Genomic DNA, 57,671 nt, shown 5'->3' with positions numbered 1-57,671 from the left:
TCGCCCTGTGTCATCAGGCGAAAACGCCAGTGGGCAACACTGCCGCTGTCTGCATCTATCCGCGCTTTATTCCGATTGCCCGCAAAACGCTGAAAGAGCAGGGTACCCCGGACGTGCGCATTGCAACCGTAACTAACTTCCCGCAAGGCAACGACGATATCGAGATCGCGCTGGCGGAAACCCGCGCGGCGATTGCCTACGGCGCAGACGAAGTTGACGTGGTATTCCCGTACCGTGCGCTCATTGCGGGCAACGAGCAGGTGGGCTTTGACCTGGTGAAAGCCTGTAAAGACGCCTGCGCGGCGGCAAACGTGCTGCTGAAAGTGATCATCGAAACTGGCGAACTGAAAGAAGAAGCGCTGATTCGTAAAGCGTCCGAAATCTCCATCAAAGCCGGTGCGGATTTCATTAAAACCTCTACCGGTAAAGTGCCGGTGAATGCGACCCCGGAAAGCGCGCGCATCATGATGGAAGTGATCCGCGATATGGGCGTGTCCAAAACCGTGGGCTTTAAACCGGCGGGCGGCGTGCGTACTGCGGAAGACGCGCAGCAGTTCCTGGCGATTGCCGACGAGCTGTTCGGCGAAGAGTGGGCGGACTCACGTCACTACCGCTTCGGCGCGTCCAGCCTGCTGGCAAGCCTGCTGAAAGCGCTGGGTCATGGCGACGGCAAGAGCGCCAGCAGCTACTAAGTTTGAATTGCCGGGTGGCGCTACGCTTACCCGGCCTACAGGATCGTGGTCGGGTATATCGTACCCGCCATCATTCACCCGATTCCTCATGGGGGTTACCGTGTTTCTCGCACAAGAAATTATTCGTAAAAAACGTGATGGTCATGCATTAAGCGACGAAGAGATCCGCTTCTTTATCAACGGCATTCGAGATAACACCATCTCAGAAGGGCAGATTGCAGCCCTGGCGATGACCATCTTCTTCCACGATATGTCGATGCCTGAGCGTGTCTCGTTGACCATGGCGATGCGAGATTCAGGAACCGTACTGGACTGGAAGAGCCTCAACCTCAACGGCCCGATTGTCGACAAACACTCCACCGGCGGCGTAGGCGATGTAACGTCTCTGATGCTCGGCCCCATGGTGGCGGCCTGCGGCGGTTATATCCCGATGATCTCCGGGCGCGGCCTGGGACACACCGGCGGTACGCTCGACAAACTGGAAGCCATTCCGGGCTTCGATATCTTCCCGGATGACAACCGCTTCCGCGAAATTATTAAAGACGTTGGCGTGGCGATCATCGGCCAGACCAGCTCGCTTGCCCCGGCAGACAAGCGCTTCTACGCAACCCGCGATATCACCGCAACCGTTGACTCCATCCCGCTGATCACCGCCTCTATTCTGGCGAAGAAACTGGCAGAAGGGCTGGACGCGCTGGTAATGGACGTAAAAGTGGGTAGCGGCGCGTTTATGCCAACCTATGAACTCTCTGCTCAGCTTGCTGAAGCGATCGTTGGCGTCGCCAACGGCGCAGGCGTGCGCACCACCGCACTGCTGACGGACATGAATCAGGTGCTGGCCTCCAGCGCCGGTAACGCCGTCGAAGTGCGCGAAGCCGTTCAGTTCCTGACAGGCGAATACCGCAACCCACGACTGTTCGACGTGACCATGGCGCTGTGCGTCGAGATGCTGATTTCAGGCAAACTGGCGAAAGACGACGCTGAAGCGCGCGCGAAACTGCAGGCGGTGCTGGATAACGGCAAAGCGGCAGAGATCTTTGGCCGCATGGTGGCGGCGCAAAAAGGCCCGACCGACTTCGTGGAAAACTACGCGAAATACCTGCCGACTGCGACGCTCAGCAAAGCCGTTTATGCCGATGGCGAAGGTTTCGTCTCTGCTATGGACACCCGTGCACTGGGTATGGCGGTGGTCTCGATGGGCGGCGGCCGTCGTCAGGCATCGGACACCATTGATTACAGCGTTGGCTTTACCGATATGGCCCGTCTGGGCGACAGCGTTGACGGAGAACGTCCGCTGGCGGTGATCCACGCCAAAGACGAAGCCAGCTGGCAGGAGGCGGCGAAGGCAGTGAAAGCGGCTATTACGCTTGCGGATAAAGCACCAGAAAGCTCGCCTTCGGTCTATCGTCGTATCACCGAATAGCGGTATACTGATCTGATCAATCATTTTTAGCACTACGTACGGAGAACAATTATGAAACGTGCATTTATTATGGTGCTGGACTCATTCGGCATCGGCGCAACCGAAGATGCAGAACGTTTTGGTGACGTGGGTTCCGATACCATGGGTCACATCGCGGAAGCCTGTGCGAAAGGCGAAGCGGACAACGGTCGTAAAGGCCCTCTGACTCTGCCCAATCTGACCCGCCTCGGTCTGGTGAAAGCGCATGAAGGTTCTACCGGTAAAATCGCTGCCGGTATGGACGGCAACGCGGAAGTGGTGGGCGCTTACGCCTGGGCGCATGAGCTCTCTTCCGGTAAAGACACCCCGTCTGGACACTGGGAAATCGCCGGTGTGCCGGTTCTGTTTGACTGGGGCTATTTCTCCGATCACGAGCACAGCTTCCCGCAGGAACTGCTTGATAAGCTGGTGAAACGCGCCAACCTGCCGGGCTACCTCGGTAACTGCCACTCTTCCGGTACCGTGATTCTGGATCAGCTCGGCGAAGAGCACATGAAAACCGGTAAGCCGATTTTCTACACCTCTGCTGACTCCGTATTCCAGATTGCCTGCCACGAAGAGACGTTTGGCCTGGATAAACTGTACGAGCTGTGCGAAATCGCCCGTGAAGAGCTGACCGAAGGCGGCTACAACATTGGTCGTGTTATCGCGCGTCCGTTTATCGGCGACAAAGCGGGTAACTTCCAGCGTACCGGTAACCGTCACGACCTGGCCGTTGAGCCACCGGCACCTACCGTGCTGCAGAAACTGGTTGATGAGAAAGGCGGTCACGTGGTTTCCGTGGGTAAAATCTCCGATATCTACGCCAACTGCGGTATCACCAAAAAGGTGAAAGCCACTGGCCTGGATGCGCTGTTTGACGCGACCGTCAAAGAGATGAAAGAAGCAGGTGATAACACCATCGTCTTCACCAACTTCGTCGACTTCGACTCCTCCTGGGGCCACCGTCGCGACGTGGCGGGTTATGCGGCCGGCCTGGAGCTGTTCGACCGTCGTCTGCCAGAGCTGATGGAGCTGGTGGGTGAAGATGACATTCTGATCCTGACCGCTGACCACGGCTGTGACCCAACCTGGACCGGTACTGACCACACTCGTGAGCACATTCCGGTGCTGGTGTATGGCCCGAAAGTGAAACCGGGCTCGCTGGGGCACCGTGAAACCTTCGCGGACATCGGCCAGACGATTGCGAAATATTTTGGCACGTCTGACATGGAATATGGCAAGGCGATGTTCTGAGTTATGTTGGGTGCGGCCTGATGCCCTCACCCCAACCCTCTCCCACGGGGAGAGGGCGAATTTACAATGAAAAGGAACTGAAGATGGCAACTCCTCACATTAACGCAGAAATGGGTGATTTCGCTGACGTCGTATTGATGCCGGGCGACCCGCTGCGCGCGAAACACATTGCAGAAACTTTCCTGGAAGACGTGCGTGAAGTGAACAACGTTCGCGGCATGCTGGGCTTCACCGGAACGTACAAAGGCCGCAAAATCTCCGTGATGGGCCACGGTATGGGTATTCCATCCTGCTCCATCTACACCAAAGAGCTGATCACCGACTTCGGCGTGAAGAAAATCATCCGTGTTGGCTCCTGCGGCGCGGTGCGCATGGACGTTAAACTGCGTGACGTGGTGATTGGTATGGGTGCCTGCACCGATTCCAAAGTCAACCGTATGCGTTTCAAAGATCACGACTTCGCGGCGATTGCTGATTTCGGCATGGTGCGTAACGCGGTTGACGCGGCTAAAGCGCTGGGCGTTGATGCTCGCGTGGGTAACCTGTTCTCTGCGGATCTGTTCTATGCGCCGGACGGCGGCGAGATGTTCGACGTGATGGAAAAATACGGCATCCTGGGCGTGGAAATGGAAGCGGCGGGCATCTACGGCGTCGCGGCTGAGTTCGGTGCGAAAGCACTGACCATCTGCACCGTCTCTGACCACATCCGTACCCACGAGCAGACCACGGCTGCTGAGCGTCAGACCACCTTCAACGACATGATCAAAATCGCGCTGGAATCCGTTCTGCTGGGCGATAAAGAGTAATTCTGTCTCTTCCGGCCCTCTCCCTGTGGGAGAGGGTTGGAGTGAGAGCACCAGGCCGCACCTAGCGCACGGCCCGTGCAATCCACGTTGACAACTCCCTCAGCTCATTTTCCTGCCCCGCGAAATCCCCGATCAACGCATCGCATTCCTGCTGCAGCATATCCGCCCGATACAAACAGCCCTGCAAACGAGCCGCCAGCGCCTCTAACGGCGCCGGGTTAAGGCTGTCCGTAAATACCTGCGTGCGGGTGATATGACCTTTCTCTACGTCAAAGTGCAGCTCCACGCCGCCCCAGGTAAAGCGTTCGTCCAGCAGATGCGAAAAGGCAGGCGCCTGGCCAAAGTTCCACTCCCAGCTGCTCTGACGGGCAAAGGTTTCGGCGAAATTGGGCAGATCCGGGGTTTTATCCGGGGAGATCACCTCTGCCTCTACGCGCTCACCGTAATGGGCAAAGAAGGCTTCCTGGATCGCCTCGCAGATTTGCGCGTGAGTGATGTCCGGCAGAAGCTCAACCAGGTTGGCCACGCGCCCCCGCACGGAAGTGATCCCTTTGGCCTGCAGTTTTTTCTTGTCGGGATTCAGGTAGTTCGCCAGACGGCTGAGATCGGCGTTAAGAAGAAGGGTGCCGTGGTGGAAGCCGCGATCCAGTGTTTCGCGATAGGCTGAGCCTGACACTTTGCGATCTCCATCGGGCGTTTTGACCACCAGATCGTTACGCCCGGAGGCTTCTGCCGTCACGCCGAGCGAATTGAGCGCGTTGAGGACAATGGACGTTGAGATGGTCTTGTCGTATTCCGGTTTACCCGCCATAAAGGTAAAGCAGGTATTGCCCAGATCGTGGAATACCGCACCACCGCCGCTGCTGCGGCGCGCCAGACGGACGTTGTCCTCTTCCATACGCCGGGTGTTACACTCTTTCCACGGATTCTGCGCGCGGCCAATGACCACCGTGTCGGCATTGCGCCAGAGAAACAGCACGCGTTGGGTGGCGGGCATCTGGCGGAAGATGCACTCTTCCACCGCAAGATTAAACCACGGATCGTAAGAGTCAGAGAGCAGCAGGCGTAACGTCGTCATGGCAGAGTTCCTTTTCCGAATCATCAGCCTACTTTATCACTAATCTTTCTTTTCGCTCTCTTCGTCTTCAGGAACAGATTTGCTGGCGGTCAGCAGGAAGGGCGACTGCTGCCAGCGGGTGCGCTTGCCCTGCAGCAAGGTGCGGGCCAGTACCACGCCAATGGCGAGGGAGAGCAGGAGCATCAGACGGAGTATATTGGTGGTGTTATCCACCTGTTTGGCTTCCGTGGGCAGGGTATGGGTGTCGAGCGTCAGGCGCAGATACCCCAGCGGACCATTTTTGCCCTGAATAGGTTCGACGATCTGCTGGTTAAAGTAGCCCCCGGCTTTTTTACCGTCCAGCGCCAGCCTGTCGCGTACGTCGACATGCTCGCCCGCGCGGGCAATCAGATCGCCTTTTTCATCGTAGACACCGGCATCCAGGATACGGCTGTTCTCGGTTAACTGACGCAAAACCTGGCTGATGCGTTTGTCATCCGGCGTTTCGGTACGCATAGCGGGCGCGACGTTAAGCGTAACCTGACGCGCCAGCGTGCGGGCCAGCTCCTCAAACTGCGGATTCCGTTGCCGTTGATGATTCTGGCTAAACCACGACGCCCCTTGCATCAGCACCACTAACAGGGCGAGACAGAAAAGGACGAGCACGGCGCGATGAAGCCGGAATTTCAGTTTTGCGCGAGCCATATTCCACCTGCTGAAAATTTACGGCTTAATGTTGCCAGAAGTGATGGTTACAGGGTAGCCTCATGCGTTATTTTCCCTCTGGAACCTTCCGGCGCGAACGAAATTACAGGAGCTTCAATGCCGAACATTACCTGGTGCGACCTGCCAACGGATGTCTCTTTATGGCCAGGATTGCCGCTCTCTTTAAGTGGCGATGAGGTGATGCCTCTGGATTACCACGCTGGCCGTAGCGGCTGGCTGCTGTACGGACGCGGCCTGGATAAGCAACGCCTTACCCAATATCAAACTAAACTGGGTGCGGCGATGGTGATTGTCGCCGCCTGGTGTGTGGAAGATTATCAGGTCATTCGCCTGGCCGGTTCCCTGACGCAGCGCGCGACGCGTCTGGCGCACGATGCCGGGCTGGACGTTGCCCCGCTGGGTAAAATCCCGCATCTGAAAACGCCGGGTCTGCTGGTGATGGATATGGACTCTACCGCCATCCAGATTGAGTGTATCGATGAGATTGCCAAACTGGCGGGCAGCGGCGAGCTGGTGGCGGAAGTGACCGAGCGCGCGATGCGCGGCGAGCTGGATTTTACTGCCAGCCTGAGACAGCGCGTGGCGACCCTCAAAGGGGCCGATGCCAATATCCTGCGTCAGGTGCGCGATGAACTGCCGCTGATGCCCGGGCTGACGCAACTGGTGCTGAAGCTCCAGTCGCTGGGCTGGAAAGTGGCGATCGCTTCCGGTGGCTTTACCTTCTTCGCGGATTACCTGCGGGACAAACTGCATCTGACCACCGTGGTCGCCAACGAGCTGGAGATCATGGACGGTAAGCTGACCGGGCAGGTGCTCGGCGATATCGTGGATGCGCAGTATAAAGCCAATACGCTGAGCCGACTGGCCGAGAAATATGAAATTCCGGTTGCCCAGACCGTTGCCATTGGCGATGGCGCAAACGATCTGCCGATGATCAAAGTTGCCGGTCTTGGCATTGCCTACCATGCCAAGCCAAAAGTGAATGAAAAGACGGAAGTGACTATCCGTCACGCTGACCTGATGGGGGTGTTCTGCATCCTCTCCGGCAGCCTGAATCAGAAATAACGGTATGCGATTGTAGGCCGGGTAAGCGTTAGCGTCACCCGGCGTGCAGGCCGCACTGAAATAACGAGGTAAACCGTGGCTAAAGCCCCAAAACGCGCATTTGTCTGTAATGAATGTGGTGCGGATTATCCGCGCTGGCAGGGGCAATGCAGCGCCTGTCATGCCTGGAACACCATCACCGAAGTGCGTGGTGTGGCGGCTTCGCCGAGCGTGGCCCGCAATGAACGCCTGAGCGGCTATGCGGGTAATGCCGGTGTGGCAAAAGTCCAAAAACTGTCAGAAATCAGTCTGGAAGCGTTGCCGCGCTTCTCCACCGGCTTCAAAGAATTTGACCGCGTGCTTGGCGGCGGCGTGGTGCCGGGCAGTGCGATCCTGATCGGCGGTAATCCGGGAGCGGGTAAATCGACCCTGCTGCTGCAAACGCTCTGCAAGCTCGCCGAGCAGATGAAAACCCTGTACGTCACTGGCGAAGAGTCCCTGCAGCAGGTGGCGATGCGAGCACACCGTCTGGGTCTGCCTACCGGCAATCTGAATATGCTGTCGGAAACCAGCATTGAGCAGATCTGCATGATTGCCGAAGAAGAGCAGCCGAAGCTGATGGTGATTGACTCCATCCAGGTGATGCACATGGCGGATATTCAGTCCTCGCCGGGCAGCGTGGCGCAGGTGCGTGAGACCGCCGCGTATCTGACGCGTTTTGCCAAAACCCGCGGCGTGGCGATCGTCATGGTCGGCCACGTTACAAAAGATGGTTCCCTGGCGGGGCCAAAAGTGCTTGAGCACTGTATCGACTGCTCCGTGATGCTCGACGGCGACGCGGACTCCCGCTTCCGTACCCTGCGCAGCCATAAAAACCGCTTTGGTGCGGTGAATGAACTGGGCGTATTTGCCATGACCGAGCAGGGGCTGCGCGAAGTCAGCAACCCGTCGGCCATCTTCCTGAGCCGGGGAGATGAAATCACCTCCGGCAGTTCGGTGATGGTGCTGTGGGAGGGGACGCGCCCGCTGCTCGTTGAAATTCAGGCGCTGGTGGATCACTCGATGATGGGTAATCCGCGGCGCGTGGCGGTCGGTCTGGAACAGAACCGTCTGGCGATCCTGCTGGCGGTGCTACACCGTCATGGTGGCCTGCAAATGGCCGATCAGGATGTCTTCGTCAACGTGGTCGGGGGCGTGAAAGTTTCAGAGACCAGTGCCGATCTGGCGCTGCTGCTGGCGATGGTCTCCAGTCTGCGCGACAGACCGCTGCCGCAGGATTTGGTGGTCTTCGGCGAAGTGGGGCTGGCCGGGGAGATCCGCCCGGTGCCCAGCGGCCAGGAGCGCATCTCCGAGGCGGCGAAACATGGCTTCCGCCGGGCGATTGTGCCGGCGGCCAACGTGCCGAAGAAGATCCCCGAAGGGATGCAGGTCTTTGGCGTTAAAAAACTCGCAGATGCGTTAAATGTCTTTGACGACTTATAATTACGTATTCGATTTTGCAGGAGGCACCGTAATTTATGTCATCATTTGACTACATCAAGACCGCAATCCGTCAGAAAGGCTGCACGCTACAGCAGGTGGCTGACGCCAGCGGCATGACGAAAGGCTATCTTAGCCAGTTGCTGAACGCCAAAATCAAAAGCCCCAGCGCGCAAAAGCTGGAAGCGTTACATCGCTTTCTGGGGCTTGAATTCCCGCGTATGCAAAAGAACATCGGCGTGGTGTTTGGTAAGTTTTACCCGCTGCATACCGGCCATATCTACCTGATCCAGCGCGCCTGTAGCCAGGTCGACGAGCTGCACATCATCATGGGTTACGATGAAACCCGTGACCGTCAGCTGTTTGAAGACAGCGCCATGTCGCAGCAGCCGACGGTGCCGGATCGCCTGCGCTGGCTGCTTCAGACCTTCAAATATCAGAAAAACATTCGCATTCATGCCTTTAACGAAGAGGGCATGGAGCCGTATCCACACGGCTGGGACGTGTGGAGCAATGGCATTAAAGCGTTTATGGAAGAGAAAGGGATTGCGCCCAACTGGATCTACACCTCTGAAGAGTCCGACGCACCGCAGTTCCGCGAGCATCTGGGCATTGAAACGGTGCTGATCGATCCTAAGCGTACATTCATGAACATCAGCGGGGCGCAGATCCGCGAAAACCCGTTCCGCTACTGGGATTACATCCCGACCGAAGTGAAGCCGTTCTTTGTGCGCACAGTTGCGATTCTGGGCGGTGAATCCAGCGGGAAATCGACGCTGGTTAACAAGCTGGCAAATATCTTCAATACCACCAGCGCGTGGGAATACGGACGTGATTATGTCTTTTCCCATCTGGGGGGAGACGAGATGGCGCTGCAGTATTCTGATTACGACAAAATCGCGCTAGGCCATGCTCAGTACATTGATTTCGCGGTGAAATACGCCAACAAAGTGGCCTTCATCGACACCGATTTTGTCACTACACAAGCCTTCTGTAAGAAGTATGAAGGACGCGAGCACCCGTTCGTACAGGCGCTGATCGATGAATATCGCTTCGACCTGGTGATCCTGCTGGAAAACAACACGCCGTGGGTCGCCGACGGGATGCGCAGCCTCGGTAGCTCAGTGGACAGAAAAGAGTTCCAGACGATGCTGGTGGAGATGCTTCACGAGAACAACGTGGAGTTTGTCCACGTTGAAGCGTCGGATTACGACACCCGTTTCCTGCGCTGCGTCGAGCTGGTGAAGGAGATGATGGGGGAGCAGGGGTAAATTCACAGGTTTGCCCCTCACCCTAACCCTCTCCCCCGTGGGGAGAGGGCAGGGTGAGGGGGAATTATCCACTCAGAACGCAACCACCACCTTCCCGCGCATATGCCCGTCCAGCACTTTGCGGTGGGCCTCGGTAATGCTTTCCACGCTCAGCCCGTGCAGCGTTTCGCTGAGCGAGCTCTCCACTACCCCATTATCCACCAGCTTTGCCACCTCGTTTAAGATCTCACCCTGACGCGCCATATCGGCAGTCTGGTACATGCTGCGGGTGTACATGAATTCCCAGTGCAGGGCGGCGGATTTGGATTTCAGCTTGTCCTGGTTCAGCGGGTGCGCATTTTCGACGATGGAGCAGATGTGTCCCTGCGGCGCAATCAGTTCGCTGACCGCGTCCCAGTGGCCATCGGTATCATTGAGGATGAAAATATAATCCACAAAGGTGATGCCCTGTTTGGCCAGTTCACCTTTCAGATCGCGATAATTCACCACCAGATCCGCGCCGCGCTCGCGACACCATTGGGCTGAGTCTTCCCGCGACGCGGTGGCGATGACCCTGACCTTGCTGTTGTGCTTCGCAAACGGGATCGCAAGGGAGCCTACGCCGCCGGCACCGCCGATGATCAGCAGCGTTTTGTCCGACCCGGCATCCTGAATGTTCAGGCGCTCAAACAGCCCTTCCCAGGCGGTGAGCGCGGTCAGCGGCAATGCGGCAGCGGCATCCCAGCCAAGGCTTGTCGGTTTGTGTCCGACAATACGCGCATCAATCAGCTGGTGCGTGGCATTACTGCCCGGACGGGTAATGTCGCCCGCGTACCATACTTCGTCGCCCGGTTTGAAGCCGGTGACGCTTGTCCCCACCGCTTTGACGACACCGCTGGCATCCCAGCCGAGAATGCGTGGCGCCTGCAGGCCGTTTTTAACAAGACTCGCATGCACTTTGGTATCGACCGGGTTTATGGAAACGGCTTTTACTTCCACCAGCAGATCGTGTTCACCGGGCTGTGGCATCGGTTGGGTGATCTCAATAAAAGCTGCGGGATTTTCAGGATTAACGGCAATGGCTTTAACAGACATGATCAACTCCTCAATGGAATGCGTTTTGTTGAGGCTAGTCTATTAAGTGGTCATGCGCATGATAAGATGGACAATCAAGAACGGAGTGTTCGTATAGGGTGAACAATCATGTTTAAACAGCTTCAGGATATGGCGCTGTTTGCGCTGGTGGCGGAGATGGGCAGTTTTACCGCCGCAGCGCAGAAAGCAGACCTGCCGAAATCCAGCGTTAGCCAGCGGATTAGCCAGCTTGAGCAGCAGGTGGGGATCCGCCTGCTAAACCGCACCACGCGCAGGCTGAATCTGACCTTTGCGGGGGAGCACTATCTGGTGCATTGTCGCGAGATGCTGGCGGCCAGTGAAAGGGCGGAGTATGCCATTCAGCGTCTGCGTGAAAACCCCAGCGGGCGGCTTCGTATCACCTGCCCGGCGGGCATTGGCGCGACGTTACTGGCACACCTGAATGCCGAGTTTCAGCTCCGCTATCCTGACGTTTCGCTGGATGTCTCTATTTCTGACGATGTGCTCGATCTGGTGGAGTCTGGCTTTGACGTGGCGCTGCGTACCGGTAAACCGCAGGACTCCTCGCTGATTGGCCGCATGATTGGCCACTGTCCGCGCTATATGCTGGCCTCACCGGAATATCTGGCACGCCGGGAGCCGCTGCACCATCCCCGCCAGCTGGTGGATCACCGCTGTATTACCCACAAGGCCTGGTCTGAATGGCTCCTGCAAAGCGAGAGTGAGGATTACCGCTATCTGCCGGACAATGCGCATATGACGGATAATCTTGTTTATGCTCGTGAGTGCGCGGTAGCTGGTGCGGGGATCACACTCTTACCCGCTTTTTTGCTGGAAGATAAAATTGAAAAAGGGGCGCTTGTGCAGGTGCTACCGGAATGGAACGTTGAAGGAAACGATCTCTGGCTCGCCTATCCGAGCCGTAAGCTCAATTCGCCTGCGCTGATGAGCTATATCGAGTTTGCGATGCAGTTTGATGAGGTGAGGCGGTACTACGTGGGAAGGTAATTATGTGCGGCCTGATGCCCTCACCCTGACCCTCTCCCATGGGAGAGGGAACAAACATAAAAAACGGCAACCGAAGTTGCCGTTGTGCTTTTATTTCGCGATACGCTTGTACTTAATACGCTTCGGCTCCAGCGCGTCTGCGCCCAGCGTGCGTTTCTTGTACTCTTCGTATTCGGTGAAGTTACCTTCGAAGAACTCCACTTTCCCTTCATCCTGGTAGTCCAGAATGTGGGTGGCGATACGGTCAAGGAACCAACGGTCGTGCGAGATAACCATGGCACAGCCCGGGAACTCCAGCAGGGCGTTTTCCAGCGCGCGCAGGGTTTCGATGTCGAGGTCGTTGGTTGGTTCATCGAGCAGCAGTACGTTACCGCCAACCTGCAGCAGCTTCGCCAGATGCAGACGACCACGCTCACCACCGGACAACTCGCCGACGCGTTTACCCTGATCGGTACCTTTGAAGTTAAAGCGGCCAACGTAGGCACGGCTTGGCATCTCGGTGTTGCCGATGCGCATGATATCCAGACCGCCGGACACTTCTTCCCACACGGTTTTGCTGTTATCCATTGCGTCACGGAACTGGTCAACGGACGCCAGTTTCACCGTTTCACCGAGGGTGATAGAGCCGCTGTCTGGCTGCTCCTGACCGGACATCATACGGAACAGGGTGGATTTACCCGCGCCGTTCGGACCGATGATGCCGACGATGGCACCCTTCGGTACGGAGAAGGAGAGATCGTCGATCAGCACGCGGTCACCGTAAGATTTACGCAGGTTGCTGACTTCGACCACTTTATCCCCCAGACGCGCGCCAGGTGGAATAAACAGTTCGTTGGTTTCGTTACGTTTCTGGTATTCGGTGTTGTTCAGCTCTTCGAAGCGTGCCAGACGGGCTTTGCCCTTAGACTGACGGCCCTTCGTGCCCTGACGTACCCATTCCAGCTCTTTCTCAATAGACTTACGGCGTGCTGCTTCAGCAGACGCTTCCTGCGCCAGACGCTGATCTTTCTGCTCCAGCCAGGAAGAGTAGTTGCCTTCCCATGGGATACCCTCGCCGCGGTCCAGCTCCAGGATCCAGCCCGCCACGTTGTCGAGGAAGTAACGGTCGTGGGTGATCGCCACCACGGTGCCTTCGAAGTCGTGCAGGAAGCGTTCCAGCCACGCCACGGATTCCGCATCCAGGTGGTTAGTGGGTTCGTCGAGCAGCAGCATGTCTGGTTTTTCCAGCAGCAGACGGCACAGCGCCACGCGGCGACGCTCACCACCGGAGAGGTTGGCGATTTTCGCATCCCAGTCCGGCAGACGCAGGGCGTCAGCGGCGCGCTCCAGCTGCACGTTCAGGTTGTGACCGTCGTGCGCCTGGATAATCTCTTCAAATTTGCCTTGCTGAGCGGCCAGTTTATCGAAGTCCGCATCTGGCTCGGCGTATTTGGCATACACTTCATCCAGACCTTTCAGCGCGTTAACCACTTCGGATACCGCTTCTTCAACCGATTCACGAACGGTGTGTTCAGGGTTCAGCTGAGGTTCCTGCGGCAGGTAGCCAATTTTGATGCCAGGCTGCGGACGGGCTTCACCTTCGATGTCTGTATCGATGCCGGCCATGATGCGCAGCAGGGTGGACTTACCGGCACCGTTGAGGCCCAGAACACCGATTTTTGCGCCCGGGAAGAAGCTCAGCGAGATATTTTTAAGAATATGACGTTTCGGCGGTACCACTTTGCCGACACGATGCATGGTATAAACGAATTGAGCCACGTTGGACTTCGCCTCTTTTATCGTGATGAAAAGGAATTTCAGCCTCGAAGTGTAGCCTTTTTCCCGCCCTAATCCCAGCCAGGAACGTCGGGAGTGTTAAAACGCGCAGGAAAGGTAAAAAAGTGTCCGTAACGTGGCGCGTTCCGGGATGCCTGGTTAGCATAAGTTAATTAGACTTTGACGTGGCAAGACGCTGCAATTGACGAAAAAACAATGAGGAAGAGCTTGTGGAAAAAGCCAAACGGGTGGTCTGGCGTCTGCTGGCGGCCAGCGTATGCGTAATGGCGGTAAGCCAGGCGGTGCATGCCGATTCACTGGATGAACAACGTAACCGCTACGCCCAGATTAAACAGGCGTGGGACAACAAACAGATGGATACTGTGCAGGCATTGATGCCGACGCTGAAAGACTATCCTCTCTATCCCTATCTGGAGTATCGCCAGATTACTGACGATCTCATGAATCAACCCACGGTCACCGTGAATAACTTCATTCAGGCGAACCCGACCCTGCCGCCCGCCCGGAACCTGCAGTCTCGTTTTGTCAACGAGCTGGCGCGTCGTGAAGACTGGCGCGGACTGCTGGCGTTCAGCCCGGAAAAACCGAACACCACGGAAGCCCAGTGTAACTATTACTATGCAAAATGGGCCACCGGTCAGCAGGAGGAAGCCTGGGCCGGGGCAAAAGAGCTGTGGCTGACCGGGAAAAGCCAGCCTAACGCCTGTGATTCGCTCTTTGGTGCCTGGCGTGCTTCCGGTAAACAGGATCCGCTGGCTTACCTTGAACGTATCCGTCTGGCGATGAAATCCGGAAACACGCGTCTGGTGATGGCTCTGGCGGGTCAAATGCCGTCGGATTACCAGACCATTTCCACGGCCGTGATGTCGCTGGCAAATGACCCCAACAGCGTTCTGACCTTTGCCCGCAGCACGGGAGCGACCGATTTTACCCGACAGATGGCGGCGGTGGCCTTTGCCAGCGTGGCGCGTGACGATGTCGAAAACGCGCGGCTGATGATCCCGCAGCTGGTGCAGGCACAGCAGCTCAATGAAGAGCAAACCCAGGAACTGCGCGACATCGTGGCGTGGAGACTGATGGGCTCGGACGTAACCGACGAACAGGCCCGCTGGCGGGACGATGCCATTATGCGCTCCAACTCCACGTCGCTGGTGGAACGTCGCGTGCGCATGGCGCTGGGGACGGGCGATCGTAAAGGCCTTAATACCTGGCTTGCGCGTCTGCCGATGGAAGCCAAAGAGAAAGACGAATGGCGCTACTGGCAGGCGGATCTGCTGATGGAGCGGGGACGCGATGACGAAGCCAAAGAGATCCTCCACGCGCTGATGCAGCAGCGAGGCTTCTACCCGATGGTGGCCGCGCAGCGTCTGGGTGAGGAGTACACCTTCCGCATTGATAAAGCGCCGGGTAACGCCAGCCCGGCGTTGACCCAGGGGCCGGAAATGGCGCGCGTGCGCGAGCTGATGTACTGGAATATGGACAACACCGCCCGTAGCGAGTGGGCGAATCTGGTCACCAGCCGCACTACGGATGAGAAAGCCCAGCTTGCCCGTTACGCCTTTGATAACCACTGGTGGGATCTGAGCGTTCAGGCGACGATCGCTGGCAAGCTGTGGGATCATCTCGAAGAACGTTTCCCGCTGGCCTACAAAGATCTGTTCGATCGCTACACCAGCGGTAAAGATATTCCGCAAAGCTACGCCATGGCGATTGCCCGTCAGGAGAGCGCCTGGAACCCGAAAGTCCGTTCCCCGGTAGGGGCCAGCGGCCTGATGCAGATTATGCCGGGCACGGCGACGCATACGGTGAAGATGTTTAATATCCCGGGATACAGCAGTCCATCACAGCTGCTGGATCCGGATACCAACATCAACATTGGTACCAGTTATCTGCAGTACGTCTATCAGCAGTTTGGTAACAACCGCATTTTCGCCTCTGCGGCGTATAACGCGGGCCCAGGGCGCGTGCGTACCTGGCTGGGTAACAGCGCCGGACGCATCGACGCCGTGGCGTTTGTCGAGAGCATTCCGTTCTCAGAAACGCGCGGCTACGTGAAGAACGTGCTGGCGTATGATGCCTACTACCGTTACTTCATGGGGCAAAAAGATACCCTGATGAGCGATGCGGAGTGGCAGAGACGTTACTGATTGGGATGGGTTGTGTTATGCTGTACTCGTTAATGAGTACAACAGGCGGCATAACATGACCCAGCATTCCCCGTATTCCTCGGCACTGGCCGAACAACGTCATCAGGAGTGGCTTCGTTTTGTGGAGTTGCTCCGCCAGTCTTACGACCAGGATCTGCATCTACCCCTGCTGCAACTGATGCTGACGCCTGACGAGCGTGAGGCGTTGGGCACGCGCGTGCGGATCATCGAAGAGTTACTGCGCGGTGAGATGAGCCAGCGTGAGCTCAAAAACGAGCTGGGCGCGGGGATCGCGACGATCACCCGCGGTTCAAACAGCCTGAAGTCTGCGCCGGTTGAGCTGCGTCAGTGGCTGGAAGCGGTATTGCTGAAAAACGCCGGATGACGGCTGCGCCTTATCCGGCCTACACGTTCAACGATAAATGGCGTTATGGAACGGGCTTAACGCCAGGATCACTGCCTGATGGTAAACGCTTGAGCGCGTAAGCGCGCCAGCAGTAAAGACGCCAATCGCTCCTTCTTTACGGCCTATTTCATCAATGCCGGTGTATTGCGACATCACTGGCCCGAGCGCTTCGCCTGCGCGCACTTTTTCCAGAATGATGTCCGGCAGCGGCAGGGTGGCCGAGCGTGCTTCACCGCGCTGTTCACGACTTTCGATAACCACCCAGCTAAACGTCGCGCCTTCGTCAATTCCCGCTTCAATGGCGACCCAGAAGTCGGCATCGGGTGCGGCCGCTTTCGCATTTAACACGCGATTTCGTGCGCCAGCGCGCGTTTCTTCGCTGCCAAACGGCTGTTCAGGAACGCCACTCTCGACGCCGACGGCATCAATATGGCAGGATCCTTCGCCGAAAATCTCTTCAAATGCCCTTAGAATTGCCTGAATTTTGGCAGGATTGGTGGTAGCAGAGACAACATGGTGCATAATTAAGCTCGATTCAAAAAAACTCATCGCAGTATAACGGAAAAAAAGCATGTTACAGGTATACCTTGTTCGCCACGGTGAAACGCAGTGGAACGCCGAGCGACGTATTCAAGGCCAGTCCGACAGTCCTCTCACTGAAAAGGGTGTGCAGCAAGCGTGGCAGGTGGCAGAACGTGCCAGAACGCTGGGCATTACCCATGTCATCACCAGCGATTTAGGTCGCACGCAGCAGACGGCGCGCATTATTGCTGATGCCTGTGGTTGTGATGTGCTGCTTGAACCGCGCCTGCGCGAGCTGGATATGGGGGTGCTCGAAAAACGCCATATCGATACGCTGACGGAAACGGAAGAGGGCTGGCGCCGCACGCTGGTTAACGGTACCGAAGATGGCCGTATCCCTGAGGGCGAATCCATGCAGGAGCTGAGCGTGCGTATGCATGCTGCGCTGGCGGAATGCCTGAAGCTGCCCGCCGGAAGCCGTCCACTGCTGGTGAGTCACGGGATTGCGCTGGGATGTCTGGTCAGCACCATTCTGGGGTTACCGGCCTATGCGGAGCGCCGTTTGCGTCTGCGCAACTGCTCTATTTCCCGTATTGATTATCAGGAAAGCGCGTGGCTGGCGTCGGGATGGGTCGTTGAGATGGCAGGGGACATTTCGCATCTTGATGCCCCTGCACTGGATGAACTGCAGCGCTAACGACGGATCGGGATTAAGAATTCCATCCGCAGATTAATGGGGCCTTCTTCCGGTTTCGCATCGCTTGCCGGGTAGTAGCGCTCAATATCCTGACCTTTACGGCGATTCAGGTTCAGCATAGGCATGCATGTTCCGTAAACGGTCAGGATGAATTCCTGTACGCCCGTTCCCAGCCCTTCGTAGGAGAACATCACGTACTCTCCGCCTTCCAGCACGACCGGTTTAGAGCCCTGAATATAGCCATTGGCCATCTCCGGCGTTAACGCGGTGGTGTAGAACACCTCCTGCTCGTCGTCTTTTTCCTGGCTTGGATGCGTTTCGTTGAGACCATACAGGATAGGCGGGATCGCCGGGGCATGGCTCAGGAAGTCGCGCCAGAACTGAACGCGCATTTGATGGCGGAACTCGGAAATCTGCTCCAGAGAACAGGTGTAGCTCTGTGTCGTACCGATCAAATGGGTTTCCGGCAGGGTAATGATTTCGTACTTCGGCATGGCGAACTCGCCCAGACGCAGCGGCGGGCGCATACCGTATGAGCTCCAGTCAGGTGAACGGCGATAGAGTGCTGGCGTCAACGAGAACTGTTTTTTAAAGGCTCGGGTGAACGTTTGTTGCGAGTCGAAACGATACTGCAGGGCAATATCAAGAATGGGCCGCGCGGTCAGGCGTAAGGCCACCGCAGATTTAGATAAACGACGTGCGCGAATATAGGCACCGATAGCATGACCGGTGACATCCTTGAACATCCTTTGCAGATGCCACTTGGAATAGCCTGCTTTAGCCGCCACATTATCCAGTGACAAAGGCTGGTCAAGATGACCTTCCAGCCAGGTTAGCAGGTCGCGAATAATTCCAGCCTGATCCATATACTATCCTCATCCTTAAAACAGCAGGTGCCTGATAACAGGTTAGCGGATAATAGCATTTTTTGATGTTTTAGCATTCAGTGTTTTTTTTGCTCATTAATGCTTTTTGTCCTGCGTTTTGGGTGAATATATTCTAATCCTGTGATCTTGCTACATTTTTGTCTAACGTGTTGAATAATCGCTCAACGTAATATTAAGAAATGGTAACAATATGAAATATAAGACATTGCTCTTAACAGCCTTACTGCTGATAGCGGGCCGCGCGGCGCAGGCGGAACAGATTGGTTCTGTCGATACCGTGTTTAAAATGTTTGGGCCGGACCACAAAATTGTGGTGGAGGCGTTTGACGATCCGGATGTGAAAAACGTCACCTGCTACGTTAGCCGGGCAAAAACCGGGGGGATAAAAGGCGGTCTGGGGCTGGCCGAGGATACATCCGATGCGGCCATCTCCTGCCAGCAGGTCGGGCCGGTTGAACTGAGCGAGAAAATCAAAAACGGCAAAGCGCAGGGGGATGTGGTGTTCCAGAAACGGACGTCGCTGGTCTTCAAAAAGCTGCAGGTGGTGCGTTTTTACGATGCTAAACGTAACACCCTGGCCTACCTTGCCTACTCCGACAAAGTAGTAGAAGGCTCACCGAAAAACGCGATTAGCGCGGTGCCGATTATGCCGTGGCGGGAATAAAAAAAAACGGCGCTTTCGCGCCGTTTTTTATGGTGCTGACTGCGGGATCACTCCTGCAGGTCACCGCAGAAACGATAGCCTTCGCCGTGGATCGTGGCGATGATTTCCGGCGTATCTGGCGTAGATTCGAAATGTTTACGAATACGACGGATGGTCACGTCTACAGTACGGTCGTGTGGCTTCAGTTCACGGCCGGTCATTTTCTTCAGCAGTTCTGCACGGGACTGAATTTTGCCCGGGTTTTCACAGAAGTGCAGCATCGCGCGGAATTCACTGCGCGGCAGTTTATACTGCTCACCGTTCGGGCTGATCAGTGAACGGCTATTGATATCGAGTTCCCAGCCGTTGAATTTGTAGCTGTCTACGCTACGACGCTCTTCGCTGACGGTGCCCAGGTTCATGGTGCGGGACAGCAGGTTGCGTGCACGAATAGTTAACTCGCGTGGGTTAAACGGTTTGGTGATGTAGTCATCCGCACCGATTTCCAGGCCAAGGATCTTATCAACTTCGTTATCACGGCCTGTCAGGAACATTAATGCGACGTTCGCCTGTTCACGCAGTTCGCGCGCCAGCAGAAGGCCGTTTTTACCTGGCAGATTGATATCCATAATGACCAGGTTGATATCATTTTCAGAAAGGATCTGATGCATCTCTGCGCCATCGGTCGCTTCAAAGACATCGTAGCCTTCTGCTTCGAAAATGCTCTTCAACGTGTTGCGTGTTACCAACTCGTCTTCAACGATAAGAATGTGCGGGGTCTGCATGTTTGCTACCTAAATTGCCAACTAAATCGAAACAGGAAGTACAAAAGTCCCTGACCTGCCTGATGCATGTCGCAAATTAACATGACCGGGCTAACGTGACTAAAGTACGTAATTGCGTTCTTGATGCACTTTCCATCAACGTCAACAACATCATTAGCTTGGTCGTGGGTACTTTCCCTTTGGACCCGACAGTGTCAAAAACGGCTGTCATCCTAACCATTTTAACAGCAACATAACAGGCTAAGTGACACCTGACACCCAATAAAACTACGCTTCGTTGACATATATCAAGTTCAATTGTAGCACGTTAACAGTTTGATGAAATCATCATAGCTAAATGCTAGCCTTTGTCACAATTTTTCAATAAACCAACTAGTTGCGGATCTTGATTGATAAACGTTACGAATCCAACTTAAATCGCGTATTCACCCTGTCATTATCATTATAAAACATAAGGATAATCAGGTTCTGTTAACATTCTAAATGATTGTTCAGCTACAAAATAGTTTAGCGCTTTTAATTTGTTATGAAACGCTATTTCGGTGATTTGTGTTGCAAAATTGTAAATTCGCGCCGCGTAATATGTTGACGCGCATCACATTAATCCCCGCTAACTGATTAAAAAGAGAGCATAAATGCATCTGTCGATTGTACTGGTCGCGCCAGCCAGAGCTGAAAATATAGGCGCTGCGGCGCGTGCCATGAAGACCATGGGGTTCACCGATTTGCGTATTGTGGACAGCGCTGCTCACCTGGAGCCCGCGGCGCGTTGGGTGGCGCACGGGTCGGGCGATATTCTTGATAATATAACCACTTACGACACGCTCGCCGACGCGCTGCACGATATTTCGTTTACCGTTGCGACCACGGCGCGCAGTCGGGCGAAGTTCCACTATTACGCCACGCCAGCGGAACTGGTACCGATGCTGAGCGAGAAAAGCCAGTGGCTGGAAAAAGCGGCGCTGGTGTTTGGGCGGGAAGATTCAGGATTAACAAACGACGAACTGGCGCTCGCGGATGTGCTGACGGGGGCTCCGATGGTCGCGGATTACCCGTCCCTGAATTTAGGCCAGGCGGTGATGGTCTATTGCTATCAATTAGCGTCCTTAATACAAATTCCTCAACCGCAAGCGGTGGGTACCGACGAAAACCAGCTGGCCGCGCTGCGTACGCGCGTTGACAACCTGCTGATGCAACTTGGCGTGGCGGATGACCAAAAAATGGCTGACTGGCTGCAGCAGCGTCTTGGGCGTCTGGAGCAGCGCGATACGGCAATGCTGCACCGTTTGCTGCACGATATCGAAAAAAAATTAGCCGAGTAAAATGCTGCCATAAGTTTTTACTATGGCGTAAGCGTCTGACGTTAAGGGTTGCCTCTGGCGGAATCGGATGAAAATAAATCTGCACGCAGCGGGACGTAAGAATGCGCTGAATTGTGATCAAATTAAAAATTCATTGACTTAAGGTGCCCGATCCTTTAACCCTAAAAGAATACAGCACAGACAGATAATAATGACAGAGTACACAACATCCATGAAACGCATCAGCATCACCACCATTACCACAACCATCATCATTACCACAGGTAACGATGCGGGCTGACGCGTACAGGAAAAACAGAAAAAAGCCCGCACCTGAACAGTGCGGGCTTTTTTTTCGGCTAAAGGAAACGAGGTAGAACCATGCGAGTGTTGAAGTTCGGCGGTACATCAGTGGCAAATGCAGAACGCTTTCTGCGCGTTGCCGATATCCTGGAGAGCAACGCCAGGCAGGGACAGGTCGCGACCGTTCTCTCTGCGCCGGCAAAAATCACTAACCACCTGGTGGCGATGATTGAAAAGACCATTGGCGGTCAGGATGCACTTCCGAACATTAGCGATGCCGAGCGTATCTTCGCCGAGCTGCTGCAGGGGCTGGCGGAGGCACAGCCAGGTTTCCCGCTCGTACAGCTGAAAGCCTTCGTAGAACAAGAATTTGCCCAGATTAAACATGTGCTGCACGGTATCAGCCTGCTGGGTCAGTGCCCGGACAGCATCAACGCAGCGTTAATTTGCCGCGGTGAGAAACTCTCTATCGCCATCATGGCGGGCCTGCTGGAAGCGCGCGGCCATCACGTCACGGTGATTGATCCGGTTGAAAAACTGCTGGCGGTGGGCCACTACCTCGAATCCACCGTTGATATTGCTGAATCAACCCGCCGCATCGCTGCGAGCAAAATTCCTTCTGACCATATGATCCTGATGGCGGGCTTCACCGCCGGCAATGAAAAGGGTGAACTGGTGGTGCTGGGCCGTAACGGCTCTGATTACTCTGCTGCTGTGCTGGCCGCCTGTTTACGCGCGGACTGTTGCGAGATCTGGACTGACGTTGACGGCGTATACACCTGCGACCCGCGCCAGGTACCGGACGCCAGGCTGCTGAAGTCGATGTCTTACCAGGAGGCGATGGAGCTTTCCTACTTCGGCGCTAAAGTGCTTCACCCTCGTACCATCTCCCCCATTGCCCAGTTCCAGATCCCTTGCCTGATTAAAAATACCGGTAACCCGCAAGCGCCTGGCACGCTGATTGGCGCCAGCACCGACGAAGATGGCCTGCCGGTGAAAGGCATCTCTAACCTCAACAACATGGCAATGTTCAGCGTCTCCGGGCCTGGTATGAAAGGGATGGTTGGCATGGCGGCGCGCGTGTTTGCCGCAATGTCACGCAACGGGATCTCTGTTGTGCTGATCACCCAGTCCTCATCGGAATACAGCATCAGCTTCTGCGTGCCGCAGGGTGACTGCCTGCGCGCCCGTCGTGCGCTGGAAGAAGAGTTCTATCTGGAGCTGAAAGAAGAGCTGCTGGAGCCGTTATCCATTCAGGAACGTCTTGCGGTTATCTCCGTGGTTGGCGACGGTATGCGCACGCTGCGCGGTATCTCCGCCAAGTTCTTTGCCGCGCTGGCGCGTGCCAATATTAATATCGTGGCGATTGCCCAGGGCTCATCCGAACGTTCTATTTCGGTGGCGGTGGATAACGATGATGCGACTACCGGCGTACGCGTGGTTCATCAGATGCTGTTCAACACCGATCAGGTGATTGAGCTGTTCCTGATTGGCGTGGGCGGCGTTGGCGGTGCGCTGCTGGAGCAGGTGAAGCGTCAGCAGGAGTGGCTGAAGAAGAAGCATATCGATCTGCGCGTCTGCGGGATCGCCAACTCAAAAGCGCTGTTGACCAACGTTCACGGGCTGAACCTGGAAAACTGGCAGGCCGAGTTGAACGAGGCAAAAGAGCCGTTCAACCTGGGGCGTCTGATCCGTCTGGTGAAAGAGTATCACCTGCTGAACCCGGTGATTGTCGATTGTACGTCGAACCAGGCGGTTGCCGATCAGTACGCGGACTTCCTGCGCGAAGGCTTCCATGTGGTCACGCCGAACAAAAAGGCCAACACCTCGTCGATGGATTACTATCACCAGCTGCGTCTGGCGGCGAGCAAATCGCGCCGCAAGTTCCTATACGACACTAACGTGGGGGCGGGGCTGCCGGTTATCGAAAACCTGCAGAACCTGCTGAACGCGGGCGACGAACTGCAACGTTTCTCCGGCATTCTCTCCGGTTCGCTGTCCTTTATTTTCGGTAAGCTGGATGAAGGGATGAGCCTCTCAGAAGCAACCCGCGCCGCGCGTGAACTGGGCTACACCGAGCCGGATCCGCGTGACGATCTCTCCGGTATGGACGTGGCGCGCAAACTGCTTATTCTGGCGCGCGAAACGGGCCGTGAACTGGAGCTTTCCGATATCGTGATAGAACCCGTGCTGCCGGCTGAATTTGACAGCAGCGGTGACGTCAGCGCCTTTATGGATAATTTACCGCAGCTGGATGACGCTTTTGCCGCACGCGTGGCGAAAGCCCGTGATGAAGGTAAGGTATTGCGCTATGTTGGCAACATTGAAGAAGATGGCGTGTGCCGGGTGAAGATTGCCGAAGTCGATGGCAACGATCCGCTGTACAAAGTCAAAAACGGCGAAAACGCCCTGGCGTTTTACAGCCACTATTATCAGCCATTGCCGCTGGTGCTTCGCGGCTATGGCGCAGGGAACGATGTTACGGCGGCGGGTGTGTTTGCCGATCTGCTGCGTACCCTGTCATGGAAGTTAGGAGTTTAACATGGTCAAAGTTTATGCCCCGGCTTCCAGCGCCAATATGAGCGTCGGGTTTGATGTGCTGGGTGCGGCGGTGACGCCGGTGGACGGTTCACTATTGGGCGATACGGTCACGGTGGAAGCAGCAGAAAGCTTCAGCCTGAATAACGTGGGACGTTTTGCCAGCAAGCTGCCGTCCGAACCGCGCGAGAATATTGTCTATCAGTGCTGGGAGCGTTTCTGTCAGGAGATCGGGAAAAACGTGCCGGTCGCCATGACACTGGAAAAAAGTATGCCGATTGGCTCTGGCCTGGGATCAAGTGCCTGCTCTGTTGTGGCCGCGCTGGTGGCGATGAATGAGCACTGCGGCAAACCCCTGAACAATAGCCGTCTGCTGGGGTTAATGGGTGAGCTGGAAGGCCGCATCTCTGGCAGTATCCACTACGATAACGTCGCGCCGTGTTTCCTCGGCGGTATGCAATTGATGATCGAAGAAAATGGCATCATCAGCCAGCAGGTGCCAGGGTTTGATGAGTGGCTGTGGGTGCTGGCCTACCCGGGTATCAAAGTGTCTACCGCGGAAGCGCGGGCGATCCTGCCTGCGCAGTATCGCCGTCAGGACTGCATCGCCCACGGGCGTCATCTGGCAGGCTTTATTCACGCCTGTTATACCCGTCAGCCACAGCTGGCGGCGAAATTGATGAAAGATGTGATTGCCGAACCGTATCGTACGAAGTTGCTGCCTGGCTTTAATGAGGCGCGACAGGCATCGCTTGATATTGGCGCGCAGGCGTGCGGCATCTCCGGCTCCGGCCCGACGCTGTTCGCCCTGTGCGATAAGCCAGACACCGCGCAGCGCGTGGCGGACTGGCTCTCTAAACACTACCTGCAAAATCAGGAAGGCTTTGTTCATATTTGCCGTCTGGACACGGCTGGCGCACGAGTACTGGGATAACGAATGAAACTCTACAATCTGAAAGATCATAACGAGCAGGTCAGCTTCGCGCAGGCGGTGACTCAGGGACTGGGCAAAAATCAGGGGCTGTTCTTCCCTCACGATCTCCCTGAATTCCAGCTGACCGACATTGATGAGCTGTTGAAGCAGGACTTTGTCACGCGCAGCACAAAAATTTTGTCTGCGTTTATCGGCGACGAAATCCCGCAGGAGTTGCTGGAAGAGCGCGTACGTGCGGCGTTCGCCTTCCCGGCACCGGTTCAGCAGGTTGAGCCGGATGTGGGCTGTCTGGAGCTGTTCCACGGCCCAACGCTGGCGTTTAAAGACTTCGGCGGCCGCTTTATGGCGCAGATGCTTACCCACATCAGCGGCGACAAGCCGGTCACCATTTTGACCGCCACCTCCGGGGATACCGGTGCCGCCGTGGCGCATGCTTTTTACGGTCTGAAGAACGTCCGCGTGGTGATCCTCTATCCGAAAGGCAAGATCAGCCCGCTCCAGGAAAAACTGTTCTGCACCCTCGGCGGCAACATTGAAACCGTGGCGGTAGATGGCGACTTCGATGCCTGTCAGGCGCTGGTGAAACAGGCCTTCGACGATGAAGAGCTGAAAGCCGCGCTGGGGCTCAACTCTGCTAACTCCATTAACATCAGCCGTCTGCTGGCGCAGATTTGCTACTACTTCGAAGCTGTTGCCCAACTGCCGCAAGAGGCGCGTAATCAGCTGGTGGTTTCGGTACCGAGCGGAAACTTTGGCGACCTGACCGCGGGCCTGCTGGCGAAATCCCTCGGGCTGCCGGTGAAACGCTTTATTGCGGCGACCAACGCCAACGACACCGTGCCACGCTTCCTGAAAGACGGTAAATGGGCGCCGAACGCGACCCAGGCGACGCTCTCTAACGCGATGGACGTGTCACAGCCAAACAACTGGCCGCGCGTGGAAGAGCTGTTCCGCCGTAAAGTGTGGCGTCTGGGCGATCTGGGCTATGCGGCGGTCACCGATGAAACCACCAAAAGCACCATGCGTGAGCTGAAAGCGGTGGGGTATACCTCTGAACCGCATGCGGCGATTGCTTACCGTGCGCTGCGCGACCAGCTTAATCCTGGCGAGTATGGCCTGTTCCTGGGGACGGCGCATCCGGCAAAATTCAAAGAGAGCGTGGAAGAGATTCTGGGTGAAACGCTGCCGCTGCCGAAAGAGCTGGCGGATCGCGCTGACCTGCCGCTGCTCTCTCATGAGTTGCCGGCGGATTTTGCCGCGCTGCGTAAGCTGATGATGACTCGAGCGTGATTTTTTGCCCGGTGGCGCTGCGCTTACCGGGCCTGCAACAATCTCAATCGTAGGCCGGGTAAGCGAAGCATCACCCGGCTTTTTTGTGAAGAAAATAAGGAGAAAAATAGCAGGGAAAAAGCAGAAATTCCCAATAAATGCGGTCACTTAGCGTTTAGGATTGCAGAGAATAACATCTCCGGTTCCCCTCACGTAATCTCCTTACATCGGCCCACGTTGGGCAAGAATCATAAGGAGTCACCGATGTCTAAACTGAAACCTGCGCTGATTGCGCTTTCACTGATGCTGGTCGCTCCCATGGCGGTACAGGCATCCGAAATCACCCTGGATCCGGCGGTTAAACTGCAGATTGGCGATCGGGATAATAACGGCCATTACTGGGACGGCGGCCGCTGGCGCGACCATGACTGGTGGAAGGCGCACTATGAGTGGCGCGATAACCACTGGCGTCCACATGATGAGCATCGCGATCGTGACGATCGTCATGACCACCGCCACGACGATCACCGACCAGGCCCGGACTGGAAGCATCACTAATACAAACCCCGCCAGCAGGCGGGGTTGTTTTTTTACTGTTCGTGACGCTTAAACACCAGTTCCCCTTTCCCTGACGATTCCTCGTCAAAGAAATAGCCCTCGCTGTTGAATCCGGTGAGCTGCTCTGGCTTCGTCAGGCGGTTTTGAATGATGTAGCGGCTCATCAGGCCACGCGCTTTTTTGGCATAGAAGCTGATGACTTTAAACTTGCCGTTTTTCTCATCAAGGAAGACCGGTTTAATAATTTCCGCATTGAGCTTCTTCGGCTTCACCGATTTGAAGTATTCATCGGAGGCGAGGTTAATCACCACGTTATCCCCCTGCGCGTGCAGGGCTGCGTTCAGCTTATCGGTGATAATGTCGCCCCAGAAATGGTACAGATCTTTGCCTTTGGCGTTTTCCAGGCGGATGCCCATCTCCAGACGATAGGGCTGCATCAGATCCAGCGGGCGCAGCACGCCGTACAGGCCTGAAAGCATACGCAGATGCTGCTGGGCAAAATCGAAATCGGCTTCGCTGAACTCTTCTGCCTGCAGGCCGGTATAGACATCGCCCTTGAAGGCCAGAAGCGCCTGGCGCGCATTCGCAGGAGTAAAGTCAGGATGCCACTCATGGAAGCGGGTCGCGTTGAGATCGGCGAGCTTATCACTGATGCTCATCAGCGAGGCGATTTGCGGCGCGGAGAGCTTACGCGCCTCGTGAATCAACTGTTGCGAGTAGTCCAGCAGTTCAGGCTGGGTATAACGCTCGGTCGCGAGCGGGCTCTGGTAGTCGAGCGTTTTTGCAGGTGAAATCAGAATCAGCATATCCAGTCCTTGCAGGAAATTTAAGGCGACTTTAGCAAAAAATCGCCCTGAATTGATCGATAGCTGTTATTGCCGCGGCAAATCATCCCACGTGCCGGGCGCAATCTGCGACTTGATTTCGGGATAGCGCGAGGCGTCAAACACCGGCGGAACCCCCAGCTTGCGCTGGCGAAGGTAGTCCCGGGCGATGAGGGTGACTACGGGCGAGAGCAGCAAAATCGCCGTCAGGTTGGTGATCGCCATCAGCGCCATAATCACGTCAGCCAGTTGCCAGACCACCGGCATGCTAAGCAGAGAGCCCACGATGACCATCAGCAACATGCCCAGGCGCAACAGGTTGAGCATGGGGCGAGAGTTGAGCTTCAGGAAAATGAGGTTGTTCTCGGCGTAAAGGTAATTGACGACCATCGAGCTGAAGGCGAACAACAGCAGAATGAGCGAAACAAATCCCGCTCCCCAGCCACCGGTAAGGTTCACCAGCGCCTGCTGAAGAAGCTGTATCCCGCCGGCTTCCGATGAGTGAGAGATTGGGCCTGCCAGCAGCAAGATCATGGCGCTGGAGGAGCAGATAATAATCGTGTCCGTGAAGACCCCAATCATTTGCACAATGCCTTGCGCGGCCGGGTGAGGGGGCCAGGAAGCCGCCGCCGCCGCGGCATTGGGGATAGACCCCATTCCGGCTTCGTTAGAGAACATACCGCGCTGAAAACCCGCCATCAGCGCCTGGCTAAAGGTATAGCCCAGCGCACCCGAAGCCGCTTCACGCCAGCCAAAGGCGCTGCTGAAAATGGTCGCAATCACATCCGGCACCTGGTCGATATGCAACGCAGCGACCAGCAGGCTGGCCGCAACCCAGAGCAAGGCCATAATGGGAACCAGCCACTGCATCAGGCGGGCTGTACCCTTAAGACCGGTAGAGATGGTCAGCAGTATGCAGAGGGCTAACCCCGCGCCGGTGAGCCATTCCGGACAGGCGAAGGCATAGCGCAGGGCATGGGCGACAGAATTTGCCTGGACGGTGTTGAAAATCAGGCCATAGGCGACGAGTAAGAAAAGCGAGAACAGCACGCCCATCCAGCGCATCCCTAAGCCGCGCGCCATGTACCAGGCAGGGCCACCGCGAAACTGGCCATGATGATCTTTTTCTTTATAGAGCTGGGCGAGAGAGCATTCGGCAAAGGACGTTGCCATGCCGATAATTGCCGTCACCCACATCCAGAAAACCGCCCCCGGCCCACCGGCGCTGATAGCCAGCGCGACCCCCGCCAGGTTACCGCTGCCAAGCCGTGCCGCAAGGCTGGTGCACAGCGCCTGGAACGAGGTTAATCCACCGGGTTGTGGCGTGACGCTGTTTTTCAGACTTCTGCCAAATTTGCGGATATAACGAAACTGGATAAAACCGCTGCGTAACGTAAACCATATACCTGCTGCCAGAAGCAGGTATATCATTATCGAACCCCAGAGCACTTCGTTAATAAAGAAAAAGAAATCAGGCATTAACGTCCCTCATGTTGATGCCAGGATAAGGATGTAAGCGCTACCACATATTGGGCGTACTGTTACGTAGCTACCTCTTAATATTCCGAGTTTATCATACATTGGCTAAGCGCACTGTCTGCGGTTGCGCTACCCCTCTGTCGTGTTATCATCAGGGCAGACCGGTTACATCCCCCTAACAAGTAAACCTGTCATTTTTCCGCTGCAGGCATGCTGTCGGTAGCGTGAATTATCCAGGGCACGTTAAAAGAGAAACACTATCATGACGGATAAATTGACCTCCCTTCGTCAGTTCACCACTGTCGTAGCTGACACCGGAGATATCGCGGCAATGAAGCTGTACCAGCCGCAGGATGCCACAACTAACCCTTCTCTGATCCTTAACGCCGCGCAGATCCCTGAGTATCGCAAACTGATTGACGACGCTGTAACCTGGGCGAAAGCACAGAGCAACGACCGCGCGCAGCAGGTTGTGGATGCCACTGATAAACTGGCAGTGAACATCGGTCTGGAGATCCTTAAACTGGTTCCTGGCCGCATCTCTACCGAAGTGGATGCGCGTCTCTCCTACGACACCGAAGCGTCTATCGCGAAAGCCAAACGTCTGATCAAAATGTATAACGATGCGGGTATCAGCAATGACCGTATCCTGATCAAACTGGCTTCTACCTGGCAGGGTATCCGCGCTGCTGAACAGCTGGAAAAAGACGGTATCAACTGTAACCTGACGTTGCTGTTCTCCTTCGCGCAGGCGCGTGCATGTGCGGAAGCGGGCGTATACCTGATTTCTCCGTTCGTGGGTCGTATTCTGGACTGGTACAAAGCCAATACCGACAAAAAAGAGTACGCCGCGTCTGAAGACCCAGGCGTGATTTCCGTGACTGAAATCTACGAATACTACAAACAGCACGGTTATGAGACCGTTGTTATGGGCGCAAGCTTCCGTAACGTCGGCGAAATCATCGAACTGGCTGGCTGTGACCGCCTGACCATCGCACCAGCGCTGCTGAAAGAGCTGGCTGAAAGCGAAGGCACCATCGAGCGTAAACTGTCTTACACCGGTGAAGTGAAAGCGCGTCCAGAGCGTATCACTGAATCCGAGTTCCTGTGGCAGCACAACCAGGATCCAATGGCGGTAGACAAACTGGCTGACGGTATCCGTAAGTTTGCTATTGACCAGGAAAAACTGGAAAAAATGATCGGCGATCTGCTGTAATCATTCTGCGTGACCGGGCTCCCGGTCACGCGACTTCTTTCGTACTCTGTCTGAAATTCCCCTCTGCGTGTATCATTCCCTTTAATCAGTACTTTTTGAATGGAATGGATATGAATACCTTACGCATCGGCTTAGTGTCGATTTCTGACCGCGCCTCAAGCGGTGTTTATCAGGATAAAGGCATCCCTGCTCTTGAAGAGTGGCTGGGTAGCGCGCTGACCACCCCGTTTGAAATCCAGACCCGCCTGATCCCGGACGAACAGCCGATCATCGAGCAGACGTTGTGTGAGCTGGTGGATGAGATGAGCTGCCACCTGGTGCTGACCACCGGCGGAACCGGTCCTGCACGTCGTGATGTGACACCAGATGCTACGCTTGCTATAGCTGACCGTGAAATGCCGGGCTTCGGTGAACAGATGCGCCAGATTAGCCTGCACTTTGTTCCAACGGCGATCCTCTCCCGTCAGGTGGGGGTGATTCGCAAGCAGGCGCTGATCCTGAATCTGCCGGGCCAGCCTAAGTCGATCAAAGAGACGCTGGAAGGGTTAAAAGCGGATGATGGCAGCGTGATCGTCCATGGGATCTTTGCAAGTGTACCGTATTGTATACAGCTGCTGGACGGGCCGTATGTCGAAACCGACGACAAAGTAGTAGCAGCATTTCGTCCTAAAAGCGCACGCCGCGAAACAATCTCCTGAAAATAATCATTATGTGACATTAGCTGAAGCTGCTGTGGTGTGCTAAAAGTTTTACGGTATAGTAATTTTTTCTTTACGATAGCTGTAATAATAATTCCACAACACACGCTAAATGGTTCGCTATGTCACATAACACCCGACCTCTGAATCGACAGGACTACAAAACTCTTACGCTCGCGGCCCTGGGCGGCGCGCTGGAGTTTTACGATTTCATCATCTTTGTTTTCTTTGCCGCTGTGGTGGGGGAGTTGTTCTTCCCGGCGGATATCCCGGAATGGCTGCGTCAGGTGCAAACCTTCGGTATTTTTGCTGCTGGGTATCTGGCGCGTCCTCTTGGGGGGATTGTGATGGCGCACTTTGGCGATCTTGTCGGGCGCAAAAAGATGTTTACCCTCAGTATCCTGCTGATGGCCGTGCCGACGTTGGCCATTGGTCTGCTGCCAACCTACGCCTCGATGGGCATTCTCGCCCCGTTATTGTTGCTGCTGATGCGTATTCTTCAGGGGGCGGCCATCGGCGGTGAAGTGCCGGGGGCGTGGGTGTTTGTCGCGGAGCATGTTCCGGCGCGCCGCATTGGTATCGCCTGCGGAACCTTAACCGCAGGGTTAACGGTGGGGATTTTGCTCGGTTCCGTCGTCGCGACAATTGTGAATACCAGCATGACGCAACAGGCCGTACACGACTGGGGCTGGCGTCTGCCGTTCCTGCTGGGCGGGGCGTTTGGCCTGGTGGCGATGTACCTGCGCCGTTGGCTCCAGGAGACACCGATTATCCTCGAAATGCAGCAGCGCAAAGCGCTGGCACAGGAGTTGCCCGTCAAAGCCGTCGTGGTGCGTCATAAAAAAGCGGTGGTTGTGTCTATGCTGCTTACCTGGTTGCTCTCGGCAGGCATTGTGGTGGTGATTTTGATGTCGCCGGTCTGGCTGCAAAAGCAGTACGGCTTTGCCCCGGCGGTGACCTTACAGGCGAACAGTATTGCCACGGTTATGCTCTGCTTCGGCTGCCTGGCCGCCGGGCTGGCTGCGGATCGTTTCGGTGCCAGCGTAACCTTTATCGTCGGCAGCCTGTTACTGGCGGGCTCAAGCTGGGCGTTTTACCATCTGGCCGGGAGTCATCCTGAACAGCTGTTCCTTTTATACGGCGTGGTAGGGCTGTGTGTTGGCGTGGTGGGGGCGGTGCCTTATGTGATGGTTCGGGCCTTCCCGCCAGAAGTCCGCTTCACCGGGATCTCATTCTCATACAATGTTTCATATGCCATCTTCGGTGGACTGACGCCGATTGCGGTTACGGTATTGATGGGCGTGTCACCGCTGGCACCTGCCTGGTATGTGCTGGCGTTGTCGCTGATGGGGCTGGTGTTGGGGATTTGGCTTCGCCAGATGGGAGAATGTCGTGCCCGCGAGGCGGACACGACAGAGGGATCAGTGTTTTTCACCAATCGGTAAAATGGTGCGGTCAAACTGCTCGTTCAGCACTTCACCCATTGCCAGGTAGATAGCGCTTGCGCCGCAAACCAGACCAATCCAGCCTGCAACGTGAACGATGCCTTCGTTGTCCACCAGATGACCAATCGCCAGCAGGGCGAACAGCACGGTCAGGCTCAGGAAGACAAACTGCAGTGCGCGGTTACCCTTGAGGGTGCCGAAGAACATGAACAGGGTGAAGACACCCCACAGGCCCAGGTAAACGCCCAGGAAATGGGCGTTTGCCGCCTCTGCCAGGCCCATTTTAGGCATCAGCAGAATGGCGACCAGGGTCAGCCAGAAGGAACCGTAAGAGGTAAAGGCGGTTAAGCCGAAGGTATTGCCTTTCTTATATTCCAGCAGGCCCGCGAAGATTTGCGCGATACCGCCGTAAAAAATGCCCATCGCCAGGATAATGCCGTCCATCGGGAACATCCCGATGTTGTGCAGGTTCAGCAGAATGGTGGTCATGCCAAAACCCATCAGGCCCAGCGGAGCCGGATTAGCCAACTTAGTGTTGCCCATAAGTCCTCAAAAAAATCATCATTAATATGGTGAAATGGTTAAACCCGCGACAGTACTCCCTGAAGGGGCGCGGCATCATAATGGGCGCAAACGATGCCGTCTATGATCTCGTCAGGGTGAAATTAAAATTTTTTTTATCCTTCCCCCCTTGATGGATGACGTTGCGACCCCATCTTGTAAGCAACCGCAGTGTGTGGACCTGAAAAAAATCAAATCTGGGCAGTTGAAAAAGCACGTTCTGCCCTTATTACAGGTACACAACCACATGTTGACTGAATTTTTAGTGGAGACGTTTAGATGGGTAAAATTATTGGTATCGACCTGGGTACTACCAACTCTTGTGTAGCGATTATGGATGGCACTACTGCACGTGTGCTGGAGAACGCCGAGGGCGATCGCACCACGCCTTCTATCATTGCCTATACCCAGGATGGTGAAACTCTGGTTGGTCAGCCGGCTAAACGTCAGGCAGTGACGAACCCGCAAAACACCCTGTTTGCGATTAAACGCCTGATTGGCCGCCGCTTCCAGGACGAAGAAGTTCAGCGTGACGTTTCTATCATGCCTTACAAAATCATCGCAGCAGATAACGGCGATGCATGGCTTGATGTGAAAGGCACCAAAACAGCACCACCTCAGATCTCTGCAGAAGTGCTGAAAAAAATGAAGAAAACCGCAGAAGATTACTTGGGTGAGCCGGTAACTGAAGCTGTTATCACCGTTCCTGCGTACTTCAACGATGCTCAGCGTCAGGCAACCAAAGATGCTGGCCGTATCGCAGGTCTGGAAGTAAAACGTATCATCAACGAACCAACCGCTGCTGCTCTGGCTTACGGTCTGGATAAAGAAGTTGGCAACCGTACTATCGCGGTTTACGACCTGGGTGGTGGTACCTTCGATATCTCTATTATCGAAATCGACGAAGTAGACGGCGAAAAAACCTTCGAAGTTCTGGCAACCAACGGTGATACGCACCTGGGTGGTGAAGACTTCGATACCCGTCTGATCAACTATCTCGTTGACGAATTTAAGAAAGATCAGGGCATTGACCTGCGTAACGACCCGCTGGCTATGCAGCGCCTGAAAGAAGCCGCTGAGAAAGCGAAGATCGAACTCTCTTCCGCTCAGCAGACCGACGTGAACCTGCCGTACATTACAGCAGACGCGACCGGTCCTAAACACATGAACATCAAAGTGACCCGTGCGAAACTGGAAAGCCTGGTAGAAGACCTGGTGAACCGTTCTATCGAGCCACTGAAAGTTGCACTGCAGGATGCTGGCCTGTCCGTGTCTGATATCAACGACGTTATCCTCGTTGGTGGCCAGACCCGTATGCCAATGGTTCAGAAGAAAGTGGCTGAATTCTTTGGTAAAGAACCACGTAAAGACGTTAACCCGGATGAAGCAGTGGCAATTGGTGCTGCGGTTCAGGGCGGCGTGTTGACCGGTGATGTTAAAGACGTTCTGCTGCTGGACGTTACCCCACTGTCTCTGGGTATCGAGACCATGGGTGGCGTAATGACGGCGCTGATCAGCAAAAACACCACCATCCCAACCAAGCACAGCCAGGTGTTCTCTACCGCTGAAGATAACCAGTCTGCGGTAACCATCCATGTGCTGCAGGGTGAGCGTAAGCGTGCGTCTGATAACAAATCTCTGGGTCAGTTCAACCTGGATGGTATTAACCCGGCACCACGCGGCATGCCGCAGATCGAAGTGACCTTCGATATCGATGCTGACGGTATTCTGCACGTTTCCGCGAAAGACAAAAACAGCGGTAAAGAGCAGAAGATCACCATTAAGGCCTCTTCCGGTCTGAACGAGGAAGAGATCCAGAAAATGGTTCGTGAAGCGGAAGCCAACGCGGAATCTGACCGTAAGTTCGAAGAACTGGTTCAGACCCGTAACCAGGGTGACCATCTGCTGCACAGCACCCGTAAGCAGGTTGAAGAAGCAGGCGATAAACTGCCAGCGGAAGACAAAACTGCTATCGAAGCTGCACTGAGCGCGCTGGAAACGTCTCTGAAAGGCGAAGACAAAGCGGATATCGAAGCGAAGATGCAGGAGCTGGCACAGGCTTCTCAGAAGCTGATGGAAATCGCTCAGCAGCAGCATGCCCAGCAGCAGGCAGGCGCTGACGCTTCAGCGAACAACGCGAAAGACGACGACGTTGTCGACGCTGAGTTCGAAGAAGTTAAAGACAAAAAATAATCGCCCTGATGCAGGGTAATTAATCGGCACGGGCGTAGGAGAACTCTCCACGCCCGTGCTCGCATGTTAAGGGGCTTAAAAAAACCAATGGCAAAGCAAGACTATTACGAGATTTTAGGCGTTCCGAAAACTGCGGAAGAGCGTGAAATCAAAAAGGCGTATAAGCGCCTGGCCATGAAATTCCACCCGGATCGCAATCAGGGTGACAAAGAGGCTGAAGCTAAATTTAAAGAGATCAAAGAAGCCTACGAAGTCCTGACCGATGCACAAAAACGTGCGGCCTATGACCAGTACGGTCACGCAGCCTTTGAACAGGGCGGCATGGGTGGCGGTGGATTCGGTGGCGGCGGCTTTGGCGGCGGCGCTGATTTCAGCGATATCTTTGGCGATGTTTTCGGCGATATCTTCGGTGGTGGCCGCGGTCGTCAACGCGCAGCGCGTGGTGCGGATCTGCGCTACAACATGGAGCTGACGCTGGAAGAGGCCGTTCGCGGTGTCACCAAAGAGATCCGTATCCCGACGCTGGAAGAGTGTGACGTTTGCCATGGCAGCGGTGCGAAAGCGGGTACGCAGCCACAAACCTGTCCAACCTGTCACGGTTCCGGTCAGGTGCAGATGCGTCAGGGCTTTTTCGCAGTTCAGCAGGCATGTCCGCACTGTCATGGTCGTGGGACGCTGATTAAAGATCCATGCACCAAATGCCACGGCCACGGTCGCGTTGAGAAAACCAAAACCCTGTCCGTTAAAATCCCGGCTGGCGTAGATACGGGCGACCGCATCCGTCTGGCAGGTGAAGGCGAAGCAGGCGAGCACGGTGCACCAGCAGGCGATCTGTACGTTCAGGTTCAGGTGAAACAGCACGCTATCTTTGAGCGTGAAGGCAACAACCTCTACTGTGAAGTCCCGATCAACTTTGCTATGGCAGCGCTTGGTGGCGAAATTGAAGTGCCTACGCTGGATGGGCGCGTGAACCTGAAAATCCCAGGCGAAACGCAGACCGGTAAGCTGTTCCGCATGCGCGGTAAAGGCGTGAAATCCGTTCGCGGTGGTGCGCAGGGCGACCTGTTGTGCCGCGTGGTGGTTGAAACCCCGGTTGGCCTGAACGACAAGCAGAAACAGCTGTTAAAAGAGCTGCAGGAAAGCTTTGGCGGCCCGACGGGTGAGAAAAACAGCCCACGCTCCAAAAGCTTCTTCGATGGCGTCAAAAAATTCTTCGATGATTTGACCCGCTAAATCGTTAGCTGGTTACTATCCTTTAAAAACCCGGAAGCGATTCCGGGTTTTTTATTTCTTGTTCGAAAGCTCGGTTAAACTGAGTATATATTCAATATTAATCTGTTTTTACCGATTTGTTTGCGCTGATATTATGGTTTTATCGAGGTATTGTTGTAAAAGAGAGAATTAACGTGAAATTACTACACCGTTTCTTTAGCAGTGAAGCATCCGGCGGCGTGATCCTGATTATTGCTGCTGCGGCCGCGATGCTGCTCGCCAACATGGGCATGACGCGCGATCTCTATCACGCATTTCTGGAAACGCCCGTCGAGCTTAAGGTCGGCGCGCTGGAAATTAACAAGAACATGCTGCTGTTGATCAACGATGCGCTGATGGCGGTGTTCTTCCTGCTGGTGGGGCTTGAGGTGAAACGTGAACTGGTGATGGGCTCGTTGGCCAGCCGCCAGCGCGCAGCGTTTCCGGTGATCGCCGCCATTGGCGGGATGGTTGTTCCGGCGCTGCTCTTCCTCGCGTTTGCCTGGCAGGATCCTGTCGCGCGTGACGGGTGGGCGATCCCGGCGGCAACGGATATCGCGTTTGCGCTTGGCGTTTTAGCGTTGCTCGGGAGCCGGGTTCCGGTTGCACTGAAAATCTTCCTGATGGCGCTGGCGATCATTGATGACCTGGGGGCTATCGTCATTATCGCGCTGTTCTACACCAGCGATCTGTCGATTCTGTCGCTGAGCGTGGCAGCAGGGGCGATTGCCGTTCTGGCGCTGTTGAACATTTTCAATGTCCGTCGCATTGGAATTTACATCCTTGTGGGGATGGTGTTGTGGACGGCGGTGCTGAAATCGGGTGTCCATGCCACGCTGGCCGGGGTGATCGTCGGCTTCTTTGTGCCGCTTAAGCCGCAGGAGGGTAAATCACCGGCCAAACAACTGGAGCATGTGCTGCACCCGTGGGTCGCCTTTATGATCCTGCCGCTGTTTGCGTTTGCCAACGCGGGTGTTTCCCTGGGAGGGGTTACGCTGGAGGGGCTCACTTCCGTGCTGCCGCTGGGTATTATTGCCGGGCTGTTTATTGGTAAACCGCTGGGGATCAGCCTGTTCTGCTGGCTGGCGCTGAAGTTTAAGCTGGCATCGTTGCCGAACGGCACAACATTTGGTCAGATTATGGCGGTCGGCGTGCTGTGCGGTATCGGATTTACCATGTCGATCTTTATCTCGACGCTGGCATTTGGTGCAAACGCGCCTGAGCTGATTATCTGGGCAAAACTCGCCATTCTTATCGGTTCATTACTGGCCGCAGTTATTGGTTATACCTTATTGAAGGTGAAGTTGTCCGGGCAGGCCGTCCAGGCATAACGGAAAACCGGGAGGAGGTCATTCTTCTCCCGATACACTCAGGGAGAGAAGACGCGATGTCTCATTTGAATTACAACCATCTTTATTATTTCTGGCATGTTTACAAACAAGGCTCGGTGGTAGGGGCGGCAGAAGCTCTTTTTCTGACGCCACAAACTATCACCGGGCAAATCAAAGCTCTGGAAGAACGCCTGCAAGGCAAGCTGTTCAAGCGTAAAGGACGTGGGATAGAGCCAAGCGAGTTGGGTGAACTGGTTTTTCGCTATGCGGACAAGATGTTTACCCTGAGCCAGGAGATGCTGGATATCGTCAACTACCGCAAAGAGTCTAATTTGCTGTTTGACGTGGGCGTGGCGGATGCCCTCTCGAAACGGCTGGTGAGCGGCGTGCTGGATGCGGCGGTGGTTGAAGACGAGCAGATCCATTTGCGCTGTTTTGAATCCACACACGAAATGCTGCTGGAGCAGTTGAGCCAGCATAAGCTGGATATGATTATCTCGGATTGCCCCATCGACTCCACGCAGCAGGAGGGGCTGTTTTCGGTCAAGATTGGTGAATGCGGGGTAAGCTTCTGGTGCATCAACCCGCCTCCGGAAAAACCGTTCCCTGCCTGTCTGGAAGAACGCCGCTTGCTGGTGCCGGGAAGGCGCTCCATGCTGGGGCGTAAGCTGCAGAACTGGTTTAACTCTCAGGGGCTGAACGTGGAGATCCTGGGTGAGTTCGATGATGCAGCACTGATGAAAGCGTTTGGTGAGGCGCACAACGCAATCTTTGTTGCGCCGACGCTGTACATGCACGATCTCTATTCGGATAACAAGATTACCGAGATTGGCAGAGTCGATAACGTCATGGAGGAGTACCACGCCATCTTCGCCGAAAGGATGATTCAACACCCGGCGGTGCAGCGTATCTGTAACCGCGACTACTCGGCGCTGTTTACCCCGCCAGCAAACTGAAGGTATAAAAAAACCCGCGTTAAGCGGGTTCTTTAAACAAGCAACAACAAGCGGCGATTAAGCCAGTTTGTTGATCTGCGCGGTCAGGTTTGCTTTATGACGCGCTGCTTTGTTTTTGTGGATCAGACCTTTAGCAGCCTGACGATCCACGATTGGTTGCATTTCGTTAAATGCGTTCTGCGCTGCAGCTTTGTCGCCAGCTTCGATTGCTGCGTATACTTTCTTGATGAAAGTACGCATCATAGAGCGACGGCTTGCGTTGTGCTTACGAGCCTTTTCAGACTGAACGGCACGTTTCTTAGCTGATTTGATATTAGCCAAGTCCAACTCCCAAATATGATCTATGTGGACAATTCAAAGGCCGAGGAATATGCCCTCTTTGCCTTCTTTTGTCAATGGATTTGTGCAAATAAGCGCCGTTAATTAGCGACGCTACGTTACGTAGTGATGGCGCAGGATTCTACCAGCTTGTCTTTCGTGAATACAGCTTTTCGGCATAAAAATCGCAGTTCCCGGACAGATTTTTTTGCTGTGAAAGGTCAGCATGATGAAATCATTACGGCTTTCTGTTTTGTGCAGACAATCGTCAGTTAACCTTAATCGCTGTACAAGGTATACTTTGGCGATTTTCACTGTTTTGAGCCAGACATGAAGCTGATACGCGGCATACATAATCTCAGCAAAGCCCCCCACGGGTGCGTGCTGACCATTGGTAATTTCGACGGCGTGCATCGTGGGCATCAGGCGCTGTTGCAGGGATTGCGTAAAGAAGGGGAGGCACGTGGCCTGCCCGTGGTAGTGATGATTTTCGAGCCGCAGCCGCTGGAACTGTTCGCGGGCGATAAATCGCCTGCCCGACTTACTCGCCTGCGCGAGAAGTTGCGCTATTTGGCACAGTCCGGTGTGGACTTCGTATTGTGTGTCCGTTTTGATCGTCGTTTTGCCGCGCTGACAGCACAAAATTTCGTCAGCGACCTGTTGGTCAAGCGCCTTGGCGTGCAGTTTCTCGCCGTGGGTGATGATTTCCGCTTTGGCGCTGGTCGTCAGGGCGATTTCTTGCTATTACAGAAGGCTGGCCTGGAATATGGTTTTGACGTCACCAGCGCGATGACCTTTTGCGAAGGTGGCGTGCGCGTCAGCAGTACGGCGGTTCGTCAGGCGCTGGCCAATGATGAACTGGAGACCGCAGAGAATTTGCTGGGGCATCCGTTTACCATTTCTGGTCGTGTGGTTCATGGCGATGCGCTGGGCCGTACGATAGGTTTCCCGACGGCGAATATACCGCTGCGTCGTCAGGTCTCCCCGGTTAAAGGGGTATATGCGGTGGAAGTGGCTGGACTGGGCGAGAAACCTTTTTACGGTGTCGCCAATATTGGCACACGTCCTACGGTCGCCGGTGTGCGACAGCAGCTGGAAGTGCATCTGCTGGACGTTGTAATGGACCTCTACGGTCGCCATATAGATGTCATACTGCGTAAAAAAATACGCAATGAGCAGCGATTTGCCTCGCTGGATGAACTAAAAGCGCAAATCGCGCGAGATGAATTAACGGCCCGCGAGTTTTTTGGGCTTTGAACCCGGCTTAAATGCCTACGTGATAAATACGGAACCGAGAATCTGATGAGTGACTATAAATCAACCCTGAATTTGCCGGAAACAGGGTTCCCGATGCGCGGCGATCTCGCCAAGCGCGAACCGGGAATGCTGGCGCGTTGGACCGATGATGACCTGTACGGCATCATTCGTGCAGCCAAGAAAGGCAAAAAAACCTTCATTCTGCATGATGGCCCTCCATATGCGAATGGCAGCATTCATATTGGTCACTCTGTAAACAAGATTCTGAAAGACATTATCGTGAAGTCCAAAGGACTCGCGGGATATGACTCGCCTTACGTTCCGGGTTGGGATTGCCACGGTCTGCCGATTGAACTGAAAGTTGAGCAGGAGTTTGGTAAGCCGGGTGAGAAATTCACTGCGGCGGAATTCCGTGCGAAATGCCGTGAATACGCGGCCACTCAGGTTGACGGCCAGCGTGCAGACTTTATTCGTCTGGGCGTGCTGGGCGACTGGTCGCATCCGTACCTGACCATGGACTTCAAAACCGAAGCCAACATCATCCGTGCGCTGGGTAAAATCATCGGCAATGGCCACCTGCACAAAGGCGCGAAGCCGGTGCACTGGTGCGTGGACTGCCGTTCTGCGCTGGCAGAAGCAGAAGTTGAGTATTACGACAAAACCTCGCCTTCAATCGACGTGGCCTTCGAAGCGGTCGATCAGGATGCGATCAAAGGTAAATTCGGCCTGCCGGGCGTAAGCGGTCCGATCTCGCTGGTTATCTGGACCACCACCCCATGGACGCTGCCTGCTAACCGTGCAATCTCCCTCTCCGGTGAGTTCGAATATGCACTGGTTCAGATTGACGGTCAGGCGCTGATCCTGGCGAAAGATCTGGTGGAAAGCGTGCTGAAACGCGCGAACATCACCGACTACACCGTGCTGGGCACCGTGAAGGGCGACGCGCTGGAGCTGATGCGCTTCAAACACCCGTTCCTGGACTTCGACGTTCCGGCGATCCTGGGCGACCACGTGACGCTGGAAGCCGGTACCGGTGCAGTACATACCGCCGGTGGTCACGGTCCTGACGACTACAACATCAGCCTGAAATACGGTCTGGAAATCGCGAACCCGGTTGGTCCGGACGGATCATACCTGCCTGGTACGTATCCATCGCTGGACGGTATCAACGTCTTCAAAGCGAACGACATCATCGTGGAGATGCTGCGTGAGCGCGGCGCGCTGTTGCACGTTGAGAAAATGCAGCACAGCTACCCGTGCTGCTGGCGTCACAAGACGCCGATCATCTTCCGTGCGACCCCACAGTGGTTCGTCAGCATGGATCAGAAAGGCCTGCGCGAGCAGTCTCTGAAAGAGATCAAAGGCGTGCAGTGGATCCCGGACTGGGGCCAGGCGCGTATTGAATCCATGGTGGCTAACCGTCCTGACTGGTGTATCTCCCGTCAGCGCACCTGGGGGGTGCCGATGTCGCTGTTCGTGCATAAAGAGACGCACGAACTGCACCCGAACACGCTGGAACTGATGGAAGAAGTGGCGAAGCGTGTTGAAGTTGATGGCATTCAGGCGTGGTGGGATCTCGATGCCCGCGATATCCTGGGCGCTGACGCGGACAACTACGAGAAAGTGCCAGATACCCTGGACGTGTGGTTCGACTCCGGGTCTACTCACGCCTCCGTGGTTGACGTGCGTCCTGAGTTTGCCGGTCACGCTGCTGATATGTATCTGGAAGGTTCTGACCAACACCGTGGCTGGTTCATGTCATCTCTGATGATCTCCACCGCCATGAAAGGTAAAGCACCTTACCGTCAGGTACTGACCCACGGTTTCACCGTCGATGGTCAGGGCCGCAAGATGTCCAAATCTATCGGTAATACCGTTTCTCCGCAGGACGTGATGAACAAACTGGGCGCAGACATTCTGCGTCTGTGGGTGGCATCTACTGACTATACCGGCGAAATGGCGGTATCAGATGAGATCCTGAAACGTGCTGCCGACAGCTATCGTCGTATCCGTAACACCGCGCGCTTCCTGCTGGCGAACCTGAATGGTTTCGATCCGGCAAAAGACATGGTGAAACCGGAAGAGATGGTGGTGCTGGATCGCTGGGCGGTAGGCTGTGCGAAAGCGGCGCAGGAAGATATCGTTAAGGCATACGAGTCTTACGATTTCCATGAAGTGGTGCAGCGCCTGATGCGCTTCTGCTCCATCGAGATGGGCTCGTTCTACCTCGACATCATCAAAGATCGCCAGTACACCGCGAAAGCGGACAGCGTGGCGCGTCGTAGCTGCCAGACTGCGCTGTATCACATCGCAGAAGCACTGGTGCGCTGGATGGCGCCAATTATGTCCTTCACCGCGGATGAAATCTGGGGCTACCTGCCAGGTGAGCGTGAGAAGTATGTCTTCACCGGCGAGTGGTACGAAGGTCTGTTCGATCTCTCCAGTACCGAAGCGATGAACGATGCCTTCTGGGACGAGCTGCTGAAAGTGCGTGGCGAAGTGAACAAGGTCATTGAACAGGCGCGTGCTGACAAGAAAGTCGGTGGTTCTCTGGAAGCGGCAGTGACCCTGTACGCAGAACCTGAGCTGGCGGCCAAACTGACGGCGCTGGGCGATGAATTACGATTTGTCCTGTTGACCTCCGGTGCGAAAGTTGCGGATTATGCCGACGCTTCTGCTGATGCTCAGCAGAGCGAACTGCTTAAAGGACTGAAAGTCGCACTGAGCAAAGCCGAAGGTGAGAAGTGCCCGCGCTGCTGGCACTACACCACCGATGTCGGCCAGGTGGCGGAACACGCAGACATCTGCGGACGCTGTGTAAGCAACGTCGCCGGTGACGGCGAAAAACGTAAGTTTGCCTGATGAGTAAAACTCTCTGTTCAACAGGACTGCGCTGGCTGTGGCTGGTTGTGGTGGTGCTGATTATTGATCTGGGCAGCAAGTTCCTGATCCTCCAGAACTTTGCTCTGGGGGATACGGTTCCGCTGTTCCCGTCGCTTAATCTGCACTATGCGCGTAACTATGGCGCAGCGTTTAGCTTCCTTGCTGACAGCGGTGGCTGGCAGCGCTGGTTCTTCGCGGGTATTGCTATCGGTATCTGTGTGGTGCTGGCGGTGCTGATGTACCGTTCGAAAGCGACACAAAAGCTGAACAACATCGCCTATGCGCTGATCATTGGCGGCGCGTTAGGTAACCTGTTCGATCGCCTGTGGCATGGCTTTGTGGTCGATATGATCGACTTCTACGTCGGCGACTGGCACTTTGCGACCTTTAACCTCGCCGATAGCGCAATTTGTATCGGTGCGGCGTTAATCGTGCTGGAAGGTTTCTTGCCGAAACCCGCCGCGAAAGAGCAGGCTTAATTGTAAATGCCGGGTGGCGCTGCGCTTACCCGGCCTACAGAATTTGTGGCCTCCCGTAGGCCCGGTAAGCGCAGCGCCACCGGGCAACAGGTGACCCAAAACAAGCGAGCAATTTGCATGTCTAAATCCGTACAAAGCAATAGCGCGGTTCTCGTTCACTTCACGCTGAAACTGGATGACGGCTCAACGGCCGAATCCACCCGCAATAACGGCAAACCAGCCCTGTTTCGTCTTGGCGATACGTCGTTATCTGAAGGTCTGGAGCAGCAGCTTCTGGGTCTGAAAGAGGGGGAGAAGAAGGCGTTTTCGCTGGAGCCGGATGCGGCGTTTGGCGTGCCAAGCCCGGATCTTATCCAGTACTTCTCTCGTCGTGAGTTTATGGATGCGGGCGAACCGGAAATCGGGGCGATTATGCTCTTTACCGCTATGGATGGCAGCGAAATGCCTGGCGTGATCCGCGAAATCAACGGCGACTCCATCACCGTAGATTTCAACCATCCTCTTGCCGGGCGCACCGTCCATTTTGATATTGAAGTGCTGGAGATCGATCCGGTACTGGAGGCCTGAAATGCAGATCCTGTTGGCTAACCCGCGCGGCTTCTGCGCCGGTGTAGACCGCGCTATCAGCATTGTTGAAAACGCGCTGGAGATTTACGGCGCGCCGATTTACGTGCGTCACGAAGTTGTACATAACCGTTACGTGGTCGACAGCCTGCGTGAACGCGGTGCAATCTTCATTGAGCAGATCAGCGAAGTGCCGGACGGCGCGATCCTGATTTTCTCCGCACACGGTGTCTCCCAGGCGGTACGTAACGAAGCGAAAAGCCGTGATTTAACGGTGTTCGACGCCACCTGTCCGTTGGTAACCAAAGTGCATATGGAAGTGGCGCGCGCCAGTCGTCGCGGTGAAGAGTCGATCCTGATTGGTCACGCCGGTCACCCGGAAGTCGAGGGCACGATGGGCCAGTACAGCAACCCGGAAGGGGGGATGTATCTGGTGGAGTCGCCGGAAGATGTGCTTACGCTGAACGTGAAAAACGAAGCCCGTCTGTCGTTCATGACGCAGACCACGCTTTCAGTTGATGATACGTCGGATGTGATTGACGCATTGCGCCAGCGTTTCCCGAAAATCGTCGGGCCGCGTAAAGATGATATCTGCTACGCAACCACTAACCGCCAGGAAGCGGTGCGTGCACTGGCTGAGCAGGCGGACGTGGTGCTGGTGGTCGGCTCGAAAAACTCCTCTAACTCCAACCGTCTGGCCGAACTGGCGCAGCGCATGGGCAAGGCGGCGTTTCTGATTGACGACGCGACGGACATTCAGGAAGCGTGGGTGAAAAACGCGGCCTGTGTCGGTGTCACCGCAGGGGCTTCCGCACCGGATATCCTGGTGCAGAACGTGATCGCCCGTCTGCAGGAACTGGGTGGTGGTGAAGCCGTTCCGCTGGAAGGCCGCGAAGAGAACATCGTCTTCGAAGTCCCGAAAGAGCTGCGTATTGATGCACGCGAAGTGGAATAATCCTTCTTCTGATGAAAGGCCAGCACCTCCTGTGCTGGCCTTTTTTTTATCTGCTACTTTATCGTGACGACAAAATCATGTCTTTTACTGATATTTGAGTCCGTTTCACGTTAAATTCTAATTATCGGTGTTTTCAGTTGGCAGCCCTGACAAAGGCTGGTTAATCTGAAAACGGTTTACATCATTTTAACGTAAGAGAATAACTATGCATGATGCACAGATCCGTGTCGCTATTGCGGGCGCGGGTGGACGTATGGGTCGCCAGCTCATTCAGGCGGCACTTCAGATGGATGGCGTAGCGCTGGGCGCAGCACTGGAACGTGAAGGTTCATCGCTTCTTGGGGCCGATGCCGGTGAACTGGCAGGCGCGGGCAAGACGGGCGTTACCGTTCAAAGCAGCCTTGATGCGGTGAAAGATGATTTTGATGTGTTTATCGATTTCACCCGGCCAGAAGGCACACTGACCCATCTGGCATTTTGCCGTCAGCACGGCAAAGGCATGGTGATTGGCACCACCGGGTTTGATGAAGCCGGTAAACAAGCCATTCAGGATGCGTCACATGAGATTGCTATTGTCTTCGCCGCTAACTTTAGCGTGGGCGTCAACGTTATGCTTAAGCTGCTGGAGAAGGCCGCAAAAGTGATGGGCGATTATACCGACATTGAGATTGTCGAAGCTCACCACCGTTACAAAGTCGATGCTCCCTCCGGCACGGCGCTGGCAATGGGCGAAGCGATTGCGCATGCACTGGATAAAGATTTAAAAGACTGCGCGGTATATACCCGCGAAGGCCATACGGGCGAACGCGTCCCGGGAACGATTGGTTTCGCAACCGTGCGAGCGGGTGACATCGTCGGGGAACATACTGCGATGTTCGCCGATATTGGAGAACGTGTAGAGATCACGCATAAAGCATCCAGCCGCATGACATTTGCGAATGGTGCCGTTCGCTCCGCTTTGTGGCTGAAAGGCAAAGAAAATGCTCTTTTTGATATGCGTGATGTGCTCGATCTCAACAATTTGTAAGAGATATTACCCATCGTGATGTGGTTATTGCAGTCGTAACTTTTTGATTGCATAGGGCAATAATTTATTGCCCTTTTATTTTATCCATTCCATGTTTGGTTTTGTCTTTTTTGACTAAAAATAGATGTTATCTCGCCATTTTGTGTTGCTGATATGTAAATTTTGACCGTTTGGTCCACTTTTTGTTATCTGCGTACCAGAAATTCCAATAAACTTACCACGCAAGCGTTTTCTGTCGTGATTTACCTGATCTTTTTGCCGCTTAACATCTTTTCAGGCCGCCAGGCTTGCAAAAGGATAATTAAAATATCCGTTTTGAGTTGACTTTTACCTGGCAAATCTCCAGAATGCCGCCGTTTGCCAAAAATCCGCTGGCAACACATTTGCATTGATTTATGACATGGTTGTGAATTAATATGCAAATAAAGTGAGTGAATATTCTCTGGAGGGTGTTTTGATTAAGTCAGCGCTATTGGTTCTGGAAGACGGAACCCAGTTTATCGGTCGGGCCATAGGGGCAACGGGTTCGGCGGTTGGGGAAGTCGTTTTCAATACTTCAATGACCGGTTATCAAGAAATCCTCACTGATCCTTCCTATTCTCGCCAAATCGTTACTCTTACTTATCCTCATATCGGCAATGTCGGCACCAATGCTGCTGACGAAGAATCTTCTCAGGTACATGCGCAAGGCCTGGTCATTCGCGACCTGCCGCTGATTGCCAGCAACTTCCGCAATACCGAAGACCTCTCTTCCTACCTGAAGCGCCATAACATTGTGGCGATTGCCGATATCGATACCCGTAAGTTAACGCGTCTGCTGCGCGAGAAGGGTGCACAGAACGGCTGCATCATCGCAGGGGACAACCTCGATGCGGCGCTGGCGCTGGAAAAAGCGAAAGCCTTCCCGGGCCTGAATGGCATGGACCTGGCGAAAGAAGTGACGACCACTGAAGCATACAGCTGGACGCAAGGTAGCTGGACGCTGTCAGATGACCTGCCGGAAGCGAAAAAAGAGAGCGAGCTGCCGTTCCACGTGGTCGCCTACGATTTCGGCGCCAAGCGCAATATCCTGCGAATGCTGGTTGATCGCGGCTGCCGTCTGACGGTGGTGCCGGCGAAAACCTCTGCCGAAGACGTACTGAAGATGAACCCGGATGGCATCTTCCTCTCTAACGGTCCTGGCGACCCGGCACCGTGCGATTACGCTATCGATGCCATCAAGTCCTTCCTCGAAACCGATATTCCGGTATTCGGCATCTGCCTCGGCCATCAGTTGCTGGCGCTGGCGAGCGGGGCGAACACCATTAAGATGAAGTTCGGTCACCACGGTGGTAACCACCCGGTGAAAGACATCGACAACAACACGGTGATGATTACGGCACAGAACCACGGCTTCGCAGTAGATGAAGCGTCAATGCCGGCTAATCTGCGCGTGACGCACAAATCCCTGTTCGATGGCACCCTGCAGGGGATCCATCGTACCGATAAGCCAGCGTTCAGCTTCCAGGGACACCCGGAAGCCAGCCCGGGGCCGCACGATGCCGCACCGCTGTTCGATCACTTCATCGAACTTATCGAGCAATACCGTAAGACCGCTAAATAATCAGGAGCCGAGAAGACCATGCCAAAACGTACAGACATAAAAAGCATCCTGATCCTTGGCGCTGGCCCGATTGTTATCGGTCAGGCCTGTGAATTTGACTACTCCGGTGCACAGGCGTGTAAAGCCCTGCGCGAAGAGGGTTACCGCGTTATCCTGGTGAACTCTAACCCGGCGACCATCATGACCGACCCGGAAATGGCGGATGCAACCTACATCGAGCCAATTCACTGGGAAGTGGTACGTAAAATCATCGAGAAAGAGCGTCCGGATGCGGTTCTGCCGACCATGGGTGGCCAGACTGCGCTGAACTGCGCACTGGAGCTGGAGCGTCAGGGCGTGCTGGAAGAGTTCGGCGTGACCATGATTGGTGCGACCGCCGACGCGATTGATAAAGCAGAAGACCGTCGTCGCTTCGACGTGGCGATGAAAAAAATCGGCCTCGACACCGCGCGTTCCGGTATCGCTCACAACATGGAAGAGGCACTGGCCGTAGCGGCTGAAGTGGGTTATCCGTGCATCATCCGTCCTTCCTTCACCATGGGCGGCACTGGCGGCGGTATCGCCTACAACCGCGAAGAGTTTGAAGAGATTTGCGAGCGCGGCCTGGATCTCTCCCCAACCAAAGAACTGCTGATTGATGAATCGCTGATTGGCTGGAAAGAGTACGAGATGGAAGTGGTGCGTGATAAAAACGACAACTGCATCATCGTCTGCTCCATCGAAAACTTCGATGCGATGGGTATCCACACCGGCGACTCCATTACCGTTGCGCCAGCGCAAACGCTGACCGACAAAGAGTACCAAATCATGCGTAACGCCTCGATGGCGGTACTGCGTGAAATCGGCGTCGAAACCGGTGGTTCTAACGTGCAGTTCTCGGTGAACCCGAAAACCGGCCGTCTGATTGTTATCGAAATGAACCCGCGCGTGTCCCGCTCCTCCGCGCTGGCCTCTAAAGCGACCGGCTTCCCGATTGCGAAGGTGGCGGCGAAACTGGCGGTCGGTTACACCCTTGACGAGCTCATGAACGACATCACCGGGGGCCGTACGCCTGCGTCCTTCGAACCGTCTATCGACTACGTTGTGACCAAAATTCCACGCTTCAACTTCGAGAAATTCGCTGGCGCGAACGACCGTCTGACCACCCAGATGAAATCTGTGGGTGAAGTGATGGCGATTGGCCGCACGCAGCAGGAATCCCTGCAGAAAGCGCTGCGCGGCCTCGAAGTGGGCGCGACAGGCTTCGATCCGAAAGTGAGCCTGGACGACCCGGAAGCACTGACCAAAATCCGCCGCGAGCTGAAAGACGCGGGCGCAGAGCGTATCTGGTATATCGCCGACGCCTTCCGCGCAGGCTTGTCCGTGGACGGCGTGTTCAACCTGACCAACATCGACCGCTGGTTCCTGGTGCAAATTGAAGAGCTGGTGCGTCTGGAAGAGAAAGTGGCGGAGCTGGGCATCAATGGCCTGGACGCTGACTTCCTGCGCATGCTGAAACGCAAAGGCTTTGCCGACGCGCGTCTGGCAAAACTGGCTGGCGTGCGTGAAGCAGAAATCCGCAAGCTGCGCGACCAGTATGACCTGCACCCGGTCTACAAGCGTGTTGATACCTGTGCGGCAGAGTTCGCGACCGATACGGCTTACATGTACTCCACGTATGAAGACGAGTGTGAAGCGAATCCGTCCGTTGACCGCGACAAAATCATGGTACTGGGCGGTGGCCCAAACCGTATCGGCCAGGGCATCGAGTTTGACTACTGCTGCGTACACGCCTCTCTGGCGCTGCGCGAAGACGGTTACGAGACCATCATGGTCAACTGTAACCCGGAAACGGTCTCTACCGACTATGACACCTCTGACCGTCTCTACTTCGAACCGGTAACTCTGGAAGACGTGCTGGAAATCGTGCGCATCGAGAAGCCAAAAGGCGTGATCGTGCAGTACGGCGGCCAGACTCCGCTGAAACTGGCGCGCGCGCTCGAAGCCGCAGGTGTGCCGGTTATCGGTACCAGCCCGGATGCCATTGACCGTGCAGAAGACCGCGAGCGTTTCCAGCAGGCGGTTGACCGTCTGAAGCTGAAACAGCCGGCAAACGCCACCGTGACTGCGATTGAACAAGCGGTTGAGAAGGCGAAAGAGATTGGCTACCCGCTGGTGGTGCGTCCTTCTTACGTGCTGGGCGGCCGCGCGATGGAAATCGTCTACGACGAAGCTGACCTGCGTCGTTACTTCCAGACGGCAGTTAGCGTGTCCAACGATGCACCGGTGCTGCTGGATCGCTTCCTCGACGATGCGGTTGAAGTGGATGTGGATGCTATCTGCGACGGCGAAATGGTGCTGATTGGCGGCATCATGGAGCACATCGAGCAGGCGGGCGTGCATTCAGGCGACTCCGCCTGTTCTCTGCCAGCGTACACCCTGAGCCAGGAAATTCAGGACGTGATGCGTCAGCAGGTGCAGAAACTGGCCTTCGAACTGCAGGTTCGCGGCCTGATGAACGTCCAGTTCGCCGTGAAAGACAACGAAGTCTACCTCATTGAAGTGAACCCGCGTGCGGCACGTACCGTACCGTTCGTCTCTAAAGCGACCGGTATTCCGCTGGCAAAAGTGGCGGCGCGCGTGATGGCCGGCCAGACGCTGGCTCAGCAGGGCGTCACAAAAGAGATTATCCCGCCTTACTACTCGGTGAAAGAGGTGGTGCTGCCGTTCAACAAATTCCCGGGCGTTGACCCGCTGTTAGGGCCAGAAATGCGCTCTACCGGGGAAGTGATGGGCGTGGGCCGCACCTTCGCAGAAGCGTTTGCTAAAGCGCAACTGGGCAGCAACTCCACCATGAAGAAATCTGGCCGTGCGCTGCTCTCTGTTCGCGAAGGCGATAAAGAGCGCGTGGTTGACCTGGCGGCCAAGCTGCTGAAACAGGGCTTCGAGCTGGATGCAACCCACGGTACGGCGATTGTGCTGGGTGAAGCGGGAATCAACCCGCGTCTGGTGAACAAGGTGCATGAAGGTCGTCCGCACATTCAGGATCGCATTAAGAATGGCGAATACACCTATATTATCAACACCACTGCGGGCCGCCAGGCGATTGAAGACTCCAAGCTGATTCGCCGCAGCGCGCTGCAGTACAAAGTGCATTACGACACCACCCTGAACGGCGGTTTCGCAACAGCCATGGCGCTGAACGCGGATGCCACCGAGAAGGTGATTTCGGTCCAGGAAATGCACGCCCAGATTAACAAGTAAGACAAATTGCCCGGTACCGTTCGGCTACCGGGCATTCTTCCCCTCTTCAGAACCTTCTGGTTTTCCATCCGCATTCAGTCAGTTAGCCTAAAATGGTTAGGTCGATAATGAAATTCAACTGAGAGCAGGGGAAAACACCATGCAAAATAAACTACTGATCGCTTCCGTTCTGGCTGCCACTGCAATGTTCACCGTAGCGGGGTGTTCATCTAATCAGGCGGTAAAAACCACCGATGGCCGTACCATCATTACAGACGGCAAACCGCAGGTGGATGACGATACCGGTCTGGTGTCGTATAAAAACGCGGAAACTGGTCAAACCGAGCAGATTAACCGTGACCAGGTTAAATCCATGGGTGAACTGGATAATTAAAAAAAGCAGTGGCATTTGCCACTGCTTTTTTGCTTGATGCGGATGGATTACCAGCGGTGGTTTAACAAAATATGTCCGCCGTAAGCGGCATAGTTGTTTTCACCCCATTCGCCGCTGGCGCGAAGTGAAATTGTCGTGGTCTCGTTAAGATTGCCGGTAATACCCAGCTCTACCTGACCACGATCCTCCGGCGTATCATTACTTACGGTTTCGTCGTTGAAGGCCAGATCGTTTTGACCTGCACCCTTCAGCCAGTTTACCGCAACGTAGGGCTGCCAGGCCGTGACGTCCTTTTGCTGGAAATAGCTGGATTTCACACCCAGACGACCGAAGACGCTGTCGTTATCCAGAGTCGTCACCCGGACGCCATCGCGGTCCGTATGATTTTCCTGATCAAGATAGCTGTAGATCACCTGCGCCTGAGGCTCGATCTTCCAGGTACGCTCGTTTTCAGATGAGATAACCCACGCATGGCCGACTTCAACAGACGCGGCAAAACCTTCGCTGTTGTAATCTTCATCGTTGCGGTTGCTGGTCACTTTGTTGTTGTACCAGCTGTAGGCGGCCCAGGTATCAATGTAGCTGCCCAGGCGTAATTTCTGATCTTCCTGCCAGGTGGCGTAGAGCCCAACGTTGAAGCCATCGACTTTACCCTGTGCGTCACGCACGTTGTGTTTCGCATCTGAGTGGGTCTTCGCCTGGCCTGCACCGAACATGCCACCGGCACGCAGGATACCGCTGTCCATTGGCTTGCTGAGGAAATCGCTGCCAACTTGCAGAACGGTGGTCGTGGTGTCGTAGCTGACTTTATCGCCGCCTGCATCATTTTCATGGTAACGACCTTTTACATACATCCAGGTATTCAGATCGTCTTCGTTACGGAAAGTGAGCTGATCGCGATCGTCACGTTTATGCAGGAACATACTCTGAGCAGCCAGATAGTTGCCTAAATACGCGCCCACTTCAGGTGCCATCACTTCTGATGCTGGGGTATTGCCGCCGCCGTTATCGCTATTATCACCACCGTCGCCGTTATCATTGCCGCCGCTGTTGCCGCCATTGTCGGTATTGCTGCCATTGTCACTGTTACCGCCATTATCAGTGTTACCGCCATCGTCGGTATTGCCACCGTTGTCGGTATTATCACCGTCATCGGTATCATCTGTCGGATCGACAGGTGGCGTGGCCTTCGATTCCAGGTACCAGTTCCCGTCACTATGCTGGTAAAGAGAGTATTCGTATGCGCCTGCCACAACCGGTTTGGCCAGGGTTAGCTGTGCTTCAGAGCTGCCGGCGACGCTGACAATCTCCATGCCGTTCACGGTCTGTGCGCCAAGTCCACCCATGTTGCTGACGGTCACACCGGACTGTCCAAAACTGCTGCCGGTTATTGTGAGATGATCGGTAGGTGCCGTGTCAGTACCCAGCTCGCTGTTTAACACAATCTGGCTACCTTCTGCGCCGGTATAGTCACCATTAATGGTAAAGTCATTACCCACGCTGTGGTCGGCAGCACTGAGCAAAAGCGTGCCGCTGTTGGTCACGTTGCCGTTAATGGTATCAATGCCGGCGTCTCTGAGGGTTGCATTACCCTCAATTGCATTCCACGCTGCCAGCGTACCGCCGCTGAGAATAGTGATGTTGTTGTAGACGGTTCCTGCGGTGGCAAACTTTGCCCCGTTCTGCACGGTGAGAGTGGCATTGCTGTTTTCAACACCTAACGTTGCGCCTGCCGCTACCAGCGTTGTGCCGTTTCGCAGGGTCGTATCGCCGGTATAGCTGTTGTTGCCGGTAAGCGTCAGCGTATTCGCATCAACTTTCTCTACGTTTCCGCTGCCGGTCATGTCGGTAGAAAACGTGAAATTGCCTCCCTGGTTAAAAATAACCGTACCATTGTTGGTTAGGCCACCGCTGAGACTTGCCATACCTTCGCCATTGCCCAGCTGGAGCGTGGCTTCATTCGCCACCAGCGTATTGCCAGCATTGGAAACGGTACCCGCCAGGGTCAGGTTGCCGCTATTCACCTGCAGTGAATCACCGGCACCAATGATGTCGACGTTACCCGTCAGCGCCCAGTCTTCACCGTTCATTTTGACAGAGGCGAAGCCATCGCCTTCGTTCAGTCCGATAAAATTGCTGTCTTCTGTACCGGTGCCTACCAAGGTCAGGGTGTTACCTTTCGAGACTGTCGAAATAACGTCACCTGATAATGATGAGCCAGTATTAAGCACCAGGGTGTTATTTTTATCGCTGGCAAAAAATACTGCCGCATTTCCACCCCCGAGCGAACCGCTATTCGTAATATCAACTTTAGCGTTACCTGAGACATAAATACCGTTCTGCGAGCCTGTTATGGTACCGCTATTTGATATTTTGGAATTGCCATTTTTTAGCGCAATACCATCGCCTTCCAGGCCATTGAATGTCCCTTCATTGTTAATTGCTGTAGCAACTTCAGTACTAAGCCCTGTATTGCCTTCGACTTTCCCCGTTGCTGTATTGGTAATATTTACCGTTGATGAATTTTCGCTAATGAAAATACCCGTCTGAACACCTTTTATATTACCTTCGTTGATTAAATTCCCCTGCATTGATTCGATGTTTACCGCATTTGCTTCAGTAGAAGAAATGGTTGCTCCAGTTTCATTCGTAATGATGACTCGTTGAGCGCCGGTGTTAATATCAAGACCGTTGGCCGCTCCAGATATATTACCTTTATTTGTTACTGATGTGACATCAATACCTGATACGGATACGGCTGCTTTATTGCTTGAGGAAGAAATCGTTACATCTTTATTGATAACATATTCGGTATCAGCGGAAAATTCTTGTGGGACGGAAGTAGACTGTTCAATAATTCCTGCTGAGGTTATTGCTGGTGTGAATGCCAATATGGCGGGGAACAGTCTTCCGAGCATTCTGGTTGTTCTGTTTAGTTCAATGCGTATATTACTCATGCACACATCCATTTGAATGAAAAGTTCGTGAAATGTTCAGGTTAATAATTGCGTATACATTTCTGAAGAGCGGTTATCGCAAAACCATCTAAAATTATTATTTTTTCAATAGGTTATGTATACTTTGTTTTATTAAAAAGTCGTTTTAAGAATGCTTAATATTTCAGTGTGGTAAATGTAAAATCGGTTAGATATTTCTGGAGACTATGGATTCCTGTTTGTTCAAAGACGCACATATATGAACAACATTGATGGTTAAAGAAGCAGTTACGATACTTGAGATTTGCCGACACCAGGCAATGGGAGACTTTCAGTGAGCGAGTTAAATGTCTACACTCACTGCTACCAGAGAGAACGGAACCGTAAAGACAGGCTAACTGATGATTCTGATAATTTATGCGCATCCCTATCCGCATCACTCCCATGCGAATAAGCGCATGCTTGAACAGGTAAGGACACTCGACAACGTAGAGATACGTTCCCTCTATCAACTTTATCCTGATTTTAACATCGACATCGCCGCCGAACAGGAGGCGCTCACTCGCGCCGATCTGATTATCTGGCAACACCCAATGCAGTGGTACAGCACACCTCCGCTCCTCAAATTGTGGATCGACAAAGTCTTTTCCCACGGCTGGGCGTATGGTCACAACGGGCATGCGCTGAAGGGAAAAAGCCTGATGTGGGCTGTGACCACCGGTGGAGGAGAAAGCCACTTCGATATTGGCTCTTTCCCGGGTTTTGAGGTGCTGGCACAACCGCTTCAGGCGACAGCACTCTACTGTGGCCTTACCTGGCTTCCTCCTTTTGCTATGCACTGCACATTTGTTTGTGACGATGAGACGTTGCAGGCGCAGGCTCGTCATTATAAACAACGCTTACTTGAGTGGCAGGAGACGCACAATGGATAGCCATACGCTGATACAGGCGCTGATTTACCTTGGTGCGGCGGCGCTGATTGTGCCCGTAGCGGTTCGCCTGGGGCTGGGCTCCGTGCTGGGCTATCTAATCGCTGGGTGTGTTATCGGACCCTGGGGATTTCGCCTGGTCACCGACGCGGAGGCGATCCTGCATTTCGCCGAAATTGGTGTCGTACTGATGCTGTTTGTCATTGGTCTGGAACTTGACCCGCAGCGGTTGTGGAAGCTGCGCGCCTCAGTGTTTGGCGGCGGGGCGCTACAAATGGCAGCCTGTGGTCTGCTGTTGGGCGGCTTCTGTATTCTGCTGGGAATGGACTGGAAAGTGGCAGAGCTTATTGGCATGACGCTGGCACTCTCTTCGACGGCGATTGCCATGCAGGCAATGAACGAGCGAAACCTGACCGTTTCTCAGATGGGGCGCAGTGCGTTTTCGGTGCTGCTGTTTCAGGATATCGCGGCGATTCCGCTGGTGGCGATGATCCCACTGCTGGCCGCAAGTGGGGCCTCCACCACGCTCGGCGCTTTTGCCCTCTCTGCATTAAAGGTGGTCGGTGCGCTGGCACTGGTTGTCCTGCTTGGCCGGTATGTAACACGTCCGCTGCTTCGATTTGTCGCCCGCTCGGGGTTGCGGGAAGTGTTCAGTGCCGTGGCGCTGTTCCTGGTGTTTGGTTTTGGTCTGCTGCTGGAGGAAGCCGGGCTGTCGATGGCGATGGGAGCCTTCCTCGCGGGCGTTCTGCTGGCCAGCTCAGAGTATCGACACGCGCTTGAAAGTGATATCGAGCCATTTAAAGGACTGCTGCTGGGGCTGTTTTTCATCGGGGTCGGGATGTCTATCGACTTTGGCACGCTGGTCACGCATCCACTGCGGATCCTCATTCTGCTGGTCGGTTTCCTGGTCATCAAAATGGTGATGCTGTGGCTGATCGCCCGTCCGCTTAACGTGCCTGGCAGACAGCGTCTTTGGTTCGCCGTGTTGCTCGGACAGGGAAGCGAATTCGCGTTTGTGGTCTTCGGCGCAGCGCAAATGGCCAATGTGCTCGATCCCGAGTGGGCGAAAGCGCTGACGCTGGCGGTCGCGCTGTCGATGGCGGCGACGCCGATCCTGCTGGTGCTGCTGACGCGTCTGGAAAAAACAGGCAGCGAACAGGAACGTGAGGCCGATGAGATCGACGAGGAGCAGCCGCGGGTCATCATCGCCGGATTCGGTCGCTTTGGGCAGATCACCGGTCGTTTACTGCTTTCAAGCGGGGTAAAAATGGTTATCCTCGATCACGATCCGGACCATGTGGATACCCTGCGTAAGTTCGATATGAAAGTCTTCTACGGCGATGCAACGCGTGTCGATCTGCTGGAATCAGCCGGGGCAGCGAAAGCGGAAGTCCTCATCAACGCGATTGACGATCCCCAGACCAGTATGCAGCTGGTTGAGCTGGTGAAGGAGCATTTCCCGAACCTGACCATTATCTCCCGTGCGCGCGATGTGGATCACTATATCCAGCTGCGACAGGCGGGGGTGGACGCACCCGAGCGTGAAACCTTCGAAGGGGCGCTTAAGTCTGGCCGCATGGCGCTGGAAAGTCTGGGCCTGGGCGCGTATGAAGCGCGCGAGCGTGCGGATCTGTTCCGTCGCTTCAATACCGATATGGTGGAAGAGATGGTGGCGATGGCGGGCAGTACGGCCACAGAGCGTGCGGCGGTGTTTAAACGCACCAGTGCGATGCTGACAGAGATCATTAACGAGGATCGTAATCATCTGTCGCTGGTGCAGCGTCATGGCTGGCAGGGAACGGAGGAGGGCAAGCATACCGGCGATCCGGCGGACGAACCGGAGAGTAAACCTTCCGCGTGAAGTGGAGTTGCCAGCAATATTAAAAAATTTCTCGCTCTTTACCATGCCGCCAGTCGACGAAAGATTAAGCTTTCCGTATAGTGGCGGCAATTTTTTGCATCCGGGAAATTTTCAATGATCAGTCTGATTGCAGCGCTGGCGGTGGACCGTGTTATCGGTATGGAAAATGCCATGCCGTGGAACCTGCCTGCCGATCTCGCATGGTTTAAACGTACGACGTTAAACAAGCCGGTAGTGATGGGCCGCCTGACCTGGGAGTCGATTGGTCGTCCATTGCCGGGCCGTAAGAATATCGTGATCAGTAGCCAGCCAGGCACTGACGATCGCGTCGAATGGGTGAAATCCGTGGACGAGGCGATTGCCGCCTGCGGTAACGCCGAAGAGATCATGGTGATTGGTGGTGGGCGTGTATATGAGCAGTTCCTGCCAAAAGCGCAAAAGCTCTATCTGACGCATATTGATGCGGAAGTGGAAGGTGATACCCATTTCCCGGACTACGATCCGGACGAGTGGGAATCGGTATTCAGCGAATTTCACGACGCGGATGCGCAGAACTCACACAGCTACTGCTTCGAGATTCTGGAACGTCGCTAGTTGATAGACCCTCTCCCGGCCGGGCTGAGGGTTCCCCAGAAAAATGAAAAGCACGATGAAGTGTGATCTACTGG

The 57,671-nt window shown here is 54.9% G+C and carries 50 protein-coding genes, 1 pseudogene and 1 other annotated feature (1 of these 52 running past the window's edge); of the genes and pseudogenes, 39 read left to right on the top strand and 12 right to left on the bottom strand.

Annotated features, from left to right (window positions below; genetic code table 11):
• From deoC to deoD, 4 genes are all read left to right on the top strand, one after another.
• On the top strand, positions 1–692 hold the 3' portion of the coding sequence (gene deoC, locus HX884_RS06330) for a deoxyribose-phosphate aldolase (RefSeq protein WP_178327865.1). The gene continues 88 nt to the left of window position 1, outside the view; only the last 692 of its 780 coding nucleotides appear in the window; its start codon lies off the left edge, out of view; the stop codon is at positions 690–692.
• Between the two features lie 100 nt (positions 693–792).
• On the top strand, positions 793–2,115 hold the full coding sequence (gene deoA, locus HX884_RS06325; protein ID WP_095908429.1) for a thymidine phosphorylase: 1,323 nt from the start codon (positions 793–795) through the stop codon (positions 2,113–2,115).
• A gap of 51 nt (positions 2,116–2,166) precedes the next feature.
• Positions 2,167–3,390 (top strand): phosphopentomutase, encoded by a 1,224-nt coding sequence (gene deoB / locus HX884_RS06320; RefSeq protein WP_178327864.1) that lies wholly within the window; start codon positions 2,167–2,169, stop codon positions 3,388–3,390.
• Between the two features lie 83 nt (positions 3,391–3,473).
• Positions 3,474–4,196 carry a purine-nucleoside phosphorylase gene (gene deoD, locus HX884_RS06315; protein ID WP_013095492.1) on the top strand — a complete coding sequence of 241 codons (723 nt, stop codon included), beginning with the start codon at positions 3,474–3,476 and terminating at the stop codon, positions 4,194–4,196.
• Between the two features lie 61 nt (positions 4,197–4,257).
• Here the strand turns inward: deoD and lplA are convergent, their stop codons facing one another.
• Both lplA and HX884_RS06305 read right to left on the bottom strand, forming a co-directional pair.
• A complete protein-coding gene (gene lplA, locus HX884_RS06310) occupies positions 4,258–5,274 on the bottom strand; it encodes a lipoate--protein ligase LplA (RefSeq protein ID WP_178327863.1) in 1,017 nt (338 codons plus the stop codon).
• A gap of 39 nt (positions 5,275–5,313) precedes the next feature.
• Positions 5,314–5,958, bottom strand: coding sequence for a YtjB family periplasmic protein (locus HX884_RS06305; protein WP_178327862.1), 645 nt, complete (start codon positions 5,956–5,958; stop codon positions 5,314–5,316).
• 117 nt (positions 5,959–6,075) lie between these two features.
• Between HX884_RS06305 and serB the strand changes: the two genes are divergently transcribed.
• The 3 genes from serB (at position 6,076) to nadR (ending at position 9,773) form a co-directional block, all read left to right on the top strand.
• Positions 6,076–7,044 (top strand): phosphoserine phosphatase, encoded by a 969-nt coding sequence (gene serB, locus HX884_RS06300; protein WP_178327861.1) that lies wholly within the window; start codon positions 6,076–6,078, stop codon positions 7,042–7,044.
• 75 nt (positions 7,045–7,119) lie between these two features.
• On the top strand, positions 7,120–8,505 hold the full coding sequence (radA, locus tag HX884_RS06295; protein ID WP_178327860.1) for a DNA repair protein RadA: 1,386 nt from the start codon (positions 7,120–7,122) through the stop codon (positions 8,503–8,505).
• A gap of 35 nt (positions 8,506–8,540) precedes the next feature.
• Positions 8,541–9,773, top strand: a complete 1,233-nt coding sequence (nadR, locus tag HX884_RS06290) for a multifunctional transcriptional regulator/nicotinamide-nucleotide adenylyltransferase/ribosylnicotinamide kinase NadR (RefSeq protein WP_014830583.1) — start codon at positions 8,541–8,543, stop codon at positions 9,771–9,773.
• Positions 9,774–9,845: 72 nt separating this feature from the next.
• On the opposite strand, the gene HX884_RS06285 is transcribed toward nadR, so the two are convergent.
• On the bottom strand, positions 9,846–10,847 hold the full coding sequence (locus HX884_RS06285) for a zinc-binding alcohol dehydrogenase family protein (protein WP_062856519.1): 1,002 nt from the start codon (positions 10,845–10,847) through the stop codon (positions 9,846–9,848).
• Between the two features lie 108 nt (positions 10,848–10,955).
• Here HX884_RS06285 and HX884_RS06280 point away from each other — a divergent pair, with 108 nt between their 5' ends.
• On the top strand, positions 10,956–11,855 hold the full coding sequence (locus HX884_RS06280; RefSeq protein WP_058661980.1) for a LysR family transcriptional regulator: 900 nt from the start codon (positions 10,956–10,958) through the stop codon (positions 11,853–11,855).
• 90 nt (positions 11,856–11,945) lie between these two features.
• Here the strand turns inward: HX884_RS06280 and ettA are convergent, their stop codons facing one another.
• A complete protein-coding gene (gene ettA / locus HX884_RS06275; protein ID WP_013095500.1) occupies positions 11,946–13,613 on the bottom strand; it encodes an energy-dependent translational throttle protein EttA in 1,668 nt (555 codons plus the stop codon).
• A 227-nt stretch (positions 13,614–13,840) separates the two neighbouring features.
• Here ettA and sltY point away from each other — a divergent pair, with 227 nt between their 5' ends.
• Together sltY and trpR are read left to right on the top strand one after the other, a co-directional pair.
• Complete coding sequence (gene sltY, locus HX884_RS06270) at positions 13,841–15,778, top strand: murein transglycosylase (protein WP_178327859.1); 1,938 nt, start codon at positions 13,841–13,843, stop codon at positions 15,776–15,778.
• Positions 15,779–15,833: 55 nt separating this feature from the next.
• Positions 15,834–16,163, top strand: coding sequence for a trp operon repressor (trpR, locus tag HX884_RS06265; protein ID WP_013095502.1), 330 nt, complete (start codon positions 15,834–15,836; stop codon positions 16,161–16,163).
• A 27-nt stretch (positions 16,164–16,190) separates the two neighbouring features.
• On the opposite strand, the gene yjjX is transcribed toward trpR, so the two are convergent.
• A complete protein-coding gene (gene yjjX / locus HX884_RS06260) occupies positions 16,191–16,706 on the bottom strand; it encodes an inosine/xanthosine triphosphatase (protein WP_029882672.1) in 516 nt (171 codons plus the stop codon).
• Positions 16,707–16,755: 49 nt separating this feature from the next.
• On the opposite strand from yjjX, the gene gpmB reads away from it, so the two are divergent.
• Entirely contained in the window at positions 16,756–17,403 is a 648-nt protein-coding gene (gpmB, locus tag HX884_RS06255) for a 2,3-diphosphoglycerate-dependent phosphoglycerate mutase GpmB (protein ID WP_013095504.1), read from the top strand.
• On the opposite strand, the gene robA is transcribed toward gpmB, so the two are convergent.
• Entirely contained in the window at positions 17,400–18,269 is an 870-nt protein-coding gene (gene robA, locus HX884_RS06250) for an MDR efflux pump AcrAB transcriptional activator RobA (RefSeq protein ID WP_013095505.1), read from the bottom strand. The genes gpmB and robA overlap by 4 nt on opposite strands.
• Positions 18,270–18,480: 211 nt before the next feature.
• On the opposite strand from robA, the gene creA reads away from it, so the two are divergent.
• A complete protein-coding gene (gene creA / locus HX884_RS06245; protein WP_013095506.1) occupies positions 18,481–18,954 on the top strand; it encodes a protein CreA in 474 nt (157 codons plus the stop codon).
• Positions 18,955–19,001: 47 nt separating this feature from the next.
• Here creA and arcA read toward each other — a convergent pair whose 3' ends face one another.
• A complete protein-coding gene (arcA, locus tag HX884_RS06240; RefSeq protein ID WP_003856501.1) occupies positions 19,002–19,718 on the bottom strand; it encodes a two-component system response regulator ArcA in 717 nt (238 codons plus the stop codon).
• A gap of 95 nt (positions 19,719–19,813) precedes the next feature.
• On the opposite strand from arcA, the gene yjjY reads away from it, so the two are divergent.
• The 7 genes from yjjY (at position 19,814) to HX884_RS06205 (ending at position 26,621) form a co-directional block, all read left to right on the top strand.
• Positions 19,814–19,954: a protein YjjY gene (yjjY, locus tag HX884_RS06235; protein WP_001541509.1), complete on the top strand. Its 141-nt coding sequence runs from the start codon at positions 19,814–19,816 to the stop codon at positions 19,952–19,954.
• A gap of 399 nt (positions 19,955–20,353) precedes the next feature.
• Positions 20,354–21,040 (top strand): tRNA/rRNA methyltransferase, encoded by a 687-nt coding sequence (locus tag HX884_RS06230; RefSeq protein ID WP_047352034.1) that lies wholly within the window; start codon positions 20,354–20,356, stop codon positions 21,038–21,040.
• 211 nt (positions 21,041–21,251) lie between these two features.
• On the top strand, positions 21,252–21,320 hold the full coding sequence (gene thrL / locus HX884_RS06225) for a thr operon leader peptide (RefSeq protein WP_015572623.1): 69 nt from the start codon (positions 21,252–21,254) through the stop codon (positions 21,318–21,320).
• Positions 21,259–21,376 (top strand) — a sequence feature (Thr leader region). (Overlaps the previous gene by 62 nt.)
• 24 nt (positions 21,377–21,400) lie before the next feature.
• Entirely contained in the window at positions 21,401–23,863 is a 2,463-nt protein-coding gene (thrA, locus tag HX884_RS06220) for a bifunctional aspartate kinase/homoserine dehydrogenase I (protein WP_178327858.1), read from the top strand.
• A gap of 1 nt (position 23,864) precedes the next feature.
• The gene (thrB, locus tag HX884_RS06215; protein WP_013095510.1) at positions 23,865–24,794 is read left to right on the top strand and encodes a homoserine kinase; all 930 of its coding nucleotides are present in this window, start codon (positions 23,865–23,867) and stop codon (positions 24,792–24,794) included.
• A 3-nt stretch (positions 24,795–24,797) separates the two neighbouring features.
• On the top strand, positions 24,798–26,084 hold the full coding sequence (gene thrC, locus HX884_RS06210) for a threonine synthase (protein ID WP_013095511.1): 1,287 nt from the start codon (positions 24,798–24,800) through the stop codon (positions 26,082–26,084).
• Between the two features lie 243 nt (positions 26,085–26,327).
• Complete coding sequence (locus tag HX884_RS06205) at positions 26,328–26,621, top strand: DUF2502 domain-containing protein (protein ID WP_178327857.1); 294 nt, start codon at positions 26,328–26,330, stop codon at positions 26,619–26,621.
• Between the two features lie 32 nt (positions 26,622–26,653).
• Here HX884_RS06205 and yaaA read toward each other — a convergent pair whose 3' ends face one another.
• Together yaaA and HX884_RS06195 are read right to left on the bottom strand one after the other, a co-directional pair.
• A complete protein-coding gene (gene yaaA / locus HX884_RS06200; RefSeq protein ID WP_148790734.1) occupies positions 26,654–27,427 on the bottom strand; it encodes a peroxide stress protein YaaA in 774 nt (257 codons plus the stop codon).
• Between the two features lie 66 nt (positions 27,428–27,493).
• Positions 27,494–28,924: a sodium:alanine symporter family protein gene (locus HX884_RS06195; RefSeq protein WP_178327856.1), complete on the bottom strand. Its 1,431-nt coding sequence runs from the start codon at positions 28,922–28,924 to the stop codon at positions 27,494–27,496.
• A gap of 262 nt (positions 28,925–29,186) precedes the next feature.
• Here HX884_RS06195 and tal point away from each other — a divergent pair, with 262 nt between their 5' ends.
• The 3 genes from tal to HX884_RS06180 all read left to right on the top strand — a co-directional run bounded on the left by tal (position 29,187) and on the right by HX884_RS06180 (position 32,283).
• A complete protein-coding gene (gene tal / locus HX884_RS06190; RefSeq protein ID WP_013095515.1) occupies positions 29,187–30,140 on the top strand; it encodes a transaldolase in 954 nt (317 codons plus the stop codon).
• A gap of 110 nt (positions 30,141–30,250) precedes the next feature.
• The gene (mog, locus tag HX884_RS06185) at positions 30,251–30,838 is read left to right on the top strand and encodes a molybdopterin adenylyltransferase (RefSeq protein WP_013095516.1); all 588 of its coding nucleotides are present in this window, start codon (positions 30,251–30,253) and stop codon (positions 30,836–30,838) included.
• Positions 30,839–30,960: 122 nt separating this feature from the next.
• The gene (locus tag HX884_RS06180; RefSeq protein ID WP_178327855.1) at positions 30,961–32,283 is read left to right on the top strand and encodes an MFS transporter; all 1,323 of its coding nucleotides are present in this window, start codon (positions 30,961–30,963) and stop codon (positions 32,281–32,283) included.
• On the opposite strand, the gene satP is transcribed toward HX884_RS06180, so the two are convergent.
• A complete protein-coding gene (satP, locus tag HX884_RS06175) occupies positions 32,260–32,826 on the bottom strand; it encodes an acetate uptake transporter (RefSeq protein ID WP_013095518.1) in 567 nt (188 codons plus the stop codon). The two genes, HX884_RS06180 and satP, sit on opposite strands and share 24 nt — an antisense overlap.
• 297 nt (positions 32,827–33,123) lie before the next feature.
• On the opposite strand from satP, the gene dnaK reads away from it, so the two are divergent.
• The 4 genes from dnaK to nhaR all read left to right on the top strand — a co-directional run bounded on the left by dnaK (position 33,124) and on the right by nhaR (position 38,575).
• Positions 33,124–35,037, top strand: coding sequence for a molecular chaperone DnaK (gene dnaK, locus HX884_RS06170; RefSeq protein ID WP_013095521.1), 1,914 nt, complete (start codon positions 33,124–33,126; stop codon positions 35,035–35,037).
• 87 nt (positions 35,038–35,124) lie between these two features.
• On the top strand, positions 35,125–36,270 hold the full coding sequence (dnaJ, locus tag HX884_RS06165) for a molecular chaperone DnaJ (RefSeq protein ID WP_014830600.1): 1,146 nt from the start codon (positions 35,125–35,127) through the stop codon (positions 36,268–36,270).
• 173 nt (positions 36,271–36,443) lie between these two features.
• Entirely contained in the window at positions 36,444–37,619 is a 1,176-nt protein-coding gene (gene nhaA, locus HX884_RS06160; protein ID WP_178327854.1) for a Na+/H+ antiporter NhaA, read from the top strand.
• 56 nt (positions 37,620–37,675) lie between these two features.
• Positions 37,676–38,575: a transcriptional activator NhaR gene (nhaR, locus tag HX884_RS06155; RefSeq protein WP_020688469.1), complete on the top strand. Its 900-nt coding sequence runs from the start codon at positions 37,676–37,678 to the stop codon at positions 38,573–38,575.
• Positions 38,576–38,632: 57 nt separating this feature from the next.
• Here the strand turns inward: nhaR and rpsT are convergent, their stop codons facing one another.
• Positions 38,633–38,896, bottom strand: coding sequence for a 30S ribosomal protein S20 (rpsT, locus tag HX884_RS06150; RefSeq protein ID WP_003856458.1), 264 nt, complete (start codon positions 38,894–38,896; stop codon positions 38,633–38,635).
• A 101-nt stretch (positions 38,897–38,997) separates the two neighbouring features.
• Here rpsT and HX884_RS27155 point away from each other — a divergent pair.
• From HX884_RS27155 to HX884_RS06105, 10 genes and pseudogenes are all read left to right on the top strand, one after another.
• Positions 38,998–39,216, top strand: a pseudogene (locus HX884_RS27155) (DUF2575 domain-containing protein).
• 7 nt (positions 39,217–39,223) lie between these two features.
• Positions 39,224–40,150, top strand: a complete 927-nt coding sequence (gene ribF / locus HX884_RS06145) for a bifunctional riboflavin kinase/FAD synthetase (protein ID WP_094085088.1) — start codon at positions 39,224–39,226, stop codon at positions 40,148–40,150.
• Between the two features lie 45 nt (positions 40,151–40,195).
• Positions 40,196–43,012 (top strand): isoleucine--tRNA ligase, encoded by a 2,817-nt coding sequence (gene ileS, locus HX884_RS06140; RefSeq protein WP_029882680.1) that lies wholly within the window; start codon positions 40,196–40,198, stop codon positions 43,010–43,012.
• Entirely contained in the window at positions 43,012–43,512 is a 501-nt protein-coding gene (lspA, locus tag HX884_RS06135) for a signal peptidase II (RefSeq protein ID WP_013095527.1), read from the top strand. Before ileS ends, lspA begins: the two co-directional genes overlap by 1 nt.
• A gap of 117 nt (positions 43,513–43,629) precedes the next feature.
• Positions 43,630–44,079 carry an FKBP-type peptidyl-prolyl cis-trans isomerase gene (gene fkpB, locus HX884_RS06130; protein ID WP_013095528.1) on the top strand — a complete coding sequence of 150 codons (450 nt, stop codon included), beginning with the start codon at positions 43,630–43,632 and terminating at the stop codon, positions 44,077–44,079.
• Position 44,080: 1 nt separating this feature from the next.
• Positions 44,081–45,031, top strand: a complete 951-nt coding sequence (gene ispH / locus HX884_RS06125) for a 4-hydroxy-3-methylbut-2-enyl diphosphate reductase (RefSeq protein ID WP_028015471.1) — start codon at positions 44,081–44,083, stop codon at positions 45,029–45,031.
• 205 nt (positions 45,032–45,236) lie between these two features.
• Positions 45,237–46,058 (top strand): 4-hydroxy-tetrahydrodipicolinate reductase, encoded by an 822-nt coding sequence (gene dapB / locus HX884_RS06120; protein ID WP_178327853.1) that lies wholly within the window; start codon positions 45,237–45,239, stop codon positions 46,056–46,058.
• A gap of 454 nt (positions 46,059–46,512) precedes the next feature.
• The gene (gene carA / locus HX884_RS06115; RefSeq protein WP_023620045.1) at positions 46,513–47,661 is read left to right on the top strand and encodes a glutamine-hydrolyzing carbamoyl-phosphate synthase small subunit; all 1,149 of its coding nucleotides are present in this window, start codon (positions 46,513–46,515) and stop codon (positions 47,659–47,661) included.
• Positions 47,662–47,679: 18 nt separating this feature from the next.
• Positions 47,680–50,904, top strand: a complete 3,225-nt coding sequence (gene carB, locus HX884_RS06110; RefSeq protein WP_013095532.1) for a carbamoyl-phosphate synthase large subunit — start codon at positions 47,680–47,682, stop codon at positions 50,902–50,904.
• Between the two features lie 139 nt (positions 50,905–51,043).
• A complete protein-coding gene (locus HX884_RS06105; protein ID WP_013095533.1) occupies positions 51,044–51,277 on the top strand; it encodes a YgdI/YgdR family lipoprotein in 234 nt (77 codons plus the stop codon).
• A gap of 47 nt (positions 51,278–51,324) precedes the next feature.
• On the opposite strand, the gene HX884_RS06100 is transcribed toward HX884_RS06105, so the two are convergent.
• On the bottom strand, positions 51,325–53,868 hold the full coding sequence (locus tag HX884_RS06100; RefSeq protein WP_178327852.1) for an autotransporter outer membrane beta-barrel domain-containing protein: 2,544 nt from the start codon (positions 53,866–53,868) through the stop codon (positions 51,325–51,327).
• A gap of 746 nt (positions 53,869–54,614) precedes the next feature.
• Between HX884_RS06100 and kefF the strand changes: the two genes are divergently transcribed.
• From kefF to folA, 3 genes are all read left to right on the top strand, one after another.
• On the top strand, positions 54,615–55,145 hold the full coding sequence (gene kefF, locus HX884_RS06095) for a glutathione-regulated potassium-efflux system oxidoreductase KefF (RefSeq protein WP_023620041.1): 531 nt from the start codon (positions 54,615–54,617) through the stop codon (positions 55,143–55,145).
• The gene (gene kefC / locus HX884_RS06090) at positions 55,138–57,003 is read left to right on the top strand and encodes a glutathione-regulated potassium-efflux system protein KefC (RefSeq protein ID WP_013095537.1); all 1,866 of its coding nucleotides are present in this window, start codon (positions 55,138–55,140) and stop codon (positions 57,001–57,003) included. The genes kefF and kefC overlap by 8 nt, the downstream gene beginning before the upstream one ends.
• Before the next feature lie 114 nt (positions 57,004–57,117).
• On the top strand, positions 57,118–57,597 hold the full coding sequence (gene folA, locus HX884_RS06085; protein WP_008502023.1) for a type 3 dihydrofolate reductase: 480 nt from the start codon (positions 57,118–57,120) through the stop codon (positions 57,595–57,597).
• The last annotated feature ends 74 nt before the right edge of the window (positions 57,598–57,671 follow it).

It is taken from the genome of Enterobacter sp. SECR19-1250, assembly GCF_013391025.1.
In the GTDB taxonomy this organism is placed as follows: Bacteria; Pseudomonadota; Gammaproteobacteria; order Enterobacterales; family Enterobacteriaceae; genus Enterobacter; species Enterobacter cloacae.
Note: the sequence above shows the minus strand (reverse complement) of the source record. Positions and strands in the feature narration are given on the sequence as shown.

Bases quoted from the DNA above. Each gene is read 5' to 3' on its own strand.
- deoB (WP_178327864.1), top strand. From the start codon at position 2,167: ATGAAACGTGCATTTATTATGGTGCTGGACTCATTCGGCATCGGCGCA.
- deoD (WP_013095492.1), top strand. From the start codon at position 3,474: ATGGCAACTCCTCACATTAACGCAGAAATGGGTGATTTCGCTGACGTC.
- lplA (WP_178327863.1), bottom strand. From the start codon at position 5,274: ATGACGACGTTACGCCTGCTGCTCTCTGACTCTTACGATCCGTGGTTT.
- HX884_RS06305 (WP_178327862.1), bottom strand. From the start codon at position 5,958: ATGGCTCGCGCAAAACTGAAATTCCGGCTTCATCGCGCCGTGCTCGTC.
- serB (WP_178327861.1), top strand. From the start codon at position 6,076: ATGCCGAACATTACCTGGTGCGACCTGCCAACGGATGTCTCTTTATGG.
- nadR (WP_014830583.1), top strand. From the start codon at position 8,541: ATGTCATCATTTGACTACATCAAGACCGCAATCCGTCAGAAAGGCTGC.
- HX884_RS06285 (WP_062856519.1), bottom strand. From the start codon at position 10,847: ATGTCTGTTAAAGCCATTGCCGTTAATCCTGAAAATCCCGCAGCTTTT.
- HX884_RS06280 (WP_058661980.1), top strand. From the start codon at position 10,956: ATGTTTAAACAGCTTCAGGATATGGCGCTGTTTGCGCTGGTGGCGGAG.
- trpR (WP_013095502.1), top strand. From the start codon at position 15,834: ATGACCCAGCATTCCCCGTATTCCTCGGCACTGGCCGAACAACGTCAT.
- yjjX (WP_029882672.1), bottom strand. From the start codon at position 16,706: ATGCACCATGTTGTCTCTGCTACCACCAATCCTGCCAAAATTCAGGCA.
- gpmB (WP_013095504.1), top strand. From the start codon at position 16,756: ATGTTACAGGTATACCTTGTTCGCCACGGTGAAACGCAGTGGAACGCC.
- robA (WP_013095505.1), bottom strand. From the start codon at position 18,269: ATGGATCAGGCTGGAATTATTCGCGACCTGCTAACCTGGCTGGAAGGT.
- creA (WP_013095506.1), top strand. From the start codon at position 18,481: ATGAAATATAAGACATTGCTCTTAACAGCCTTACTGCTGATAGCGGGC.
- arcA (WP_003856501.1), bottom strand. From the start codon at position 19,718: ATGCAGACCCCGCACATTCTTATCGTTGAAGACGAGTTGGTAACACGC.
- HX884_RS06230 (WP_047352034.1), top strand. From the start codon at position 20,354: ATGCATCTGTCGATTGTACTGGTCGCGCCAGCCAGAGCTGAAAATATA.
- thrA (WP_178327858.1), top strand. From the start codon at position 21,401: ATGCGAGTGTTGAAGTTCGGCGGTACATCAGTGGCAAATGCAGAACGC.
- thrB (WP_013095510.1), top strand. From the start codon at position 23,865: ATGGTCAAAGTTTATGCCCCGGCTTCCAGCGCCAATATGAGCGTCGGG.
- thrC (WP_013095511.1), top strand. From the start codon at position 24,798: ATGAAACTCTACAATCTGAAAGATCATAACGAGCAGGTCAGCTTCGCG.
- HX884_RS06205 (WP_178327857.1), top strand. From the start codon at position 26,328: ATGTCTAAACTGAAACCTGCGCTGATTGCGCTTTCACTGATGCTGGTC.
- yaaA (WP_148790734.1), bottom strand. From the start codon at position 27,427: ATGCTGATTCTGATTTCACCTGCAAAAACGCTCGACTACCAGAGCCCG.
- HX884_RS06195 (WP_178327856.1), bottom strand. From the start codon at position 28,924: ATGCCTGATTTCTTTTTCTTTATTAACGAAGTGCTCTGGGGTTCGATA.
- tal (WP_013095515.1), top strand. From the start codon at position 29,187: ATGACGGATAAATTGACCTCCCTTCGTCAGTTCACCACTGTCGTAGCT.
- mog (WP_013095516.1), top strand. From the start codon at position 30,251: ATGAATACCTTACGCATCGGCTTAGTGTCGATTTCTGACCGCGCCTCA.
- HX884_RS06180 (WP_178327855.1), top strand. From the start codon at position 30,961: ATGTCACATAACACCCGACCTCTGAATCGACAGGACTACAAAACTCTT.
- satP (WP_013095518.1), bottom strand. From the start codon at position 32,826: ATGGGCAACACTAAGTTGGCTAATCCGGCTCCGCTGGGCCTGATGGGT.
- dnaK (WP_013095521.1), top strand. From the start codon at position 33,124: ATGGGTAAAATTATTGGTATCGACCTGGGTACTACCAACTCTTGTGTA.
- dnaJ (WP_014830600.1), top strand. From the start codon at position 35,125: ATGGCAAAGCAAGACTATTACGAGATTTTAGGCGTTCCGAAAACTGCG.
- nhaR (WP_020688469.1), top strand. From the start codon at position 37,676: ATGTCTCATTTGAATTACAACCATCTTTATTATTTCTGGCATGTTTAC.
- ribF (WP_094085088.1), top strand. From the start codon at position 39,224: ATGAAGCTGATACGCGGCATACATAATCTCAGCAAAGCCCCCCACGGG.
- ileS (WP_029882680.1), top strand. From the start codon at position 40,196: ATGAGTGACTATAAATCAACCCTGAATTTGCCGGAAACAGGGTTCCCG.
- lspA (WP_013095527.1), top strand. From the start codon at position 43,012: ATGAGTAAAACTCTCTGTTCAACAGGACTGCGCTGGCTGTGGCTGGTT.
- fkpB (WP_013095528.1), top strand. From the start codon at position 43,630: ATGTCTAAATCCGTACAAAGCAATAGCGCGGTTCTCGTTCACTTCACG.
- ispH (WP_028015471.1), top strand. From the start codon at position 44,081: ATGCAGATCCTGTTGGCTAACCCGCGCGGCTTCTGCGCCGGTGTAGAC.
- dapB (WP_178327853.1), top strand. From the start codon at position 45,237: ATGCATGATGCACAGATCCGTGTCGCTATTGCGGGCGCGGGTGGACGT.
- carB (WP_013095532.1), top strand. From the start codon at position 47,680: ATGCCAAAACGTACAGACATAAAAAGCATCCTGATCCTTGGCGCTGGC.
- HX884_RS06105 (WP_013095533.1), top strand. From the start codon at position 51,044: ATGCAAAATAAACTACTGATCGCTTCCGTTCTGGCTGCCACTGCAATG.
- HX884_RS06100 (WP_178327852.1), bottom strand. From the start codon at position 53,868: ATGCAGGGGAATTTAATCAACGAAGGTAATATAAAAGGTGTTCAGACG.
- kefF (WP_023620041.1), top strand. From the start codon at position 54,615: ATGATTCTGATAATTTATGCGCATCCCTATCCGCATCACTCCCATGCG.
- kefC (WP_013095537.1), top strand. From the start codon at position 55,138: ATGGATAGCCATACGCTGATACAGGCGCTGATTTACCTTGGTGCGGCG.
- folA (WP_008502023.1), top strand. From the start codon at position 57,118: ATGATCAGTCTGATTGCAGCGCTGGCGGTGGACCGTGTTATCGGTATG.